The following is a 56,489-nucleotide window of genomic DNA, read 5'->3' as shown; positions in this document are numbered from 1 at the left end:
CAGGTCTCCTTGATACCCCGCCAACCATCCATGATCGCCATGATCCAGAACAGCACGATGATGGTCAGGAACGGCAGCTGGCGGCCGGCCATCTGGCCGATCTCGAATGCATCCAGGCCGGTGACCTGCCCGGCCACGATGATCGGAATGCCCATCGCGCCGAACGCTACCGGCGCAGTGTTGACGATCAGGCACAGGCCGGCGGCATACAGCGGCTTGAAGCCCAGCCCGACCAGCAGCGCCGCGGTGATCGCCACTGGCGCACCGAAACCGGCCGCGCCTTCCAGGAAGGCGCCAAAGGCGAAACCGACCATCAGCATCTGCAGGCGCTGGTCTTCGGTCACCGACAGGATCGAAGCGCGGATGATGTCGAACTGCCCGGTCTTGACCGAAACTTTGTAGAGGAACACCGCACCGATGATGATCCACGCGATGGGCCACAGGCCGTAGACGAAGCCGAAGCCAGCCGCGCCCAGCGCCTGGGGCAACGGCATGCGGTAGAACAACAGGGCCACGCCGAGTGCGATGGCCACGGTGATCGTGCCGGCCAGCCAGCCCTTCATGCGCAGCACGGCCAGGGCAACGAAGAAGAACGCGATCGGCAGCAGCGCGATCAGGCTCGACAACCACAGGTTGCCGGCGGGGTCGTACAGGTGTTGCCAGGGCTGCATGAAGACTCTCGACTGGGGGACGGGTTCAACACCGCAGGGGTGGGCGGTCATGGGCTACAGCATTATTGGTCGTACCAATAATGGATTTATGGAGCCACTGGACGCAGATTGAACCGCTGATTGCGCGAAGAGCCTATTAGACCATAGGGCTAGAATCAATTATTGGTACGACCATTAAGACGGTTGAGACAGTGGCGCGCATCCACCACACTGGATCCTGCCCCATCTCTGGTACACGAATGACACTCGCCCCCACCCGCGACCTGCAGTCCATGCAGCAACAGGCAGCTGACTGCCTGGCCGGTTACGCTGAAGCGAACCTTCTCAATCATGCAGGCTTGGATGCGCTCATCGCCCACCTGCGCGCATATCCGGATTCGGGCGAACCCATGGCCCTGCCAGACTGGGATCAGGCAGGCTCAGAGCTTCAGATCGCGGGTCGAGGCGATCCATTGCCGCCATCTCTGTTGGGGCAGATCGCCACAGACAAGCACGAGGAGTTGAATGACCTGATCTGTTCCTGCGTTGAAGTGGGAATCGCAGATCTGTACGGCGCTACGACGGATGTTCCTGACCAGATGCTGGCCAGAGCACTGGCCATCCTGCAGCGCAACACTTCGCAGCAGACCTGACTGCTTCAACTCCGCCTTGGAATCACGATCAGATCCCCCGAAGGGATTCTGATCCCACTCCCTCAACCCCTTAGATCTTCTTCTCCAACCGCCGCATCACCGCCAGCACCAGCACGCACAGCACGCTCACGCCGATGGCGATCACGTACTTGCTGATCCCCACCGCAATCCCGATCGCCGCCGCCATGATCAGCGAACTGGCGGTGGTCAAGCCGCTGACCTGGTCCTCGCGTGAGCCGCGCAGAATGGTGCCAGCGGCCACGAAGCCGACGCAGGCCACCACCGCTTCGATCAGGCGCACCGGATCAACCTGCAGCAGGTCGCGGTAACGCTCCTGCTGGAAATGCTCGGCCACCGAGTCGCCAAGGCCGACGATCAACGCGGCGGCCCCTGCGATCAGCATGTGCGTACGCAGGCCGGCGGCGTGCTTGCCCATTTCCCGCTCGACACCGAGCACACCGCCGAACAGCATCGCTGCGGCTACGCGCAGCAGGATGGAGACATCCTGGGTGAGTTCCATGGGCAAGCTCCGGAATTTTCCCGCAGCGTCGCGCGGCGATTGTGGGACGGCGGTGAAGGCCATGGCACGCCTTCTTCACCGCCCGCTTTCATCCACGCATGGCGTGGATCTGCGGGCCGCATTCGCTCACTGCGCGAGGTAGCCACCATCGATGGCGTAGTACGTGCCGGTCGCGAACGAGGCATCGTCGCTGGCCAGCCAGGCTACCAATGCGGCCACTTCCTCCGGCGTACCCAGCCGCTTCAACGCGTGCCGCCCTTCCAGCGTGGCGCGCACCTTCGGGTCCATCTTCTCCAGCAGCGGTGTGCTGATGAAGCCCGGGCCGACCGCGTTGACACGAATGCCGTCGGCCGCATGCTCCCAGGCGGCGGTCTGGGTCAGCCCGACCACGCCGTGCTTGGCCGCCACGTACGCAGTGGAACCGGCATAGCCCACCTGGCCCAGGATCGAGGCCATGTTGATGATGCTGCCGCCCGTGCCGGCCGCGCGCATGGCCTGGATCTGCGCACGCTGGCACAGGAACACGCTGGTGAGGTTGACATCGATCACGCGCTGCCAGCCATCGATAGGATAGTCACCGCTGGCGGCGGCCGGCCCGCTGATGCCGGCGTTGTTGACCGCCACGTGCAGGCCGTCGAGTTCCTTGATCGTGCGCTGCACCGCTGCCTCCACCGCCGCGTCGTCGGTGACGTCCAACGCGATGCCGATGGCCTGTGTGCCGGTGCTGCGCAACTGCGCCACGGTGGCATCCACTGCATCCTGCTTGAGGTCCCAGACCGAAATACGGGCACCGGATGCGGCCAGCGTCTGGGCCACGGCCAGGCCGATGCCCGACACGCCGCCGGTCACGATCGCGGTCTTGCCGGTGAGCTGGTAGTCAATCATCTGCGTTCTCCAAATGCGGGGGTATCGAAGTGGCCTGCAATAGCCAACCTACCTACCTTACGCGCGCGCCCGTGATGGCCGGGCTGACATCGCATCTCCAGATCGTTCCAGCCATGAAACCTCAACTGCAGTTTATGTATGGAATTGCGTACGGATATGCGTGCAAAACGCCGGCGTATGTTCTTCTGCTTTTTCACTTTGGCCGTAATCGCAAATCGTTTTGACCTTATCGAAGTCAAAAGCGCGCGAATCGCGGCGACAATGGGAAACGCTTCCAGATTCTTCGACACATTCAATTCAACCTGTGTTTGCGCAGAGCGATGTCCCGATATTTCACTTTTGCTGATTACCGCCAGTTCGGCGAACGCCATGGCTACGACTACCGGATCGAAGGGAGTGAACTGCGCGACGACCAATGGGCAGGGCGTGGCGACGTCCACGAACAGTCACTGCGCGGTGGCCTGGGCCTGATCGCCTCGGACGTGCACAACCGCTTTACCTATACGGCCACCGCTGTGCACGATGCCGGCCTGACCATCCGCCTGATGCTGCAGGGCGAAGTGGATGTCCAGTTTCCTCGTCGCAAGGGCTTCACCCTGCGCGCCGGCACAGGCATGACCACCAGTCACCATGAACCTGTTTCCATGGCCGGTCTGCATCCTGGTGGCAGCCACCTGCGCGGGGTCAGCTTGAGCGTACCGGCCGATCTGGACGTGGACATGCTGCGCCTGCCGGCACTGCAACGGATCCTTCAGTCCCCTCTGCAGTGCCGCCACTGGGCCATTCCGCACGCGATGCTGCCGACGCTCGCCCAACTGTTCGACAGCCCCTGGCAAGACGACATCGATGCGCTGTGGCGCGAAGGCGTGGCCCTGCAGGTGTTGGCCGTCGGCCTGCAGGCCCAGGATATGCAGACCGAGCATGTACGCACGCTGCGCGCCGGCCAGCGCGAGCGGCTAGAGCGCGTGCGCAGCTACCTGCATGACGACCCCAGCCATGCCCACAGCCTGATCGAACTGGCCCAGCTGGCCTGTATGAGTCCGAGTTCCTTGCGCCGCCATTTTGCCCAGCAATATGGAAGCTCGGTGTTCGACTACCTGCATGAGCAGCGCATGCGCCATGCCGAACAGGGCCTGCGCGAGAACGGATGGACCGTCGAGCAGGCTGCCGCCGCCAGCGGCTACCGCCACCCCAGCAACTTCGCCGCCGCGTTCCGCAAGCGCTTCGGCCTGGTCCCCAGCCGCTGGCGCACGGGCCCGTCGAAGGTGGGCTGAAGGCCCGGGCCCTGGCAGGTGTCGACCTTGGTCGACACGCTCCTGCGCCATTGCGGATGCCGGCCAGCGGCCGGCACTACCACGTGCTACCAGGCACGGCCCGGCGCCACCCTGCGGGCCTCAATACACCGGCAGATCGATGTAGCTGGCCTGCGCAGCGCTGTGCCACACGCGCTGCGTGGCCTTCTGGTAATCGCCTGGCTTGGCCAGGTAGATGTTCGGCACGTAGGTCTGCGGATTGCGGTCGTACAGCGGGAACAGGCTGGACTGCACCTGCACCATCACCCGGTGGCCCTTCTGGAACGTATGGTTGGCGTTGGGCAGATCGAAGCGATACGGCAGCACCTGGTTGGCGGCCAGCGGCTTCGGATCGCTGAAGCTCTCGCGGTAGCGGCCACGGAAGATCGCCAGCGACACCGGCAGCTCGTAGCCACCCATCTCCGGCGTGGACGCTTCCTGGTCCGGATACACGTCGATCAGCTTCACCACCCAGTCGCTGTCGGTGCCACTGGTCGAGGCCTGCAGGTGAACCACCGGCGTGCCGCCGATGCGCAGCGGCGCGGCCAGCGGTTCGGTGATGAAGGTCAGCACGTCCGGGCGACCATCGACGAAGCGCTGGTCCTTGACCAGCCAGGTGGTCCACATGTCGCGGTCACCGAAACGTACCGGGCGCGGCACGAACGGCACCGGCTTGGCCGGATCGGACACATACTCCTCGAAGTCGCCCTCGCCCGCCGCCGGTGCCTGGAACGCCAGCTTGCCCCCGGCGCGCAGGTACAGCGGCTTGCTGCTGGCAGCACAGCCCTTGTCGCAGCTGCGCGGCCAGCCCTTCAAGCGGTCCCAGTGGTTTTCGCCGGTGTTGTAGATCAGCACCGGTGGCGTATCGGCCTTCGGCGCGCCATCCACCAGGTACTGGTCAAAGAAGGGCTTGAGCACGTCGCGGCGGAACTGCAGCGCGGTATCGCCGTCGAACTTCAGCGCACCCAGTTCGCTGCCGCTGTAGTTCACCTGGCTGTGTCGCCACGGCCCCATCACCAGGTAATTGCGGTTGTTGCCGCTATCGCGTCCTTCCATCGCCTGATAGGCGTGGTTGGCACCCCACATGTCCTCCTGGTCCCACAGGCCCTGCAGCCACATGGTCGGCACCTTCAGCGGTGTCTTTGCCATCACCGCGTCCAGCGCCTGGCCCTGCCAGAAGCCGTCATAGGCCGGATGCTCGACCAGCTTCTTCCACCAGGTCAACTGGTCCACGCCGGTGAAACGCGCGTAGTCGCCTGCCGAGCCGATGCGCAGGAAGGTGCTGTAGTCGTCGTAGCCGAGGCTGGGCAGCGGCGTACCCTTGCCGCGCTTCTCGGTCTGCATGGCGAAGTAGTTGAAGTTGACCTGGCGGAACGCACCGTAGTTGAGCCAGTCGTCACCCATCCAGCCATCGACCATCGGGCTCTGTGGTGCGGCCACTTTCAGTGCCGGGTGCGGGTCGGTCAGCGCCATCACCACGGTGAAGCCCTCGTACGACGAGCCGAGCATGCCGACCTTGCCATTGCTCTCCGGCACGTTCTTCACCAACCAGTCGATGGTGTCCCAGGCGTCGGTGGAATGGTCGACCTGGGTGTTGTTCAATGGCCCGCGCAGCGGCCGGGTCATCACGTAATCGCCTTCGGAGCCGTACTTGCCGCGGATGTCCTGGAACACGCGGATGTAACCGCCGTCGACAAACACCTCGTCGCCCTGCGGCAGCAGGTCGCGCATGCGTGGCGAATCACTGCGGCTGGCGCGGCCAGCGGCATCGTAAGGTGTGCGGGTCAGCAGGATCGGCGCGTTGCGGGCACCCTTGGGCACCACGATCACGGTATACAGCTTGGTGCCATCACGCATCGGCACCATCACCACGCGCTTGTCGTAGTCACGACCGACATCGGGGGCAACGAAGGGCTTGCCGCTGATGTCCGGGGTCATCGGCGGGGTATCGGCGGCCAGCACGGTGCTGGACAGGCAAAGGGCAATGGCTACAGCGACGGCACGCACACGCATGGACAACCCCTCCCGGCAGGAAAGCCCCAAGCCTACTCCTGCCTGGCGCCGTGAAGTGTGTGCAGGCTTTGCATTCTTCGGTGGATGCAGGCAGGACTGATGGCACATGTGCGGCTCGACGGGCACGCATCGATCTGGCCGTTGTAGAGCCGAGCCCACGCTCGGCTGTGGCCACCGCAACCTCCGAAGAGCAGCCGAGCGTGGGCTCGGCTCTACAGCATCAGGCTGCCGTCACCTCATGCAGCGCCAGCCAGCACCAGCGCCCCTGCTCGTGCCTCAGTACCGCCAGCGACTCCCGCCATGCGGGTGCGCCGCCGTCGACCGAATGCCCTTCGCGATAGCGCAGCACCGCCAGCGGTGATGGCGCCTCCACCGCCTGCACGGCGTCGATGGAAATCTGCAGTCCTGGACGCGCGCCATGACCGCCCGCGAACAGTGCCTGCACGGCCTTCCGGTCCATTCGGCGTCCTGCGATACCGACCATGCTGAAGTCCGCACTGAAGTGCGCCATCAGATCCTCCAGCGCATCGGTGCCGACGTCGGCACGGAGCCAAGCCTGCAGCTTGTCGTGCAGGAGGTGGATTTCATGTTCTGCGGTGATATCCATCAGGCATTCTCGGGTTGCGAAAGGGAAACAGAGTGCGAGTGGCGCAACAGCGCCATCGGCAACAGCGTGATTGCGGCGGCAAGACCCAGCGCCACGCTGGTGGCGCGTGCTGGCAGCCACTGCAGGGCCAGCGCCAGCAGCAGCGCAATGGCGGCGGTACCGAGGCAGAAGCTGAGCTGACGGTTGAGGTTCCAGAGGGCACTGGCATCGCCCAGTGCCTCACCCTCCACGCCGTGGAAGGCCAGCGTCTGCGCCGTGCTGCTGCACAGGCTGCCGCCCGCCCCCATCAGTGCGAACAACAGCGCGGCCAAGGCGAAGGCCGGCTGCGGCAACAGCGCCATCAACAGCAGGCCGCTGGCCTGCAACAGCATGCCGGCACGCAGTACCGTGGCCGGGCCGAAGCGAGCCAGCAGGCGCTTGCTGGCGGTGATCGCAATGGCCGAGGCCAGCGCCCAGGGCAGCATCAACGCGCCGATGCGTGCCGCGCTGTAGCCGGCCTGGTGCAGCTGCAGGGTACTGACCAGCTGGCTGCCGATGAATACACCGGGTACGGCCAGATAGATCAGCATCGCCAGCCGCAGCCCGCGATGGGACAACAGCGACCAGCGCAGCAGTGGCTGCGCCTGCTGCCGTGCATGTCGCAGGTGGGCCGCCGCCAACAGCATTGCGATCAACAGCAGTACGGCACCGGCGGCCCGATGGCCGGGTTCACCCAGCCAGGTCAACGCCAGCAGCAGCGCGCCCAGCGCCATCATCGCCGTGGAGAGCGCATAGGCCTGCAGGCGCGGCGCACTGCGCGCGCCATCGGCCGGCATCCAGGCCAGCACCAGCCCGATCGCCACCACCGCCAAGGGCAGGCTGGCCCAGAGCACACCGCGCCAGGACAACCACTGCACCAGCAGCCCGCCCAACGCGGGCGCCAGTGCCGGCACCAGCAGCGCCACCAGCAGGATGCGCCGGGTCAACGCGCCACGCTGCTCGGGCGTGCACTGGCGGTACGCCGCGGCTTGCGCCACGGGAATCAGCAGGCCACCGGCCAGGCCCTGCAGCAGGCGCCAGCCGAGCAGCCAGCCGATTCCTGGCGCTGCGCCAGCCAGCACAGCGGCGACCGCGAACAAGAGCAACGCCACCAGCAGCAAGCGACGCTCGCCACAGCGCGCGGCCAGCCAGGGCGCCAGCGGAATCACAACGCTCAGCCCCAGCATGTAGGCCGTGCCGACCCAGGCCAGGGTGCTGACGTCGGCGTGCAGCTCCGCTGCCAATGCCGGATAGGCCACCGTGGCGATGAACATGTTGACCAGATCCAGGGCAAATACCAGCAGGAAAATCGCCTCATGGCGCAGGCGGGGGGACGGCATCGGCGGCGCTCCAGCGGAGAAGTCGCCAGCATGCCGTGCGGGCCTTGTTGGAAAAACACGACGACAGCTGCAACACTGTCAAATCTATTTTGACAATGGATCGCCATGGTCAGCCTCGACCGCTTCGATATCTTCCGCGCCGTGGTCGAGGCCGGCAGCCTGACCGCCGCCGCCGATCGCCTCGGCCTCAGCCGCGCGGTGGTCAGCTTCAACCTGAAGCGGCTGGAACAGGAGCTGGGCGTGACCCTGCTGCTGCGCAGTACCCGCCACCTGGCGCTGACCGAGGCCGGTGAACAGTTCCTGCAGCACTGCGTGCAGGCACTGGATGCCGCACAGGCAGCGATCGATGCCGCGCGCCGCGACCAGCACCAGCTGCAGGGCGTGCTGCGCCTGACCACTACTCCGGAATACGCGCAGCTGCGCCTGATCGCAGCGCTGGAGGCCTTCCGTGCGCGGCACCCGGCGCTGCAGCTGCACCTGTCGACCTCACCGGCACCGGCCGACCTGATTCCCGAACGTTTCGACCTGGCCATCCGCCTGGGCCGCCTGCCGGATTCAGGCCTGCATGCCAGCGAACTGGAACGGCATCCGCTGTGCGCGGTGGCCGCGCCCTCGTTGCTGGCCCGGCTGCCCTCCGCGGATGCAGCCGATGACCCGGTGCAGCTGGGCGCCCTTCCCCGCCTCGGCTACCCGCGCCTGGCCGATGTACCGGTGGTGGCGCCGGATGGCAGCGACGCATTGTTCGCCACCAACCCGGGCAATGCCGTGGTGCGCGTAGATGGTGCCAGCAGCCTGCGTGCCTTCGCCGTGGCCGGCGCCGGGGTCACCGTGCTGCCACGCTGGCTGATCGAGGACGACCTGGCCCAGGACCGGCTGCGCCCGGTGCTGCGCCAGCACCGTTTCCCGCAGCAGAGCGTGTACGCGGTCTATCCGCACAGTTCGCAGCCTTCACCGAAGGTGCGGCAGCTGATCGATTTCCTGCGCAGGTGGTTTGGCAGCGCGCCCGGGTGATGACGGCGTCCGCCAGGCGCGGCGTTCTGTAGAGCCGAGCCCACGCTCGGCTCCGTTCTACAACAGCCGAGCATGGGCTCGGCGCTACAGTAGATATCCGGTAGCGCCGGGCCGTGCCCGGCGAGCGCAGCGGCAATCTACAAACGGACACGGCCCCTTACGGGGCCGTGTCTTCAAGCATCAGCGCAGCACCTGCTCCACCAGCTGCACGTCCACGCTCTGCAGCGGTTCGGCAGCATTGCGCGACAGCTGCACCTGGTAGGTGCCGCCGTCGATCTTCCACCGGCGCGCCTGTGCATCGTAGTGGGCCAGGGTCTTCGGCTCGGCTTCGATGCGGATGCGGCGCTGTTCGCCCGGCTGCAGGCTCACCTTGTCGTAGCCGATCAGACGGATCGGCGTGGTGCTGCCGGCCGGCAGCTTCAGGTACAGCTGGGCCACGTCGGCACCGGCGCGCTTGCCGGTGTTGCGAATGTCCACGCTGGCGACCAGGCGCGAACCTTCCACGCTCACCTTGAGGTTTTCATAGGCGAACGAGGTGTAGGACAGGCCATGACCGAACGCGAAGGTGGGCTTCAGGCCCTTGACCGCCATCCACTTGTAGCCGACGTTGGCACCTTCGATATCGAAATCGAACACATCACCGAACGGCTTGGCCGGCTTGAAGCCGAGGCCGTCGATGTGCGGGCGCGGCAGCTGCGATTCGTCCACCACCCAGGTCACCGGCAGGCGGCCGGACGGATTGACCTGGCCGGTCAACAGCGCGGCAATGCCTTCGCCACCGCGGATGCCCGGGTACCAGGCCTGCAGCATCGCCGGCACCTGCGCCAGCCAAGGGGTGCGCACCGGGCCGTTGGTTTCCAGCACCAGCACGGTCTTCGGGTTTGCCGCGGCCACCGCCGAGATCAGTGCGTCCTGGTTGTCCGGCAGCTGCATGTCCGGCAGGTCCACCGATTCGGCGGCCCACTGCGTGGCAAACACAATGGCCACATCGGCCTGCGCGGCGGCCCTGGCCGCAGCGGCGGCATTGGTGCCGTCCACATACTCGATGGTTGCGTCCGGACGCGCCGCACGCAGCGATTCCAGCGGCGAGGACGGGTGGAAGATCACCGGGCCCGGCCAGGTGGTCGGCATCACGCCCGGCACCGCATTGGTGCCCTTGGCGGTGACGCCCACCATCGACGAACCACCGCCGCCGATCACGCCCTTGTCGGCGTGGCCGCCGATGATGACGATGCGCTTCACGCTGTCGGCCAGCGGCAGCAGGTTGCCCTCATTGCGCAGCAGCACGCTGCCCTCTTCCACCGTGCGCTGGGCCACGGCGAAGCCGGCCTCGGCATCCACCTTCTGGTGCTGCGGCGGGTTGTCGAAGTTGCCGTGCAGGAACATCGTGCGCAGGATGCGCGCGACCATGTCATTCAGGCGCGCCTGCGGCACCACGCCGCCATGCACGGCCAGACGCAGCGGTTCGTCGAAGAACACCGCCGCGTCGAACACTTCACCGGCCGACTGCTGGTCCAGGCCGGCCAGCGCCGCCTTCGAACCGCTGTGCACGCCGCCCCAGTCGGACATCACGAAACCGGGGAACTTCCATTCCTGCTTCAGCACCTGGTTCATCAGGTAGCCGTTCTCGCAGCCGTAGGTGCCGTTGATCTTGTTGTACGAGCACATCGCCACGCCCGGGCGGCCAGCCTCCAGCGCGATCTCGAAGGCCAGCAGGTCCGACTCGTGCATGGCCTGTTCGCCGATGCGCACGTCATGGAAGTTGCGCCGGGTCTCCATGTCGTTCAGCGCGAAGTGCTTCATCGAGGAGATCACGTGCTGGCTCTGCACGCCCTGGATCAGCGCGCCGACCATCGAACCGGCCAGCAGCGGGTCCTCACCGGCATATTCGAAGTTGCGGCCGTTGCGTGGATCGCGCTGCAGGTTGACGCTGCCCGACAGCAGGATGTTGAAGCGCTGCTGCCATGCCTCGCGGCCCATGGTCGCGCCACCGGCGAAGGCCACTTCGCGGTTCCAGCTGGACGCGGTGGATGGGCCTGAGGGCATTGCCGTGGCGAAATCGCCCGGACGGATGCCGCCCGGATTGGTCACGCCGACGCCGGCATCGGCCGACTGCTGCGACGGAATGCCCAGCCGCGCCACGCCCGGCACGAAACCGGCCGAACCGACCGCACCTTCCGGCAGTGGGCCACCGTCCTTGCCCAGCCCGAAGTAGCTGTGCAGCATCTGGAACTTCTCATCCTCGGTCATCGCCTTCAGCAGCAGCGCAGCGCGCGCATCGGCGTTGAGGGCGGTGTCCATCCATGGCTTTTCGCCGTGCTTGTCGGCGGCATAGGCCAGTGTCAGCAGGGTGGCGCGCAGGGTGCTGCCCTCCACCTTGAACGGTGCGCTGCTGGCGGCCTGGAAACCGTCGCTGAAATAGCTGGCATCCGCTTCCAGCGCCACACGCGCCGGATCGAAGCCGGCGGCCTTGGCCGATTCACCGGCCACTGCGCCGAGCAGCACCGCCGGTGCACCCAGCCGCGAACGGGTGACCAGCGCTGGCAGCTGCGCGGCACCTGCACCGGCATCGGTATAGACCGCCACCGTGTGGCGGCCATCGTCCAGGCGCAGGTAGTTCAGACCCGGCTGGTCCGGGCCGGATTCAGCGGCGATCGGCAGCCGGGTCAGCACGGCCTGGCCGCGTTGGGTCTGGCCATCGTCCTTGCCCGCAGCAATGAAGCGGTATTCGTAACCCAGTCCGTCGGCCAGCACCTGCAGCGGATCGACCTGGCCAATACCGCGCTGCACCTGGCGCACGCTCACCGCGTCCACCTGCAGGGTCTTCAGCTGGGCGGCCAAGGCCGGCATCGCCTCGGCGGTCGGGGCCTGTTCCAGGGTCAGCACGGTGAACGCGGCAGGGTCGGCCCACGCCGGAGCGGCCAGTGCAGCGGACAGGGCCAGGGACAGTACAAGCGGCTTTGTAAACGTTTTCATCGACGGGCGTAATTCCGTTGCCAAGGCAATCGGTCCAGGGAAAGTGCCGCCGAAGGGTGCAGCGTTCATGCCGCGCAGGGATTGCCAGGCAACCTCCCGCAGGCCAAAGGACAGACCGGTCTGCGCGCGGGACCCTCCTCCCGGCGTGACAACCTGCCTGCCCGGGCCGCGCAGAGCGACCCAATCCTGTGAAGATTGTGCGAGGGCGTTCACACCTGTCAACAGGACCTAAGTCACAGAGGCAACCCGGCCAGCGGTTATCAGGCCATCACCGGCGGTCATCAGCAGGCTGCGTGGGGCTGCCGATAATGAGGTGTCACCGGCCCTGGACCCCGCCCATGAACATACACCGCGACTTCGATCATCTCTGGCGTGACCGCTGTGATACCTCCACCCAGCGCAGCCCACGCGTGCTGATCCGGGTATTCGTTGCCCCTGGCGAACTGGAGCGCAGCGTGGCGTTCTACGAGCAGTTGCAGGGTGTGGTGGCCGATGCGGGCTTCCCGTTTCCCGATGCCGGCCTACGCCTGGCGATGGTCGGTGCATTCCTGCTGATCGAAGGTTGCGATGAGGCGCTGGCGCCATTCACTTCGACCACGGGGACACTGCTGGTCGATGACGTTCGGCCTTATCACGACAAACTGGTCGCCGCCGGCGCCGAGATCATCTTCCCGTTGCAGGTGGTCCCGACCGGGGCGGCGTTCAATGCGGTGCATCCCGATGGCACGGTGGTCGAGTACGTGCATCACCGGCCGGATCCGCAGGGGCGGTGAGGGCGCGGCCGGGCGGCGCCGGTACCCGCAGATTCGACAATTCCCTGCACGGCCTGCTGTAGAGCCGAGCCCATGCTCGGCTGCTCTTCGTTCAACTGTCGGAATATTCGATTTCGATGGAGATTCATCCACGCATGGCGTGGATCTACAATCCCGTCATGTCTTCCCCCGCCCTGCCCTGGAACGGCACGTTGCTGCTGGATGCGCACGCCGCCGTGCTGCACGGCCATGCTGGTGACAGCGCTTTGCATGCGCACTACGCCCATCAATTGCTGCTGAGCGACGGTACGCCCTGGCACGTCGAGATCGATGGCGTACAGCAGCAGGGCCAGCGGCTATGGCTGCCTTCGTTCCAGCCGCACGCGATCCTGTCGGCACCGGAAGCAGGCTGCACGGTGTTCCTTGAGCCGGCCCACGCCGATCCCACCCAGATCCAGCAGCATCTGCACGCCCTGCCGGGCAACGCGCTGGAGCTGCGCGATTGGCTGCCACGGCTGAGCCGCCCGCAACCGCTGGACCGCCGCGTGCAGGCGGCGTTGGCCCGTATCGCCCAGTACCTGCCCGGCCCGGTGCCAGCTGCCGACATCGCCGAAGCCGCACACCTGTCGACCAGCCAGCTGCACCGGCGTTTCCAGTCCGACCTGGCGGTGACCCTGCGCGGCTGGGTGCTGTGGCAACGGCTACGCACTGCGCTCACGCATCATCTGCGCGGGCACAACCTGACCGACAGTGCGCATGCCGCCGGCTTCGCCGACCTGGCCCATCTCTCGCGCAGCCTGCGCCGCATGTTCGGCATCGGTGCCGCACAGCTGCAGGGCCTGCAGTTGCACGCGACCTGACACGGCCGATCACCCACGCCTGCGCAGGCCTTCGGGCAGCTCCGGCACCTCGCCATGCGGCAGTTCACGAAACGGCGCCAGCAGCTGCCCCGCGTAATCGCGTGGATAGTCCGGTTGGCTGCCGATACCGAGATCGCATTGCTGCAGCCGATAACCGGGCGCATCGAAGGCGGTCCCCAGCAGATGATCCCATGCGGTCAGGAACAGGCCGAAGTTGACGTCACCGGCGGTACCGTAACGCATGTGATGGAAGCGATGCAGCGGCGCCCACGCCATCACCCGGCCCAGCACACCAGGGCGCATATCCACGTTGGAGTGCTGCAGCAGCAGCTGGATGGCGATGGCAAACGCCAGCACCGCCGCCACCGGCATCGGCAGGCCCAACAGCAGCAACGGCAGCACACCGCCCACCGCTTCGGCCGCCTGGTGCAGCGGGTGTTTCATCAGGCCGTTGAAGCCATACATGCGGGTCACGCTGTGATGCACCGCATGCAGGCGCCACAACCAGCCGATGCGATGGCTTGCGTAGTGCACCAGGGTGATGCCGAGATCGGCAGCGATGATCGCCACCAGTACCTGCAGTGCGAACGGCCACTGCAGCGGCCAGACCTGCCACGGAATGATCGCCGCCAGCAGCGGCACCGCCGCGATCGACAACAGGTTCAGGCCTTCGTTGACCAGCGCATGCAGGGTGTCACGCAGGCGGTCGCCATGATCGTGGTTGAACGCGGGATCGTACGGCCACGCGCGCTCGGCGGCGAACGAGAGCGCAATGGCGGCCGCCAGCAGGGCCAGCAACCACAGCGGGTCACCGTGGCAGTGGCCGACCCAGACGACGGCAGTGGCAACGAACCCCAGCAGGAACAACGGGGCATACAGGCGGAGGATCCAGTGTTTCATGGGCAACCCGGGAAATGAGGGCCTGCATGCTGGCGTGGCGTGCGGGTTGCTGGCTTGAACAAACGGCGCAACCCTGCCGCACCGCGTTTCCCACATCCACGCATGGCGTGGATCTACAATGGCGCCCTCATCGCGCCCGGGACCGGCATGGATTCCTTCAACCTGATGCGTGCCTTCCGCCGCATCGTCGAACGCGGCGGGCTGGCCCGCGCCGCCGAAGACCTGGGCATGTCGCCCGCCGGGCTCAGCAAACAGCTGCGCACGCTGGAAGCGCATCTGGGCGTGGTACTGCTGCAGCGGACCACGCGGCGCATGAGCCTGACCGAAACCGGCCACGCCTATTACCGTGAATGCTGCCGCCTGCTCGACGAGCTGGACGCATTGGAACGTGGCATCGCCGAGCAGCGTGGCGAGGTGACCGGGCGCCTGCGCGTCAATGTGCCGCAGTCGTTCGCGCTGAGCACGCTGTCGCCGCTGCTGCCCCGCTTCCTGCAGCAGCATCCGCAGCTGTCGCTGGACCTGGTGATGGAAGACCGCCTGCTCGATGCAGTCGGCGAGGGTTTCGATGTGTCGCTGCGGCTGCGTGCCGAGCTGGATGATTCACGCCTGGTGGCACGCCGGCTGGCCTCGCTGCAGCAGGTGCTGTGCGCGGCGCCGTCCTACCTGCAGCAGCATCCGGCGCCCCAGGCAGTAGGCGATCTGCAGGCCCATAGCGTGCTGGCCTACAGCCTGTCCGACTCACCGGGCAGTTGGCCGCTGCTCGGCCCGGATGGCCAGGTGACGATCACCCTGCCGGCGCGCGTGACCGTCAACAACAGCCTGCTGCTGCGTGACCTGCTGGTGGCCGGCATGGGCATCGGCGCCCTGCCCTCGTTCCTGGCGGCACCAGCGCTGGCCCGTGGCGAACTGCAGCAGGTGCTGCCCGACCACCGCTATCCGCCGCGCTTCGTGCATGCGGTCTACCCCACCTCGCGCCACCTGCAGCCCAAGGTGCGTGCCTTCATCGACTTCCTGCACGCCGAGCTGCCCGGCTGCGCCGGCCTGGATTCGTAACCGCCAGCGAAAACTGAGCTGCCCGCGGCGTGCTGTTTCGGCCAAGCCGCGCTGCCTACTCTGCCGCCTCCCCTATCACCGATGGCAGGCAGATGTCTTCCGTTCCTTCCCCCGCCACCGCAGCGCCGGTGGTCGATTTCTTCCACGACGTGGTCTGCGGCTGGTGCTTCGTGCTGGCCCCGCGCCTGCAGCAGGTCTCGGCCGAACTCGGCATCCAGGTGCGCCACCGCAGCTTCGTGCTGCAGGACTCGCGCGCGCAGATGGTCGAGGTGTTCGGCTCGATGGCGCGCGCCAAGGCGATCATCCTGCGCCACTGGACCGACTGCGCCGCGCATGAGGACACCGCGCGCATCGATATCGAAGGCATGCGCGCACAGGACTTCGAGTATCCCTCCGGCTGGCTCGGCGCACTGGCCTGCCAGGCCGCAGGGCTGATCGGTGGCAATGATGCCCATGGCGCGATGTTCGACGCGGTGCAATGGGCGCACCTGCACCAGCACCGCAACATCGGCGACGCGGAAGTACTGCTGGATATTGCCGAATCGCTGGGCCATCCACGTGGCGCCTTCGCTGACCACATGCGCAGCGACGCGGTGCGCCAGCGCGTGCAGGCCGATCGCGCCGACGCTGCCGCGCTCGGCATCCGGTCCATCCCCACCGTGATCGGCGGCAACGGCTTGCGCCTGCAGACCCTGCCGCTGCCGCAATTGCGCCAGGCCCTGGCGCCCCTGGTCGCGGCCTGAGCCGCACCCTCCCCCACCCTGCAAGGAGATTTCCCCATGACCCCACGTACCCTGTCCACCGCGCTGGCCCTGCTGCTGGCCGCCACCGCCGCTTCCACCACCGTATCCGCGCACGAACGCGTTCCCTCCGGCCAGCAGGTCGGCACCAGCCCCTGGGGGCCGGAGGACGAGATCGGCCGCCTCAACCTGATCACCGAAGCCTCGCGCGCCGCGATCCTGTCGCGGGTCAGCGGCGGCAAGGCCTATGACCTGGCCACCGAATACTACGTCGGCATGCCCAGCTGGCAGGATGCCGGCGACCCGCACTACCAGTTCTGGATGACCCACACCCCGCGCGGCACAGTGATGGACGATCCGATGGGCGTGGGCGAGGCCATGAACCTCACCCGCAGCTACACCGGCACCGCGTTCTCGATGTACAGCCACACCGGCACCCACATCGATGCGCTGAACCACTTCGGCATCCACGGGAAGATCTGGAACGGCTTCGAGGCCGACAAGCACCTCGGCGACCGTGGCTGGAATGTCACCGGCATCGAGAAGTTCCCGCCGCTGATCGCGCGTGGCGTGCTGATCGACGTGGCCGGCGCCAAGGGCGTGGACATGCTGCCGGACAGCTACCGCGTCACCCGCCAGGACCTGAAGGATGCGCTGGCACGCCAGAAGGTGAAACTGCAGCAGGGCGACGTGGTGCTGATCCGCACCGGCCGCATGCGCCTGTTCGAGCAGCCCAGGGCCTACATGGCCAACCCGCCGGGCATGGGCCTGGACGCGGCACGCTTCCTGGTCGAGGACGGCGGCGCGATGATCGTCGGTGCCGACAACCTCAGCTTCGAGACCTTCCCTTCGGAGGTGTCCGACGACTACGTGCCGCTGCACACCTACCTGCTGGCACAGCAGGGTGCGCCGATCATCGAGCTGGTGGCGCTGGACGAACTGGCCCGCGACAAGGTCTACGAATTCGCCTTCATCGGCGGCCCGCTGAAGATCCGCGGTGGCGATGCCGCACCGCTGCGCCCGGTGGCGCTGCCGGTGCGCCCGTAACCAGGGGCATCCCCGGGTAGCAACGGGCCATGCCGGGTGGGTGCCGACCTTGGTCGGCACCGCGCTTTACCGCTATCCACGCATGGCGTGGATCTACCAGGCTGCGGCATGGATTTGCCGGGGCTCTCTCCAGTAGATCCACGCCATGCGTGGATGCTTTCCCCCTTCAGCAACCTGAAACCGGACCCTCCAATTTCATTAGTAATTCTACTTACAACGCGAGTAGCATGTCTGGTCTCAGCCCCTGATACCGGTCCGTCGATACTCGCGCCATGCCCGCCGTTTCCGTCCGTTCCTGCCGTTTCCAGCCCGCCCGGCGCCTCCCCTGGAGGGCTGACTGATGGGTGCCGTCGTCGCCCTCGACCGGCTGCTGGACGGGCGCCAGCTGTGGCGTGGCCCGGCCCGCCAGGGCCCCGCCAGCGACCATCTGGCCAGCGGCCATCCGGCACTGGATGCACGCCTGCCCGGCGGTGGCTGGCCGGCCAGCGGACTGTGCGAGGTACTGCAGGCGGTGCCAGGCGTTGGCGAACTGGCGCTGGTATGGCCGGCACTGGCCAGGCTGAGCCAGCGCGACCGCCCGATCGTCCTGGTCGCCCCGCCCTATCGCCCGCACGCCCCGGCCTGGGCCGCCGCCGGGCTGGACCTGGGCCAGTTGCAGATCATCCACGCCGCGCCGAAGCAGGCACTGTGGGCCGCCGAACAGTGCCTGCGCTCTGCGGCCTGCGCGGCGGTACTGTGCTGGCCGCATCAAGCCGACGACCGCGCCCTGCGCCGCCTGCAGGTGGCCGCCGACAGCGGCCAGTGCCTGGGCTTCGTGTTCCGCGAGGCGCAGGCCGCGCGCAATCCCTCCCCGGCCAGCCTGCGCCTGCAGCTCGACCACGGCCAGGTGCGGGTGCTGAAGTGCCGTGGCGGCCTGCCGCCGGCACAACCGTTGCCGCTGGCCATCGCCCACTGAGGCCGCGCCATGCACTGGGCCTGCCTGTTGTTGCCGCAGTTGGCGCTGGACAGCGTGCTGCGCCTGCAGCCCGACCAACAGCGGCCCTTGGTGCTGCTGCAGGGGCCGGCACAGCGACGCGTAGTGCGTGCAGTCAGCCCGTCGGCACGCGCCGCGGGGTTGCGCCCGGGCATGCTGCTGTCGGCTGCACAGGTACTGGTGCAGGACATGCACCTGCACGACTACGACCCCAATGCCGAACAGCACACCCGGCAGCTGCTGGCCAGCTGGGCCTATGCCTACAGCTCGCAGGTCAGCCTCGATTTTCCGCATGCACTGGTGCTGGAAATCGGTGCCAGCCGCGCCCTGTTCGGTGACTGGCTGACGATCCAGCAGCGCCTGCGCAATGAACTGCACGAACTCGGTTTCCGCCACCGCCTGGTGGCCGCGCCTACCCCACATGCCGCGCGCGTGCTGGCCAACGTCCACGATGGCCTCGGCATCGATGCGCAGCAACTGCCGGCGGTGCTGGCGCAGCTGCCCCTGGCGCGCTGCGGCCTGCCCAGCGAGGCGGTGACGGTGCTCGGCCGCTCCGGCCTGCGCACGTTGGGCGCGGTGCTCAAGCTGCCGCGCGACAGCCTGGCCCGGCGCTTCGCCCCCGAGGTCCTGCAGCAGCTGGATGCATTGCGCGGGCTGCCCACCGCGCCATTGCGCTACTACCAGCCACCCGACCGTTTCGATGCGCGCATCGAATTCGAGTACGAGATCGAATCCAGCCAGGCCCTGCTGTTCCCGCTGCGCCGCCTGCTGCTCGACCTGGCCGCCTTCCTGTGCTCGCGCGATGGCGGCGTGCAGCGCTTCGACCTGCATTTCGAGCATGACCTGTTGCCGGCCAGCGTGCTGACCATCGGCCTGTTGGCGCCCGAACGCGATCCCGCGTTGCTGTTCGAGATCGCGCGCAACCGCATGGAAGCGTTCGCCCTGCCGGCCGGCAGCCGCGCACTGCGCCTGCAGGCCGAACAGCTGCCGCCGTTCGTACCCGCCGCGCGTGACCTGTTCGATACCCGTCCGGCGCAGGCGATGCCGTGGAACCAGCTGCGTGAGCGCCTGCGCGCGCGGCTCGGCGATGACGCCGTGCAGCCGCTGGCAGTGCAGGCCGACCATCGCCCCGAACGCGCCAGCGGCAGCCAGCCAGCGGCCAGGCCACCGGCATACTGGCCACTGCGCCCCGGTTGGCTGCTGGACGCTCCACAGCCGCTGCGTGACCCGCGCCTGCGCATCATCGCCGGGCCGGAGCGGATCGAATCGGGCTGGTGGGACCAGGCTGACGCGCGCCGCGACTACTACGTGGTGGAAACCGCGCATGGCCAGCGCGGCTGGGCCTTCCGCGTGCGCAACGATCCGCATGCGCCGTGGATGCTGCACGGCTGGTTCGGCTGAGCCGCCATGCACAGCGAACTGCCCGGCTACGCCGAACTGCACTGCCTGTCGGCCTTCAGTTTCCAGCGCGGTGCTTCGATCGCCGAAGAGTTGTTCGCGCGCGCCGCTGGCCAGGGCTACCGCGCGTTGGCGATCACCGACGAATGCTCGCTGGCCGGCATCGTGCGCGCCTGGCAGGCAGCCAAGACCCATGGCGTGGCGCTGATCGTCGGCGCCGAATTCCAGGTCGAGGACGGGCCGAAGCTGGCCCTGCTGTGCACCGACCAGGCCGCCTATGCCGGGCTGTGCCAGTTGATCACGACCTGTCGGCGGCGGGCTGCCAAGGGCGAATACCGCTGCCTGCGCGACGATCTGCTCGGCCTGCCCGACGGTTTGTTGTGCCTGTGGCTGGACCGGCAGCCATCCGCCACCGATCTCGAGTTGCTGCGCACCGGCTTCGATGATCGGCTGTGGCTGGCGGTGGAACTGCACCGCGAACACGATGACGCACGCCGCCTGCAGCAGCTGCAGGCCTTCGGCGAACGCCACCGCCTGCCCCTGGTCGCCAGTGGCGATGTGCACATGCACGTGCGCCGCCGCCGTGCCCTGCAGGACACACTGACCGCGATCCGCCACCGCTGCAGCGTGGCCGAGGCCGGCTGGCGCCTGTTTCCCAATGGCGAGCGCCACCTGCGCCCGCGTACCGCGCTGGCCCAGCTGTATCCGCCCGAACTGCTGGCTGAAACCCTGCGCATCGCCGAGCGCTGCCACTTCACCCTGGAACAGCTGCAGTACACCTATCCGCGCGAGCTGGTGCCCGAAGGACACGATCCGGACAGCTGGCTGCGCGTGCTGGTCGAGCGCGGCATCCGGTGGCGCTGGAAAGGCGGCATCGAAGCGAAGCAACGCACGCAGATCGAGCACGAACTGGCGCTGATCAAGCAGAAGAACTACGCCTCGTATTTCCTCACCGTGCAGGACATCGTGCGCTTTGCGCGCAGCCAGGACATCCTCTGCCAGGGCCGTGGCTCAGCGGCCAACTCGGCGGTGTGCTTCGTGCTGGGCGTGACCGAGATCGACCCGGCACGCAGCAACCTGCTGTTCGAGCGCTTCATCTCCGCCGAGCGCGACGAACCACCGGATATCGACATCGACTTCGAGCACGAGCGTCGCGAGGAGGTGCTGCAGTACGTGTTCAAGCGCTACGGCCGCGAGCGCGCCGCACTGACCGCGGTGGCGATCAGCTACCGTGGTCGCAGCGCGATCCGCGACGTGGCCCGCGCACTGGGCCTGCCGATGGACCAGGTCAACGAACTGGGCGCGGCGATGGACCACTGGGGCGGCAACATCCCGCTGCCGGAAACCCTGCGCGAGCGTGGCTTCGATCCGGACACGCCGTTGATGCGGCGGCTGCTGGCACTCACCGCAGAGCTGATCGATTTCCCGCGCCACCTGTCGCAGCACCCGGGCGGTTTCGTGATCTCCGAGCACCCGCTGTCGACGCTGGTACCGGTGGAGAACGCAGCGATGGCCGACCGCACCGTCATCCAGTGGGACAAGGACGACCTCGATGCCACCGGCCTGATGAAGGTCGACTGCCTGGCGTTGGGCATGCTCACCGCCATCCGCAAATGTCTGGCGATGCTGAAGCAGCATGGCCTGCACAGTGGACGCATGGATGCGATCGAGGATGACGACAAGCCCACCTACGACATGATCTGCGCCGCCGACACCATCGGCGTATTCCAGATCGAGTCGCGCGCGCAGATGGCGATGCTGCCGCGCCTGCAGCCACGCGAATTCTATGACCTGGTGATCGAGGTGGCGATCGTGCGCCCTGGCCCGATCCAGGGTGACATGGTGCACCCCTACCTGGAACGGCGAAGGATCCTGCGCGAGCAGGGTCCTGACGCGTTGAACGTTCCAGACAATCCACTCTATCCAGCGCGGCTGGAACGCGTGTTCGCGCGTACGCTGGGCGTGCCACTGTTCCAGGAACAGGTCATGCAGCTGGCGGTGGAAGCGGCCGGCTACACGCCGGGCCAGGCCGATGCCCTGCGCCGCTCGATGGCCGCATGGAAACGCCGTGGCGGCCTGGAGCCGCATCGCGAGAAGCTGCTGTCCGGCATGCTGAAGAACGGCTTCAGCCGCGAATACGGCGAGCACCTGTTCGAGCAGATCAAGGGGTTCGGCGATTACGGTTTCCCGGAAAGCCACGCCGCCAGTTTCGCCCTGCTGACCTATGCCAGCTGCTGGCTGAAGTGCCATCACCCGGCCGCGTTCACCGCCAGCCTGATCAACAGCCAGCCGCTGGGCTTCTACAGCCCCGACCAGCTGCTGCAGGACGCGCGGCGGCATGGCATAACCGTTCTTCCCGTGGACGTACGCCACAGCGACTGGGACTGCACGCTGGACTTCAGCAGGGGGCCGGCGGCGATCCGTCTGGGCCTGCGCCTGATCGACGGCTGCAACGAAGATGCCGTGCAGGCCATCATGCGCGAGCGCGCGCGGCGCCCGTTCGACGACGTCGGCGACCTGTGCCAGCGCACCGCGCTGGACCGCCGCCAGCAAGGCCTGCTGGCCGATGCCGGGGCACTGCGCGGGCTCAGCGGCCATCGCCATCGTGCACGCTGGGATATCTCGGGCGTAGAGAACCGGCTGCCGCTGTTCGACCAGGCCCGTGCCACTGCCGAAGCCCGCGTGCCTCTGCCACTGCCCAGCGCCTGGGAGGACATGCAGGCCGACTACCGCAGCACGGGCACCACCCTCGGCCGCCACCCGATCTCGTTCCTGCGCGCGCAGCTGCGCAGTCGTGGCTGCCTGGATGCCGCACAGCTGGCCGGGCACGGCCACGGCCGCCGTGTGCGCATCGCCGGACTGGTGCGCATGCGCCAGCGCCCGCAGACCGCCAGTGGCGTTACCTTCCTCACCCTTGAAGACGAGACCGGCATGGTCAACGCCGTGGTCTGGCGCCACCTGGCCGACCGCCAGCACCGGGTGCTGGTCGACACCCAGCTGATGCAGATCGATGGCCGCCTGGAGCGCGTTGATGGCGTGCAGCATGTCATCGTGCAGCGCATGCACTGCCTGGATGAGCTGCTGCAGGGACTGCGCAGCCACAGCCGCGATTTCCACTGACGATACAGATCGTCACACAACGAACTGGCCTTTGCCCGCCGGCATCCGCTATCGTCGGCCTATCCAAGGAAGGACGACCCGATGCCCCGTGTGCTGCTGCTGACCACCCTGGTGGTCTCGACCCTTGCCCTGCTCGTTTCCGGCTGGACCGCCTGGAGCCTGCATCGCAGCCAATCGCCTGAGCGGATCATCGAAGCGCGCGGCCTGGTCATCCACGATGGCACTGGGCAACCACGGCTGATCCTCGGCGCGCCGGTGCCGGACCCCCTCAGCAGGGGCCGCCCCCAAGGACCGCGTGCAACCGCGCTGTCCGGCCTGATCCTGCTTGGCCCCGACGGTTCCGAGCGCGGCGGTTATGGCACCAGCGACCGCGGCGGCGAAGCCCTGCTCACTCTGGACGATGCCACCGGCACCACCGAAGTCTTCAAGGTCGTCGCCAACCCGGACCGTGGCGCCAGCCTGATGGTCAAGCACCAGAACAATACCGGCGCCATGCTCACCTCCTGGCAGGGCAAGCCGGAGCTGATGTTCGTCGATGACAGTGGCCAGTCCTACTACGTGCGCCCCGGCGCCAACGCCGCGCCCTGATCTGCTTCTGTAGCGTCGAGCCATGCTCGACTTTGTTTCGCCCCTGTAGCGTCGAGCCATGCTCTGCTGCTTCTACCAACAGCAGCCGAGCATGGCTCGGCTCTACAAGGCGAAGCAGCGTCTAGCATGGCTGGGCGCTATACCCCACACACCGCCGCCAGGTCATCGGCCAGCTGCCGCAGCTGCGCCGCCCCCAGCGCCGCGCAGGTGATGCGCAGGCCATGCCCTGGTGCAGCCACCGCAAACACTTCGCCAGCACGCACATGCCATCCGCGCGCAGCCAGCGCCAGTACCTGTGGATGGCTGTCGGCCGGCAACGGCAGCCACAGGTTCAATCCCTCCATCGGCAACGGCGTCGGCACGCCACGCGCGCGCAGCAGTTCCTGTAGCGACTGCAGGCGCTGCTGGTACCGCTCGCCTGCCGAGGCGATCTTCGCCCGCTGCGGCGCCGAGGCCAGCACCGAAGTGGCGGCATCCTGCAACAGATGACTGACCCAGCCGATGCCGGACGCCAACCGCAACCGCAACCGCATCGCGGTCTCGTCATCACAGGCCAGCCAGGCAAGGCGCAGGTCGGGGCCGAGCGGCTTGGACAGCGAACGCAGCAGCGCCCAGCGCCGGCCATCCAGCGGCAGTACCGAGTGGTAGGCCTGCTGCGAGAGCAGTGCGTAGTGGTCATCGATCAGCACCGCCACCTGCGGGTAGGCCGTCAGCAGCTGGCGCAACGCCCGTGCCCGCTTCGCATCCAGGCTGGCCCCGGTCGGGTTGTGCGCACGCGGGGTCAGCAGCACCGCGCGTGCCCCGGCCTCCAGCGCCTGTCGCAGCGATTCAACCTGCATGCCATGCGCATCCACCGTCACCGGCAACGGCGCATGGCCCACGGCATTGAGCACATTGAGGCTGCCGAGGAAGCATGGATCCTCCACCGCGATGCGATCCCCCGGCAGCAGCCATGCCGCCAACAGGCGCTCGATGCCATCGACCGCGCCATGGGTCAGCTCCAGCGCGTACCCCTCGGGGCAATCCGCATCCAGCGAGGCGCGTGCCAACGCCTGCAACCTCGGGTCGACCGTGCCCACGCCATACAGCCGTGGCGCCGCCGGGGCCAGGCGCAGGCTGGGCAGCAGGCGAGGATCCGGGTTGCCACCGGCCAGGTCCTGCAGCGCCAACCCCGGCGTACTGCCCTCGCGCGCCAGCGTCGGCGGCAGGCCACGCACCACCGTGCCGCGTCGGCCCGCGGTACTGGCCAGGCCGGCCGCATCCAGTCGCTTGTAGGCAGCAGCCACGGTGTTGCGATTGACCCCCAGCTGATCGGCCAGTTCGCGCACCGGCGGCAGCACGCTGCCCGCCGGCAGGCGGCCCTTGCCGATGCCATCACGGATGCTGTCGAAGATCGACTCGGCGCTATGCCCGGTGATTTTCATTTTGTCCTATGCCAAAATAATTCTTGTCCTGTGCCAGTGTATCCCACCCTGGCCATCCTGCATTGGAGGTGCCCGCATGCCCCTTGCCGCCGCCGACTGGCCCATCGCCCAGTCCGTTGAACAGATCGCCGCCAACCTGGTCACGGTGCGCCAACGCATCGCCGCTGCCTGCGCCCGCGTCGGCCGGGACCCGGCCAGCGTGCGCCTGCTGCCGGTCAGCAAGACCGTCGATGACGCCCGCATCCGCATGGCGGTGGCCGCCGGTTGCCGCGAGCTGGGCGAGAACAAGGTGCAGGAGGCGCAGCGCAAGGCCGAGACGATGGCCGATCTGGGCGTGCACTGGTCGGTGATCGGGCATCTGCAGACCAACAAGGCGCGCTACGTGGCGCGCTTCGCCAGCGAGTTCCAGGCGCTTGACAGCCTGCGCGTGGCCGAAGCGCTGCAGCAGCGCCTGCAGCTGGAAGACCGCACGCTCGATGTGTTCGTACAGGTCAACACCTCCGCCGAACCCAGCAAGTACGGTCTGGAACCCGCTGCCGTCGAGGCCTTTGTGCAGCATCTTCCAGCGTTCGACCGCCTGCACGTACGCGGCCTGATGACGCTGGCCATCTTCACCCCCGAGGTCGAGCGCGTGCGTGCCTGCTTCGTGCGCCTGCGCGAACTGCGCGACCAGCTGCAGCGCACTGCACCTCCCGGCATCGACCTGTCGCAGCTGTCGATGGGCATGTCCGGTGACTTCGAAGTGGCCATCGAGGAAGGTGCCACCGTGGTCCGCGTCGGGCAGGCCATCTTCGGCGCACGCGCCACCCCGGACAGTTTCTACTGGCCCAGCAATGGAGCCCTGGCATGAAGCACGCGGTCGTCCTGCAACACGTCGCCTTTGAAGACCTCGGCACCCTGCAGCCTCTGCTGATGGCACAGGGCTGGCAGCTGCAGGTGCTGCAAGCCGGTGTCGACGCCCTCGTTCCGGCCGAAGCCGCCGATCTGCTGGTGGTGCTGGGCGGTCCGGTCAGCGTCAACGACGTTGATCTCTATCCCTTCCTCAATGACAGCATCGCGCTGCTGCAATGTCGGCTGCAGCAGCAGCGGCCCACGCTGGGCATCTGCCTGGGCGCGCAGCTGATGGCGCGTGCACTCGGTGCCGACGTCGCCGCCAGTGGTGGCAAGGAGATCGGCTTTGCGCCACTGCTGCTCACCGATGACGGCCAGCGCTCGCCACTGCAGGCCCTGCAGGGCATTCCGGTACTGCATTGGCATGGCGAGGCGTTCGAACTCCCGGCGGGTGCACGCCGCCTGGCCAGCACGCCGGCCTGCCGCCACCAGGCCTTTGCCATCGGTAACCATGCGTTGGCACTGCAATGCCATCCGGAGCTGGACGCGCGCCAGTTCGAGCGCTGGCTGATCGGTCACACCCTGGAACTGGCCCAGGCCGGCATCGATCCGAACGACCTGCGCACGCAGGCGCGTCGCTATGGCGCGCCACTGGCCGCGGCCGCCACCGCGATGTTCGACCATTGGCTGCAGGACCTGCCGGAGCTACCGCGATGAACTACCGATTGCAGATTCACCGCGATGGCGCCTACTGGGGCCACTTCGACTGCAGCGGGCCTGATGCCCTGCAGCGCATGGACAGCATCGCCGCGCAGCTGCCTGCAGCCCAGGGCTTCCAGCTGAAACGGCAGAAAGGCATCAGCGAAGAGCGCATCCTGTCCAGCAATGCCGATGGCCTGCGCGTACTGGCTTCGCAGATCCTGTACCGCGACCTCTGACGATCATCACGGTAGTGCCGGCCGCTGGCCGGCACCCGACGGGGAACAGATTTGCCGGCACTACCCCCGGCTGTTCGCCCGCATGCGAGGCTTGACCCATGCTGACCCTGCAACGCGGCCGCCACCACGGACTGCTCATCGCACCGCGCTGGCCCTCCACCCGCATCCAGCTGGAAGAAGAGGTACTGCAACGCCTGCTCGACGCGCAGGCATTGCTGCCTGCCGGGCTGCGCCTGCTCGTCACGCGCGGCTTCGAACCCAGCCACAGCCGGCTCGGCAGCTTCCGTCGTGGCGTGCGTTGGCTCGGCATCGCAGTGTTCCGCGCCTGCTATCCGCAGCGCCATGATGAAGTCGATGCCATCTTCGGCGCCAACGGCCACGACATCGATGGCCGTCATATCGATGTCTCAGTGGTACTGCACGGCAAGCGGCTACGGCTGCTGCCACTGGGCGTGTTCACCCCGCCGCGCTGGCAGCATCGTCGCACCGCCCGCCATGCCGAAGCGATCGCCCGGGTGAAGCGCAGCCTCCAGCACTGCGGTTTCGAGCTGCATCGCAACCCCACCGAAGCCCTGCAGATCCACTGCGATTATCGTCCGCGCTGACCTCGCAGTCGGCCATGCATGCCGCGCCTTGCGCTCATGGATGCAAATGATTCTCTTTTGCTGTAAGGTGCAGCCGCTGCCCTTGCCGCCGCGGGCTGTTTTCCCTTTCCCAGTTGTCGCCCGCCCCGTGTCCACGCCTGTCGAACCGACGGATGTCGCGCAGCTGTGCGCGGCCCACTACCGGCCGCTGCACGCCCATGTCCGCCGTAAACTCCCGCAACGCAGCGACGCCGATGACGTCGTCCAGGAAACCTGGCTGCGCGTCGTCAGAATCGCCGCCAGTGGCCTGCTGAGCAATGGCCGCGCCTACCTGTACCGCGTCGCCCACAACCTGATCGCCGATCATTACCGGCAACGCCAACGCCGGCGCGAAGACGCTCTGGATGACGCGCAGCTGCTCGCCATCGCTGATCCTTCGCCCCTTCCGGAGCAGCGCCTGCTCGATGCCGAACAGCTGCGCCACCTCGACGCGGTCATTGCCGCCTTGCCGCCCCGGTCGCGCCAGGTGTTCCTGCTGGCACGGGTGGAGCAGATGGCACTGGTAGAGATCGGCCGACAGCTGGGGATCAGCCGGCAGACCGCGCACGGCCATCTGCTGCGTGCGCTGGTCGCGCTGCAGCAGGTACCCGGCGCATGAGCCAGGAGGCGATCGCGCGCGAGGCCGCACGCTGGTGGCTGGACGGCCGCGACGGCGGCCGTGACGAGCGTGCGTTCAGCCAGTGGTACCACGCCGATGCGCGCCACGCCGCGCAGTACCAGCACCTGCAGGCGCTCTGGCTGGCCGGTGATGCAACACCCAGCCTGCAGCGGCACCAGCTCCGGCGGCAGCGCCGGCGCCTGCGCGACGCCGGTACGGCCGTGCTGCTGCTCTGTGCGTTCGGCCTGTATACCCACCAAGCCGCGCCACCGGCCGCGCAGACGATGCGGACGGCGGCAGGCGAGATCCGCGAAGAAGTACTGCCGGATGGCTCGCGCGTACTGCTCTCGCCCGGCAGCGAAGTCCATGTCCGCATCGATGCACAGCGCCGACAGCTGCAGCTGGAGCGCGGCCAGGCCTGGTTCCAGGTCAGCGCCGACGCTGCGCGACCGTTCCAGGTGCATACCCCGCACGGTACCGTCACCGCGTTGGGCACCGCGTTCGATCTGGCGGTACTGCGCGGCGACAGCGTGGTCACGGTCACCGAGCACCGCGTCAACGTGGTGTCCGGCAGCAGCACCCGCCAAGCATCCGAAGGGCAGCAGATGCGATTCGACGCGAAGGCATCCGCCACGCTGCTTCCAGCGGAGGGGGCTGCCCTGGCCTGGCGCGAGCGGCGCCTGCACTGGGTCTCCGCACCCTTGACCGAGGTCACCCAGGGCCTGGATCGCTGGCATGGCGGCCACACCTGGATCATCGGCGCACAGCTGCGCCAGCAGCCGGTCACCCTGCTCGGCAGCGCCGACGGCGCGGCGCGCAGCCGCGACCAGCTGGCCACACAGCTGCGTGTGCGCGTGCTCCGCCTGGGCGCGGGCGTGCAGGTGTGGCTGCCGCCACGCAGGGGACATCGCGATGCACCCTGACATCGGCCCTGCCGCTGCGTCTACCCAGGATGACGACGCGCTGCGTCAGCCCCTGGAGCTCCCGATGCCGTTTCACCGCCCCCTTGTCCTCGCCCTGTCACTGGCCTGCGCCATTCCGCTTCCACTGTTGTCGGCCAGCGCGCACGCGCAGACCGTCACGCGCCACTTCGATCTTCCTGCACAACCGCTGGCCAGCGCGCTGGATGCGTACAGCCGGCTGACCGGTGTCGATCTGGTGATCGGGGCGGCATTGCCGAGTGGCCAGACGGCACCGGCGCTGCGCGGACAGTTCGATGATGCGCAGGCGCTGTCGCGCCTGCTGGTCGGCAGCGGCCTGCGCCCCCGCTTCATCGACACACGCCGTGCAACGCTGGAACCGGCGCCGGCCGAACCCACCGACGGCAGCCGTCGAACCGGCCCGCTGCGCGTACAGGGCGATACCGCGCGCCGCCACGCCCCCAGCGCCGGTGCCAGCCAGTACGTGCCGGCCATCCGAGATGGCTTCGCGCCCTCCGTCGGCAGCGAACGCGTAGCCATGGCCGAGCGCCAGGACGGCAACAGCCTGCTGCGCTCGATGCCCGGCACCCACAGCTTCCATTCGCGCAGCCAGCCCGGCCTGCAGGTCAACATCCGCGGCATGACTGGCGCCGGGCGGGTCAACACCATGATCGATGGTGTCACCCAGACCTTCCGCAACAACGCGGGCCATGGCTCCGGTGGTCCGTTCGCCTACGTCGACCCGTTCCTGCTGGCCGGCGTGGACGTGCAACGCGGTGCGGTCGCCGGTGGTGATGGCGCAGGCACGCTGGCCGGCAGTGCCAATTTCCGCACACTGGATATCGATGACCTGCTCGGTGAAGACCGTGACTGGGGCCTGCGTGCAGGCTACCGCCACGGCAACAACGGCTACGGCAATGGACGCACCTTCGCCGGCGCCTGGCGCCACAGCGAGGACGGCGGTGATCGCCAGTTCGGCCTGCTGGCCGCTGCCAGCAGCAGCCGCAGCAGCGAATACGCCACCGCGCGGGGGCAGAAGAACGACGCCGACCCGGGCAGCCAGCAGCCCAGCAGCTGGCTGCTGAAAGCACGCCTGCAGCCGAGCGACCAGCATCGGCTGGACCTGAGCCACATGCATTACGAAAACGACTTCTACCACAACTACCCGTGGCAGATTTCCGCACGCAACCAGCGCGCCAGCTACCACTACACGCCCTATTCGCCGTGGATCGACCTGCGCGCGACCTTTGCCAGCAACAAGACCCGGCTGTTCTATCCGCCCGTGGAGGATTCCAGCTACATCGGTCGCCGCACCCACAGCAGCCTGAGCAGCTGGACCCTCGACAACACCAGCCGCTTCGATATCGGCGCGCTGCAGGCCCGCTGGAACACCGGCATCAAGCACCAGTCGGATATCCATGTGGCCGACACCCCCACCCTGCGCGGCGCCAACCCGCAGGGCCGCAGCCAGCTGGACAGCGTGTTCAGCACGCTGGAACTGCAGTACGACGTCTACGCGCTGACCGCAGGCCTGCGCCAGGACCGCTTCGGCATCCGTGGCCACATCCCGGTGTGCTCGGATGTCCCCGGCCAGTGCGCGGAGATCAATGGCGGCGGCATCGACGTGCGCCGCACCCAGCACGCGCTCAGCCCCAGCCTGGCGGATTCATGGCAGGCCACCGACTGGCTGCAACTGTTCGCTGAAGTCTCGCGCACCTCGCGGCCGCCACGCGTCCAGGAGATGTTCTTCGAGAAGATCCCACTGGAAGGCATCAGCGATGCCGATGGCGTCGGCGCCAACCCATTCCTGCGCCGCGAGCGCTCGCGCAACCTGCAGTTCGGCGCCAACCTCAGCACCGACTCGCTGCTGGTCGACGGTGACCTGGCCCAGCTGCGGGTCACCCGCTTCGACAACCGCATCCGCGACTACATCAAGCCGCAATACCTGCTGATCGTGCATCCACCGGAAGTGGAGCCAGTCGTGGTACCGATCGACAGCGATCCGCAGCTCACTGCCTGGACCGACGCACTGGACGTGGACGACTTCAGCACCACCACGCGCTGGATGAACCACCCGGGCGTGGTGCGCATGCGCGGTATCGAGCTGGAAGCGCACTACGCCAGCGCGCACTACCACGCGACGCTGAGCTGGACCCGCTCGCACACCAGCGCGCCCGCCATCGAATTCGTCAACCTGGAAGACATCACCGCCCTGCCCGACCGCTACTGGACGCTGGACGTGGGCGGCCGCTGGTGGCAGCAGCGCGTGCAGGCCGGACTGCGTGCCGAGTACTCCGGGCCCACCGAGGAAGGCTACGACTTCTTCCAGACCCGCAAGACCGGTGGCACCGGTGTACTCCTCGACTTCTACGCCAGCTTCAAGCCCCAGCCCAACACCACCCTGTGGCTGAACATCGAAAACCTGCAGAACAAAGCCTATGACAACAATGCCTCGATCGACAGCATCTTCAGCCCGATCCTGGACCGCGGCAACGGCCGTGGCCGCACCGTCTCGATGGGCGTCAATGTGGCGTTCTAGCCGTCGCTGGCTGCCGCTCTGCCTGCTTGCGCTGGCCGCAATGGTCAGCGCGCAGCCGATGCCCGGCACGGTGATCGACCTGGCCAGTGGCCAGCCCCTGGACGAAGCCGCATTCGTGAAGCGCGCAGCGAATGCCCCGCGAGTGCTGCTGGGCGAACGCCACGATCTGGCCGGTGACCACACCGCCCAGCGCTGGCTGCTGCACGCGCTGCAGCAGCAGCGTCCACAAGGCGCGCTGGTACTGGAGATGATTGCCAGCGAACGCCAGCCGCGCCTGCAGCGGGTGCAGCGCTGGCTGGCCAACGGCAACCATGCCGACGGTGCGCGCCTGCAGGAGCTGCTGGGCTGGGATACACGCTGGCCGTGGGTGGCCTATGGCGGGCTGGTACAGGACGCCACCGCTACCGGCATTCCCCTGCTCGGCGGCAACCTGGCGCGTGCCGAGGTCAATGCGTTGCTCGCTTCCGACAGGTCGGTACGGTTCCCGATGCCCACCGCACGGCACCGCCTGTCGGCCGTGGTGCTGGCCCAGCATGCGGACGCAGCACCGATGCTGGAAGGGATGCTGGCCGTGCAACAGGCCCGCGACACGCGCATGGCACAGGTAATGACCGAGGCACCGGCACCCACGCTGCTGTTGGCCGGTCGCTGGCATGTACTGCGCGGTACCGGCGTGCCGGGCTACCTGCCAGCGGACACACCGGCGCTGGTGATCGCACTGGCCTCGCCCGGTGAATCCGTCGAGGCGGCCGACGCCGACCTGCTATGGGTGCTGGACGATGAGTGAGCGCGGCCAACACTGGCAGGCGATCGCCATCAGCATCGGGCTTCACCTGTTGCCCCTGCTGCTGTTGGTGCACTGGGTGGCCGCGCCGCCATTGCCGCCGCCGCCGGAGAAGGACGTGCGTATCAGCCTGCGCCTGCTGGCACCGGCAACGCCGCCGCAGCCACTGGAAGAACGCCAGGCCGACACCCCCAGCCAGGCGCAGCAGGCCCGCGCATCCCAACCCACGAAGTCGCCCCCTCCACCGAAACCCACCGCCGCACGCGAGGGCGAGGTAGCCGCCAGCGAACGCGGTGGCGCTGGCCGGCAAGCCCTGCCGGTCGCCCCGCCTGCGGCCGCGACCGATGCAAGTCCCGCACCGGCATCGGTCACGGCCGCGCCGCCCGCTCCCGACGCCCCACCGGCGGACTTCCAGGCCGGCGCCGCCAGCGACCAGTGGGAAGCCCGCCTGATGGCGCGGCTGGAGCGCTATCGCTACTACCCTGCTGCGGCCCGCGCACGGCGCCAGCAGGGCACTGCCTGGGTCAGGGCCAGCATCAATCGCGAGGGACGCCTGCTGGCCCTGCGGTTGGAGCAGTCCAGCGGCCAACCGATGCTTGACGGCGCCGCACTGCAGACCTTCCGCCGCGCGCAGCCACTACCGCCCATTCCCGATGAACTGAAGGCACCACAGGAACTGGTGGTGCCGGTGGAGTACTACCTGCGCTAGGCGTTGTGGAACTGTGCTGCAGTCTGCAACCTCAACCCAGGTTCAGGTCAAACACATCCGGCGCAACAGAGCAGTCCGCCGTGTGCAACGATCGCGGCGTGCTGTATCGCCGGGCCCATGCCCGGCTGCTCCATGCGAACGGCAGCCGAGCATGGGCTCGGCCCTACAGGGGAACAGAACCTGGCCGGGCGAGGCCCCGGCGCGAAGGAGGCAGGGCTACGTCCACGCCGGATCCGCAGTGAAATCGATGGTCAACCAGAACGTGCTGCCCCGCGCATCCAGCCGCACGGCGATCTCATCGCGCATCGCATCGACCTCGCCCACCGAGCCCAATGGCGTACCGGGGTCTGCCAGCACATGGATCTCGATGAAGCGCATCCGCCCCATCTTCGCCACGTGGCTGGTGAAACCGGCATAGCCACGCTCGGACACGAACGCCTGCATCACCTGCTGCACGCGCCGGTCCAGGTCATCCGGCGCCACCTGCAGCACTTCGCGCATGGCCTTCCATGCACTGCGCGCCGGCACTGGCAGTACCGCCAGGCTGATCAACGCCAGCACGATCGAATCCAGGTACGGGACCCAGTGGTGCCACTTGCCGCCATGCAGGACCAGGGCCAGCACGAAGGCCAGCACCACCGCCAGGCTCATCAACCCACCCAGCAACCAGCCTCTTACATCCAGCCACAACAGCGCCGAGCGCAGGCGCCGCGCACGCTGCGCGACGAACGTCGCCATTGCCAGGTTGCTGGCACTCAGCAGCGCCGCCCACCACAGCGCGGGCCCGAATTTCACCTCGTGCCCGCCCGTGGTCAAGCCAATGACCGCGTTGGCCAGCGCATACACGCAGGCCAGCGACAGGATCACGCCGCCGAGTGCCTCGACCATCGGCTCCAGGTGCCAATAGCCGTACTGGAAGCGCGGGCTCTGCTCCCGCGCCACCAGCCGCAGTACCGACAACGACACCAGGGTCAAGGCAACGTCGACCAGGCTGTACACGCCGTCGAACAGGATCGCCTGCGATCCCACCAGCAGGCCACCGATGAAGCCGACCGCGCTCACCGCGATGGTCACCCCGATGGAGAACTTCAGGATGCGTTGCTCGCGCGCGGTATCCATCGCTCGCCGAAGGGCCGACCGTCGCCGGTCAGGCCTTCAGCACCTCCACCTTGTACGAGGTCGCATCGCCATCGTGCTCGATGATGAGCCCGTGCACATCCGACTCGAAGCCCGGGAAGCGCGCATTCTGTTCACGGGCAATACGCAGAGACTGGATGATCGGTTCGTCGCTGTCGCCGAATCGCTCGCCCGGCATGATGGTCGGAATGCCCGGCGGATACGGCACCAGCATGGTCGCCGCGACGCGACCACTGAGCTGCTCGATGTCGACCCGCTCGATCTCGCCCTTCACCAGGTGGTTGTAGGCATCGGCCGGGGTCATCACCGGCGTCGGCAGATCCACGTACATCTCGCGCATCACCTTGGCGACCTCGAATTCCTGGTTGAACGCGTGCAATGCATCGCACAGGTCACGCAGTCCCCAGCCGGCGTAGGCAATCGGATAGTCCGCCGCCAGCGTCGGCAATGCCTGGCTCAGCGGCGCGTTGCAGTCGTACAGCTCCTTGAAGGCCATCAGCTCGGTGACCAGCGTGCTCCACTTGCCCTTGGTAATGCCCATCGAGAACAGGAACAGTACCGAATACAGGTTGGTCTTCTCCACAGTGATGCCGCGGCCCCACAGGAACTTGCTCAGCACCGCCGCCGGAATGCCCAGCGTGCCCATGCTGCCGTCCATCGCCAGGCCCGGGGTCAGCAGGGTCACTTTGATCGGGTCGATCAGCACGTAGTCATCGACCAGATTCTCGAAGCCGTGCCAGTGCGCGTCCGGCTGCAGGTACCACTCCTCGCGCTTGGCCACCAGCGGCGCCGGCGTATCGCCCTTGTCCAGGCTGCGCTCGACCTTGGTCGGCTGCCACACACTGAACCACCAGTCGTCGCGCCCGAGGTCGTCACGCACGTGCAGCATCGCGCGGCGGAAGGCGATCGCCTCGTCATGCATTTCCTGCACCAGCGAACGGCCGGCCTCGCCCTCCATCATCTTCGAGGCCACGTCACAGGCCGCGATCACCCCATAATGCGGGCTGGTCGAGGTGTGCATCATGAACGACTCGTTGAAGCGCTCGGCATCCAGGTCGCGCTGCGCCGAGTTGCGTACGTGGATCATCGACGCCTGCGAGAACGCGGCCAGCAGCTTGTGGGTGGAATGCGTGGTGAAGATGATCGCATCCTGCTCGCGCGGCTTGCCCTTGGCCATGCCGTAGTGGTTCTCATAGAACGGATGGAACGCGGCGTAGGCGTACCAGGCTTCGTCGAAGTGCAGGAAGTCGACCGCGCTGCCGATTTCGTCGGCGATCTTCTCGGCGTTGTAGCACAGGCCGTCGTAGGTCGAGTTGGTGACCACCGCAATGCGCGGCTTGGAACCGGCCTTGTAGGCCTGGCTGGCCAGCGGGTTGGCGGCGATGCGCTGCTGCAGCGACTCCGGCGTGAACTGATCCAGGCTGATCGGGCCGATGATGCCGTGTGCGTTGCGGCTTGGGGTGAAGTACACCGGCACCGCGCCGGTCATGATCAGCGCGTGCAGCAGCGACTTGTGGCAGTTGCGGTCGACGAACACCACGTCGCCGCGGGCCACCGTGCCATGCCAGACGATCTTGTTGGCGGTGGAGGTGCCGTTGGTGACGAAGAAGGTATGGTCGGCACCGAAGTTGCGCGCCGCCTCCTCCTCGGCATCCTTGATCGGGCCGGTGTGATCCAGCAGTGAGCCCAGTTCCGGCACCGAGATCGACAGATCGCTGCGCAGGGTGTTCTCACCGTAGAACTGGTGGAACGCACGGCCGACCGGCGACTTGGTGAATGCCACGCCGCCTGCATGGCCCGGCGTATGCCAGGAGTAGTTCGACTCTGCCGCATGATGGATCAGCGCCTTGAAGAACGGCGGCAAGAGATTCTTCATGTAGTCTTCGGCCGCGCGCATCACCTGCCGCGAGATGAAGCTCTTGGTGTCTTCAAACAGGAAGATGAAGCCGTGGATGTACTTGAGCAGCTTGCTCGGCACCTTTTCGATGGTGCGGCGCTCGCCGTACAGGAACACCGGCAGGTTGGCGCGGCGCGCACTCTGCTCGCGCAGGAAGGCGGTGAGGCGCTGGAACTCGCCATCCACCTCTTCGCTGCCATCGATCGAGATCAGCACCGCCGAGGCCGCCACGTAGGTACGGGCGCCGGCGCGCGCATCATCCAGGTTGAGCCCGCACAGCACCCGCTGGTCGTTGCTGCGCAGCTCTTCCACCAGGGCGCGGATCAGGATGCCGCCGATGCGCGGCGACTCGTAGTCGTTGTCGATGACAATGACCGGGTAGTCCAGGGACTTGAAGTACACGTTGATTCTCCTTGTCGAACTCAGGAACGCTGGGCGCGGGCGCTGATGGCCGATGCCTCGCGGGCGCGCTGCCGCTGCTGGCGGCGCTCCTCGCTGAAGAAGGGATAGAACACGGTGATGAACAGCACGAACAGGAAGGCGTACTGCACGATGGTTCCCGACGAGCCGTAGATTGCCCACAGGCAGTACACGACGGTCAGGCTGGTGAGGGTCCAGAACGCACCGGTATGGACCAGGGTGTGCGAACGCTCGACCACGAAGTAGCAGGCCACGCACGAGTAGATGTAGGGCAGCAGGGTCAGCACCACGGCCGCCGACGTGATCACGTCGAACTGGGCCGACGCGGTTTCCGAGGTAGAGGTCACCAGCACTGCCAGGGTCATCAGCACCGCCACGATCAGCACGCCCTTGACCGGCACGTCGTCCTTGTTGGTCTTGCTGAAGATGCTTGGGAACAGGCCATCATCCGAGGCCGCCTTGGCACTCTGCGCGGTCAGCAGGATCCAGCCACCCAGCGAGCCGGCGGCGCCGATGAAGGCGCACAGGCTGACCAGCGCGCCGCCCCAGCCGCCGACCGCCTTGGCCGCCGCCAGCGCGAACGGTGCGTCGGACACCTGTAGTTCCGAGTTCGGCACCATGCCCATGATCACAGAGGAGCTGGCGATGTAGGCGATGGCCGCCAGGAACACGCCGGCCAGGGTGGCGCGGGCCACGTTCTTCTCCGGGTTCTCGACCACGCCAGCCGTGACCGAAGCCGATTCGACACCGATGAAGGCCCACAGGGTCAGTGCCGCGGCACTGGAGATCGCGCCGAAGTTGGACTCACCGGACACGTTGTAGGCGCCCTTGAAGATATCGGCATCGAAGAAGAACCAGCCGAAGATGGCGATGCCCAGGATCGGCACCAGCGCGAAACTGGTGGTGACCGTCTGCACACGGCTGACGAAGGCCGGGCCGATCACGTTGGCAAAGCTCAGCGCCCACACCAGGATCAGCACCGCGATGCAGCGCACCAGCGGCTCGGACAGGATCGGGAAGAAGTAGCTGAAATAGCCCACCGCGGCGATCGGGATGGCAACGTTGCCGATCCAGTTGGCGAACCAGTAGATTGTATTGGTCTGGAAGCCCATGTAGGGCCCGAACCAGTCACGCGCATAGGCATACGGACCGCCCGCCTTCGGCGCCAGCTTGCCCAGCTTGGCGAATACGAAGGCCAGCAACAGCGCACCGGCCGTGGTGATCAGCCAGCCCCAGATCGATGCGGTACCGATCTTGGCCAGGCTGGACGGCAACAGGAACACGCCTGAGCCCATCATGTTGCCGGCGACGAGGAAGGTGGCTCCGACCACCCCGATTTTCTTTGCTTCTGCCATGACAATCTCCTGTACTGGCATGAGCCCGGTGCGGCCGGGCGTGGGGACGGTTGCGCTGGCGTAACGCCGCTGGCGCTTACTTGATGAAGTTGTATTGCAGGCTGCCCTGCACCCGGACGGTGTCGCCGCGCGCGCCGCCCTGCTGTTCCAGGCGGCCGTACAGCAGCTCCATGCCCATCGTCCACGACGGCGCCGGGCTCCAGATCAGGTTGAACACGCCGTATCGGCTCTGCCGGAAGGCATCGGCGGCGAGTGCGGCATTCCGCTCCAGGGTCAACTGGCCGAAGATCAGGTTCGAACGCCAAAACCCGGACCAGTAATGGGTGTAGCCGACGAAGCCGCCGTGCAGGTCCAGCGCGTCGAGACGGCCATCGGCACCGACCACCGCGTCCAGCCCGGAGCCGGTCAGGTCCGCGGTGTAGCGGCTGAGGCCGCGCCCGCCGAGCGCGCCGAACAGCAACAGATCGCGCTCGCCTACCGATGCCGAGCCACTGAATTGCAGGCCGCCGGCCATGCGCCGGTCACGCTCGCCGTCACCGTCATAGGCCAGGCTGCGCGCCACCGCGCCCAGCTGGAGATGGCCCCAGTCGCGCTCCATGCGTGCGGTCACGGTCACATCCGGCAGCCGGTTCACTGCGGCCCGTTCATCACTGGCACCGGCCAGTTCGGTCCTGGGGTCTTCGGCGGCCAGCGTCAGGGTGTTGCCCTTGCCCATCGCGAAGCTGTGGTGGATGCCGGCCACCAGCAGATAGCCGGCGCCGCCGGGACCGGCGAAGTCGAGCGTGTCGGGCAGGCTGTCCGGGTCCATGAAACTGGAGTAACCGTAGCCGGCATAGGTATTGCCAAGCTGGCCATACGCGTGGCGCAGACGGAACGCGTAGCCTTCACTGCTGCCGAAGAAATCATTCTCCAGGTAGAAGCGCAGGTTGCCGTGCGTGGTCGGGCGCCGTGCCTCGAAGCTGAAGCGGGTCTGCTTGGCGTGGATGTTGAAATTGGAAACATCGCGATGGCTGCCGCCCACCGGCATCGATGAGGGGATGAACTGATCCTCGTCACCGGCCGCACGCGAATCGGCAATCGCATCGAGCTTGGCATAGCCGCCAATGCGGATCACCGTGTCAGTACCTGGAATGGCAAAGAAGCCCTTCAGATCCGGGTCGGTCGGCCCAGCAGCGCTGTCGGGACGCGAGGCCGCTGTTGAGGGATCGGCCACCGATTCGCGCTGCGGCAGCACCGGTTGCGCCACACCCGGCACCTGCGTGGGATGCAGCAGGTTGGCACTGCTGCCAGGTGGTGTCACCGGCGCCGTTACCTGCGCAGCGGCCACGACAGCGCCCTCGCGTTGTTCGAGCCGATCCAGGCGCTTCTGCATGCCCTCCAGTGCCTGTCGCATGGCAGCGATTTCCTGGCGCAATGCGTGCGCATCCTCCTGGCCATTCTGCTGCGCATAGGCTGGCGTGACCGCCAGCGCGGTCAGGCAGGCCAGACTCAGTACCGCAAAGCGCATTGCATCCTCCCTGGACGAACATTCGCAGCGCACTGACGGCGCGCGCGCAGGCGCAGCTCCGACATTGCGTTGCCGTTGCTGGAAATGCGGGTACTGCGTCGACGACACCGGCCAGCCTGCGCATGGCAGGCAACAGGACGATGACACTGCCCCGCCCGTACCGATATCGACGCCATCAGGGCCGCACTGCCGGAGAGGTGGCGACCGCAGCGGTCTGGGTAACAACCAGGGAGTGAGAACGTCGTGAATGGCTGTGCCGACTGCCCCGGTTCAGGGCGTGTCAGGCGCGGCATCCCTGGCGCGTTGACGCTGTATTCCATGCGTCACAGGCTAATCCGCATGTCGTTTTTGGCCTTGATTGGAATCAAGGCGCGATGCTTGATGTCAGTCACGATTCAGACGTGACGACGAACAGGAGGTGCGCAGCCTGCATCACCCGCACAGGTGACGAAAAGCAACAGGCCCGCATGCTGCCATGCGGGCCTGTGGTGTCGCATCACGGCGTGGGTGCCGGTCAGCGCGGGCCCAGCACCGTCTGCAGGTCAGCGCCCTGTGGCAGGCCGGCGCGACGCTGCACCTGGCCCTGTGCATCCTGGAACAGGATGCCCGGCGTGCCCTGGAAGCCCATTTCAATCATCAGCACCTGGTTGGCGTCGAGCTTGCCGGCGATCTCGCGGCTGATGCTCGGCAGGGCCTTGATGCCACCACGGTCGAACTGGTGTTCGTTTTCCAGCAAGGCCGCACTCGGGTCACGCGCAGACAGGATGGCCGCAGCCTTGGCCGGGCTGTCCTCGCGAATCACGCCGACCATGATGTGGCGCAACTGCACCTTGCCGGCGTCGACCCACGGACGCGCTGCTTCCCAGAACTTGTGGCAGTACGGGCAGTTGGCATCACTGAAGGTATAGACCACGCGCGGCGCATCGGCCTTGCCGTCACGCACCCAGGCACTGGCCTCCAGCTTGGTCCACATCCTGGCCGACATCGGTGCTGAAACCAGCTTCTCCACCGCCTCGGCGGCCACGTCGTTGCCCTCGGCATCGAACAGGCTGCCTACCAGCACATGCTTGCCGTCGGCGGTGACATAGGCTGCGGCCGGTTGCTGCCCACCCACCACGCCAGCGAATCCACGCAGGCCACCCGGTGCATCGAACTCGGCAACGACTTCAAAACCGTGCTTCTCGATGCCTTTCAGCACTGCGGGGCGCTCGCCCTTTGCCGCTGGGGCCTGAGCGCTCGCTGCCGGCGCTGCCGTTGCCTTGCCTGGCGGGGTCTGGGCCTGGCTGCAGGCGGCCAATGCCAGCATGACCGGCAGCAACAGCACCGCCGGAGCGATGCGCAGGGAAGTCGACAACATGGGAACTCCGTAGTGAGATGCCCGCGCAGGCTACCGCAGCCGGCGCAGTTTGTGTTCAAGACCCGCCGCCGTCAGTTCGCCAAGGTGCAGTTCACGCAGGCGGCCTTCGGCGTCGAAGAACAGCGTCGACGGATAGGCCTGTACACCCAGCACGGTTGACGCCGAGGCGGTATCGTCCAGCAATACATTGCCCAGCCGGAGCTGTTCGGATGCGATGAAACCCTTCACTTCGTCCAGGGTTTCTCCCTGGTTGAGGAACACGAACTGCACGTCAGTGTGAATCTGCTGTGCGGATGCCAGTACCGGCATCTCGCGACGGCAGGGACCACACCAGCTGGCCCAGAGATTCAGCACCACCGGTTTGCCACGGAACTGCTGCAGGTCGATCCTGCGCCCCTGCAGATCGGCCACCTGGACCGCCGGCAGCGGCATCCGCCGCTCCTGCCATGCTGCGAGCAGGTGGCTGCCCGCCGCCCACAGCACCACACCCACCAGCGCCCCCGCCAGCACCGGCGCACGCAACGCGCGCCACAGCCGCAGCCGCCAGGTGCCCCACGCCAGGCCCGCAACCAGCACGACGGCAAGGTGATACCCACCGTCGGCGATCTGCAGGATGCTGCAGGGGGCCTCACGGTAGAGCGCGAAGTTCAAGGCCGCGAAGCTGATGCGTCCACACAGCAGGCCGATCAGCAACATGTCCAGGACCAGGCTGGCCGCGGAAGGCACTGCCATCCCGTCCTTCGACCGCGGCCACAGGTGGGCCACCGCCATGGCCATAAGCACGCACATCAGGATCAGCACCACCGGCATCGGCACCGGTCCAACACTCGACATCAACCCACCTGTCACATCATCTCGTTGCCTGCATGGTCAAAGCGTCGCGCCCAGGTTGCAAGTGCGACGCCCACCGCAGGCTTAGGCCGCGCTGCGCGGCATCTGCATGCCAGGCGCCGGTTGCAGCCCGCGCAGGCTGCCCGCCACCGACGACAACAGCGGTCGTTCGCGCCGATTGTTGTTGACCTGCCGGCGATAGTTGGCCGGCGTCATTCCGACAATGCGCAGGAACAGGCGGCGGAATGCGCTCTGGTCTGCATAGCCCACGCCCCAGGCCACTTCATCGATACCCGCCCCCTGCTGCAGCAATGTCTGCGCCTTGGCGATACGCAACCGCTGGCAATACTCGATCGGACGCAGGCCGGTGGCCTTCAGGAAGCGCCGCTGCAGAGTCCGCGGTTCCAGTCCGGAAACCTCGCAGATCGCTCCGAGCGTGGCCCCACGCGCAGCGGTGGTATGCAGCCAACGTTGCGCCTTCAGTACGTCGCGATCGCCGTGGGCGAAGTTGGCACTGAAACGCTCCAGATCCTGCTGGATCGCCGCTGGCACCGTGATCCCCAGCTGCTGCGCCACGGAGCTCGCCACGCCCTGACCGTGCAGCCGGTACAGCAGGCGCAGGGCGAGGAAGCGCCAGGCCTGGGAACCGGCCACCGTCAGCAGGTCACCGTCGTCGACCAGCGCACGCTCACTGGGCACCCAGCTGGCCGACGGTCCCTGCAGGCCCGGATGACGCCCGAGGTCCGGCCCACTGACGGTGCGGCCGGCAAGCAGACCCGCGCGTGCCAGCATGCTGACACCATCGCTGGCAGCTGCCAGCAGACTGCCGCCATCGTAATGCGCGCGCAGCCAATCCAGCAGAACCTCATCGGCGCGCAGGCAGACGCCTTGACTGATCTGGCCAGGCACGGCGATCACGGCGGGAATGTCCGCCTCGAGCATCTCCGCGCCGGCAATGCGATGCACGCCGGTCTGGCTGGCTGGCACGACCCAGCGGGTCACCAGGACACGCTTGAACGGGCGACGCTGCTGCTGGGCAAGCCGGTTGGCGACGTGTGCCATTTCGGTCAGCACCGAGGCCGCCGACGGGTCCCCTCCGGGGTACTCGACCACCGCGACCTCTACGAATCCCTCGTTCCTGAATCCTTCCACAGAGCATCTCCTCGGTTCGTTGCAGGCCATCCAGCGGCCGGTTCAGGCGCAGGGTAGGAACTGCCACGACGGCGGGGCTATGAAGAAAGTTGCAAAGTGCGCTGAATGCGCCGTCCGCGACCGGAGCTTGACCCTGGACCTGACTCCAGGCTTCAGAATGACCGGCAGCATCCGCAGGAATCCGCCATGAACATTGGTCAACTGGCGCGCCAGGCCGGCGTACCGATCGATACCGTGCGCTACTACGAGCGCCAGCAGTTGCTGCCCACCGCGGCACGCTCGGCCGGGGGCTATCGCATCTTCGGTGAGCAGGACCTGCGCCGGCTGCGCTTCATCCGCCGCGCCAAGACGCTGGGCTTCAGCCTGGAACAAATCGCCGAACTGCTGGCACTCAGTGATCGCCATCCGCAGGACATGGGCAGCGTGCGCGACGCGGCGCAAGCCCGACTGCAGGACATCGCGCAGCGCATGGCTGAACTGCAACGCATGCACAGCGCGCTCTCGCAGCTGGTCGACGCCTGCCCCGGCCACGGCACCCTGGATCAGTGCCCAATCCTGGCGGCGCTGACCGACGGCGCCGACTGAGTACGTGCGATCGTCGTTCCCTTCGCAACGCGCGTGAAGAAAAGTGCAACAAATGCTTGCCAACCCTCTGGGGCAAGGCTATTATTTCGCTCCTCAGCGACGTGGGGCCATAGCTCAGCTGGGAGAGCGCCTGCATGGCATGCAGGAGGTCAGCGGTTCGATCCCGCTTGGCTCCACCAATCTTTCGGCATTAGGCCGCCGAAAGGTCGCTAAAGAACATTGATGAGAATTGCGTCCCCATCGTCTAGAGGCCTAGGACATCACCCTTTCACGGTGGCGACCGGGGTTCGAATCCCCGTGGGGACGCCACTCATCACGAACAACGAGGACCCGGCCGATAACCGGGTCTTTTTTGTTCACCGCCTACCGGCATTCAGGTTGTGGCGTTGCGGTTCCCCTGCCCTTGGTGGCAACGGTTGAACCGGGACGAAAAAGTTCAAAAAAAACTTCCACAAACGTGAACACGCAGGTATGATAGGCGGCTCGGTAACACGGGGCCATAGCTCAGCTGGGAGAGCGCCTGCATGGCATGCAGGAGGTCAGCGGTTCGATCCCGCTTGGCTCCACCACTTTCGACATTAGGCCGTCGAAAGTTCTACAACTTGAAGTTTTTCGTGCGTCCCCATCGTCTAGAGGCCTAGGACATCACCCTTTCACGGTGGCGACCGGGGTTCGAATCCCCGTGGGGACGCCAGTTTCAAAACGGACTCTGCTCCCGGCAGATATCCGGAGTTTCATGGGGCCATAGCTCAGCTGGGAGAGCGCCTGCATGGCATGCAGGAGGTCAGCGGTTCGATCCCGCTTGGCTCCACCACTTCGACATTAGGCCGTCGAAGGATCTACAACTTGAAGTTTTCGTGCGTCCCCATCGTCTAGAGGCCTAGGACATCACCCTTTCACGGTGGCGACCGGGGTTCGAATCCCCGTGGGGACGCCAATTCTTGAAAACCCCGGCTTCGGCCGGGGTTTTTCTTTGCCCGCGATCTGCGATCAAACCGCCCTGCCCGTGGAGGGCTTCACCCCGCCCACGGCTCAGAACCGCCGATACATCCCGATCGATGCCGGTGCAGTCGGTGCGAAACCAAACTGTGCATACAACCGATGCGCCTCGCCATCGGCCAGCAGGCTGACGTACGCCGACGGCGGCAGGTTGGCCTGCATCCAGCCGTCCAGCCGCCGCATCACCTCCTTGCCCAGGCCCTGCCCCTGCAATCGCGGCAGCACCGCGATATCACAGACCTGCAGGTGGCAGCCGCCATCGCCGACGATACGGCCCATCGCCACCAGCTCAGCGCCCTGGTAGGCACATACGCCGAACAGCGTATTGGGCAGCGCGCGGGCGGCTGCTTCGCGGGACTTGGCGCTGAGGCCTGCGAGCACGCGCAACTGGCAGTAGTCCTCGACCGTGGGTACGGCTTCGCGGAACTGGCAGGTGATGGGATCATTCATGCGGCATCTCCGGATGGGTCGGGCTATCCTGCCGCATCCACGTCGCAGCCGCTGCGACCCAGGCCCACAGAGTCCCATGTGCTATTCCGCCCTGATCCGCGCTGACTACGCCAAACTGGTACGCGAATTCGGCGCCATCCTGTCGCTGGAGGACTTCGCCGAACTGTACGCACACGATCCGGGCAAAGAACGGCCGAAGACCCCGAAGGCGATGGATGACGGATTCGCCGGTGCGCGTACCGAACAGGGGCGGGACATCGTGGCGAAGATCCAGCAATGGCATGCGCAGGAGCAACAGGCCCTGGAGGCCGAACTGGCCCGGCAACGCGAACGACGCGATATTGCCCATGCCACGCTGGCCACCCGGCCCACGCAGAAAGCGCGCAACGACCTGCGCGTGGCCGGCAACCGCATCGAGCGCGCACAGGCCCGACTGGAAGACCTGCATCGGGTGCAGCTGCTGCCGCGCGACAACCGCATTTTCCCCGGCACCTACGCACCGGTGATGGTCAGCGAGAACGGCCAGCGCGTGATCAAGCCGATGCGCTACCAGTGCCGGCTGCCGGACAAGCCAGCGCGCAACGACGTGCTTTACCCCGGCACCTACAATGCGCGGCGCGACAGCCTGGAAGGTTACTGGCGGGGTGCGTTCGGAGTGCGCCACGGCGTAGTGGTGGTGCAGGCGTTCTACGAGCACGTGCCCCGCCACGCCATCGCCGGCCGCACCCTCGGTGCCAACGAAAAGGAACAGGACGTGGTACTCGAATTCCGTCCCGACCCGCCCCGCGACCTGTTGCTGGCCTGCCTCTGGGCGGAATGGGAAGGACCGGAAGGCCGCCTGCTGTCGTTTGCCACGATCACCGACGCACCTCCCAGCGACGTCGCCGCTGCCGGGCATGACCGCGGGGTAGTGCCGATCCGCAAGGAACACCTCGACGCCTGGCTCAACCCCGAACCGGATGACCTGGCGCGCCAGTACCGCATCCTCGATGACCGCGAGGAGATCCGTTACGTGTACGAGGAAGCGGGCTGAGCGCCGGACGCAATTGAAGAACCCCGCCTGGGCGGGGTTCCTGGATCAGGGGTTGCCGCCGAACTCCGCAGACGCGAGCATTCAGCCGTCGGCAGTATCCCCCGCCGGTCCGTGGCGGACGGCTCAGGCCTTGACGCTGGAGCGCCCCACCGCTCGCGCCAGCGCGCGTGACAGATCAGCCGACAGGTACGGCTTGACCAGCAGCAGGCCGGCCAACATCGGCGCCGGCAGCTGCTCGGCCAGCATCCCGGTGGCCAGCACGAACGGAATGCCACGCGCCGAAAGCGCTGCAGCCACCGGCTCACTGGTCTCGTTGCGGGCCAGGCGGTAATCCAGCAGGGCCACGTCAGGAGTGCTCTGCTCCAGCAGCCGCAGGGCCTCGGACACACTCGCTGCGAGGCCAACCACGACCGCACCGGCATGCACCAGCTGCATCTGCAGCAGGGCCGCGCTCATTTCGTCGTTCTCGACCACCAGCACCCTCAGGTCCTGCAACACTGTCATCGGCTACCGCTCCTGGAGGCAATTGCACGCTGGGAGTATAGCTATCAAGGGGCCAATGCCGACAGGAACCGCCCTCATAGGCCCTCCTACTATGCATCGCCTGCCGACCTCGGTTACACTCGTACGCTGCCTGCCGGTGTGGCGGAATGGTATACGCAGCTGACTCAAAATCAGCCGGGGGTGACCCCATGAAGGTTCGAGTCCTTTCACCGGCACCACAGCATCAAAGGCCAGGTCCATGATCTGGCCTTTTGCTTTTCCCGGGCCAGAGCGCCGACACTGGCGAAGATGCCCCAGCATGCCCCGCCCGCGCGATTGCCCCTCCTGCGGGCGTCCGACGCCGTCGCCTGGTCCCACTACCTCTCGCTGCCGGGCGTGATCGAGCACACCAGCTGAGGCGACGTTTCCGAACGGGCGCTGGCGCTGCAGATCGCCCGCCATCTGCCTGACGCATCCGATCAGCGCCGGGCGCTGGGACGCCAACAACCTGCAGGCGGTCGCCGCGATCCTCGACGGCTGCCCGCAACGCGGTCATGACCTGCTGGCCCGCGACGGCGGCGAGGAATTCATCGCCGCCCTGCCCGCCGCTGAGCCCCATGTGACCATCAGCATCGGCGTAGCCTGGCAGGCTGCGCATGAGCAGGCCGACCCACGATGCCGGGGAACAACACTCCGACCGCCGGGCCTAGACCGCGCGCAGCACCGCCGCGCCATGCAGGTGCCCCGCCCCACCCTGCACGCGGAAGCTGGCCACGGTCTGCAGAAGCTGCGCCGACTGCTCCTCCATGCTGCGCGCCGCGGCCGAGGCTTCCTCGACCAGCGCAGCGTTCTGCTGGGTGCCCTGGTCGATCAGATCGACAGCGTGGTTCATCTGCTGGATGTCGTCGCTCTGCTGCTGTGCGGCCGTGCTGATCTCGGACATCAGGTCACTGACCCGGCGCACGTTGAGCACGATCTCGTCCATGGTGCGGCCGGCGCTCTCAACCTGCGCGGTGCCGGCGCCGACATTGGCCACCGACGCATCGATCAGCTGCTTGATCTCCTTGGCGGCACTGGCCGAGCGCTGCGACAGTTCGCGGATCTCGGTGGCGACCACGGCGAAGCCACGCCCGTGTTCGCCCGCACGCGCGGCTTCCACCGCGGCGTTCAAGGCAAGGATGTTGGTCTGGAAAGCGATACCGTCGATCACGCCGATGATGTCGACGATGCGCCGCGAGGATGCGTTGATCACCGCCATGGTCTCGACCACTTCGTGCACCACGTTGCCGCCGCGCGCAGCGACATCGGCGGCGCCACCGGCCAGCTGACTGGCCTGCCGTGCGTTGCTCGCGGTGCGCTGCACGGTCTCGGCCAGGCCCTTCATCGACACGGCGGTCTCCTCCAGCGACGCTGCCTGCTGCTCGGTGCGCTGCGACAGATCGCTGTTGCCCTGCGCGATCTCGGTGGCACCGACGGCGATGGTGTCGGCGGCGAACTTGATCTGGCCAATGATCGCGGCCATCGCCTCGACCAGCGAATTCACGCCTTCGCACAGCTCGGCGATCGGCCCGTGCTTGTCGGCGGTGGCCACGCGCCGGGTCAGGTCGCCCTCCTTGGCGGTCGCCACCACTTCACGGGTCTGCGCCACGGCGCGCTGCATGGCCTGGTTCTCATGCACCTGCGCGGTGATGTCGGTGGCGTACTTGACGACCTTGAACGGCTTTCCATTGAGATCCAGGATCGGGTTGTAGGACGCCTGGATCCAGACCTCGCGCCCGCCCTTGCCGAGGCGCCGGTACTGGCCGGCATCGTATTCGCCACGGCCCAGCTTCTCCCAGAACTGCCGATACTCGGCACTGCCACGATACTCGGGCTCGACGAACAGCGAGTGGTGCTGGCCACGCACGTCGTCCAGGCTGTAGCCGGTGGCGGCCAGGAAGTTGTCGTTGGCCGAAAGGATGCGGCCGTCCATGCCGAACTCGATCACTGCCTGCGACTTGTCGATCGCCGCCAGCTGCCCGGCCGAGTCGGCCGCCTGCAGCTTCTGCGCGGTGATGTCGGTGGCGAACTTGACCACCTTGTAAGGCCGCCCCTGCCGGTCCAGCACCGGGTTGTACGAGGCCTGGATCCAGATCTCGCGCTGGCCCTTACCGAAGCGCCGGTACTGGCCAGCGTCATATTCGCCACGCCCCAGCCGCGCCCAGAAGTCGCGGTACTCGGCGCTGCGCGCCTGCTCGGGATCGACGAACAGGGAATGATGCTTTCCCTGGATCTCCTCCAGCCGGTAGCCCATCGCCTGCAGGAAGTTGTCATTGGCCTGCAGGATGGTGCCATCGAGGGCGAACTCGATGACCGCCTGGACCCGGTGCAGCGCCGCAACCTGGGCTTCCAGCTCGGCACGGCCGTCGGACACGGCCTCGGCGCCGGTGCGGTGCTGGGGAGCCAGCGCGCCCAGTAGGGCACGCCACGGCGACCAACGGGTATACAGCTCGGCCGGCGCCTGCGCGCCCGCCGTGAAGCCTGGAATGAGCATTGTCTGATCCTCGGTGTCCGGTAAGCGGTTGCGACCCGACGGGCGGGATGCCCGGCGGCAACTTCAGGTGCCAGGGACTAGAGGTGCCAACCGGCACCTCTCGAGCGACTGCCACGAACGTCTGCTGCGGGTGCGATCGGCATCTGGGAGCGGCGGAACACACAGCGCGGGCCGCCCATCGGGGACGGCCTGGGGTCCTGCGGCGGGTGACTGGAGCGGGATCCAGAGGGAGTATCGGCGAGGCGATCAGTGGCTTTAGCCGGATTACGCGACGTCCGTCGCAACTTCAGATGCGGCTGCAGGGACGCGGTAGACAATCGCGATGTACTTCACATTCTGCTCACGCTCGGTGGGGACACCGGGTGTCGTCACGGAACATGTCGCGCGTTGTCGCCGTCATTGGGCATAGCCTTGCCGGGCACGATGCAGTTCAGGCCCAAAAGGTTTGCATGACCAACGGGCGATTCCGTGGCAGGTGAAAACGGCCAGCATGCAGCGAACCGCAGGACGCGCACTGACACGGAGATCGCATGTTCCCACGCTTGGCCAGCCTCCTGATCCTGGGCCTGTGCAGTACCGGCGCCCTCGCTGCAGATGCCACCTATCGGCCCGCCTTCCATCCGGACCAGCTGAAGGGGCCGCCTGTCGGGCGACCGAACGAGGTGCTGGTACTGGGCACCGCCCACCTGTCCGGCCTGCCCAAGTCGTTCCAGCCCGCCTTGCTTGAACCCTTGCTGCAGCGACTGGTCGCCTGGAAGCCCGAACTGATCGCCACCGAAGACCTGTCAGGCCTCCAGTGCGATTCCATGCGTCGCTACCCGGAACGCTATGCGGAGAGCGTGGCCACCTACTGCTTCGACACCACCGCTGCGCAGGCTGCCACCGGCCTGGACGTGCCCGCAGCGAACGCCCAGGCCGAGCGCCTGCTTGCGACCTGGCCGGACGAGCCGACGCCCACCCAGCGTCGTCGGCTCGCAGCATTGTTCCTGGCAGCGGGCGAACGCGGATCGGCGCAGGTGCAATGGCTACGCCTGCCTGCGTCCGAGCGCAAAGCCGGCGATGGGCTGACGCCGGCCCTGGTCGAGATCCTCGGCAAAGGCCTGGTCCGCCGCAATGAAACCAGCCTGATCGCCGCCGTAGTTGCCGCCCGCCTCGGGCATGAACGGCTGTGGGCCGTGGACGACCACACGGCCGATTCTCCCACACCGGCCGAGGATGAGGCGGCGGCCAGTGCAGCCATCACCGGTGCCTGGAACAATACGCATTCGCGGGCACGACGGGAGGCCGATGAACGCCTCGTGGCCAATCTGGACAAGCCCGGTGGCGTCATGGCGCTGTATCGCGATTACAACAGCCCGGCAGCAGCGTTGGCAGCGTACCAGAGCGACTTCGGCGCGACGCTCGTCGAGCCGTCCTCCAAGGCGTTCGGCCGGATGTATGTCGGTTACTGGGAAACCCGCAACCTGCGCATGGTCGCCAACGTCCGCGACGTGCTGGGCCTGCACCCTGGCAGCCGAATGCTGGCCATCGTCGGTGCCTCGCACAAGGGCTACTACGAGGCCTACCTCAATCAGATGCACGACGTGCAGCTGGTCAGTACGGACGCAGTATTGCGTTGACTAGGATAGGTGCCGGCCATGCGCTGGAACTATCCTGCAAGGCCCGTCTGCAGGTGCCGACATGCTGAAAGTGATCGCCGAGGATTTCATCCATCCCGATGCGGTGGACACCGTGCTTCCCCTGTACCGCGAGCTTGTCGCATGCACGCGGCGAGAGCCGCTCTGCCTCGGCTATGAACTGTTCGTCGACCAGAAGGATCCCGGGCATTTCGTCTTCATCGAGCAATGGCCGGACCGCGACGCTCTGGATATCCATTGCGCCAGCGAGCACTTCCAGCGTCTGGTGCCTCAGATCAACGCGTTCCAGCGCGCACCGTGCCGGGTCCTGCTGATGGACGCGGCACGGGTGTAGTGCCGGAAGCGAGACGCCCGCCGTCGCCGCGGCCATGCCGCCACAGCAACACGCAGGCCGCAACCGTGCAGGCGAGGCTCAGGACCAGCAGCGCGACCGCGCCTTGCTGCAGCACGGGCAACAACGCCTGCGCGTGCGGGTCGCCGCGCAGCTGTTCGGCGCGCAGGCAGGTGGCCAGCGCCAGGCACCAGCCGACCAGCGCCGGGATGAACATGCGTACCGCAACCGGGTTCCAGGCATTCATGGGTTCACCTGCTTGAGTGGAGATGCGCGCAGTATTCGCGCGCGTCCTCTCACAGGCTGAGATCAGTCCTGGGCGGCATCGGCATCGTCGCCTGGAAGCTCCGACAGCTCGCCCTGCACCTGCACGTTGTTGCGCCCCAGCGCCTTGGCCCGGTAGCACTGTGCATCGGCAGCGGCCACTGCCTGGTCCACGCTCATGCCCCCCGCCAGGGGCGCGATGCCGATACTGGCACCGACCCGCAGCCGATGCTGATCCCACGGAATGGACAGCGCTGACAGGGTCTGCAGGAGTTCACCGCCGATCCGTGCCGCACGACGCGGCGTACACCCGGACAGGATCACCGCGAACTCGTCGCCGCCCAGCCGCGCCACCACGTCCGAATCACGCACACCATGTCGCAGCACACTGGCCACCGCCCACAGCACGGCATCGCCGGCCAGGTGGCCCCAGGTGTCGTTGACCGGCTTGAAGCGGTCCAGATCGATGTACATCAGCGAGGCGGCCTGCCCGGTGCGCTCGACGCGGGTGATCGCCTGCTGCAGGTGCACCTCGAAACCGCGGCGGTTGCTCAGTTCGGTGAGTGGATCGATCTCGGCCAGGTGGCGGGCTTCGCGCTGCCGCGCCCGCTGCTGGGTGTCGTCGCGCAACACCCACACCGCGCCGCGCACATGGCCCTCGTCATCGCGCAGCCAGGCCCGCGTCAGGTCCACCGGCACCGTTGCCGTGCCCAGGCGCAGCAGCAGGTCGGCGTGCAGGTCCACCGCGTTGCTCTCCGGGTCCAGCAGTACCGACACATCCAGTACCGAGCCGGGCGCGTACTCGGTGGTCAGCGCCAGCACGTCCTGCACCCTGTGCCCGGCCAGCGACAGCGCGCCATCACCGGCCAGGGTGCGTACCGCGGCCGCGTTGGCATAGTCGATGCGGCCGTCAAGGTTGACGCTGAGCACCAGGTCGGCCACCGCATCCAGGGTGATGCGGCTGCGCTGTTCGCTCTCGAACAGGCGTTGCTCACTGCTGCGCTGGGCGGTGATGTCCTGGATCTGCGACACGAAATGCAGCGGCTGGCCATGCTCGCTGCGCACCAGCGACACCGACAGCCGCGCCCAGATGATGCGACCGTCGCGGTCGAGATAGCGCTTTTCAAGGTGGTAATGGCTGCGCCGTCCGGCCAGAAGATCCTGCACCAGGGCCAGGTCGGTCTGCAGGTCATCGGGATGGGTCAGGCGCTGGAAGTCGACCTGCAGCAACTCTTCGCGCGGGTAACCCAGGATCCGGCACAGCGCATCATTGACGTCCAGCCAACGCCCCTCCAGCGACACCAGCGCCATGCCCAGCGCCGCCGATGTGAATGCACCGGCGAACTTCTCCGCCGACAGCCGCGCCTCGGCCCGTGCCTGCAGGATTTCGGTGATGTCGATGGCCATGCCGACGTAGCCGATGCGTGCGCCATCGGCACCTTCCATGCGGCTGATCGACAGGCGCACCTGGCGTGGCAGGCCCTCCTTGCGCAGCAACGTCCACTGCCGCGAGTAGGTCTGCCCGTCAGCGCGAGCACTGAGCGCTTCGAACACGTCGGGAAGGTTGCCCTCGGCATCGGCCAGCGGCTCCAGCCAGGCTTTCAGTTCCTCTGGATCGTGGAAGGCATCGAGCCGGCGCTGGCCGACCACCTCCGCTGCGCTGTAGCCCAGCAGGCGCTCCGCACCCGTGTTGAACAGGGTGATGGTGCCATCGGTATCGGTGGCGATCACCGCTACCTCATCGGACGCATCGACCACGGCCTGCAGGCGTTGGCGGGTTTCGGCCGCATCCTGCCTCGCCTGCTGCAGCTCGGTGACGTCGGCATGGGCACCGGCCATCCACAGCGGCTTGCCCTGCCCGTCCCATTCAAAGACGCGCCCACGGTCCTGGATCCAGATCCACTGGCCGTTCCTGTGGCGCATGCGCAGCAGGCAGGCGTAGTTGTCGCTGCGCCCTTGGAAATGGTCGTCCAGCGCAGCATCGGACAACGCAACGTCATCGGGATGGACCAGCCTCAGGAACGTCTTCTGGCAGATGGGTTCCAGCTCTTCCAGGCGGTAACCGACGATCTCGGCCCAGCGCGCGTTGACCCGCATCTCGCCGGTCTGCACGTTCCATTCCCAGGTTCCCGCGGCGGTACCGTCGATGATCATCGCCAGGCGGCGACGCTCTTCCGCCAGCTCCTGCAGGCGGCGCTCCAGCAGTCCATTGCCGTGGGTGCCCTGGCCCGGCATCAATCCGGTCTCCTGCCGGCACGGGCAGGCGCCGACCGCAGCGCAGCGCTGCGACCGCCGGTACGAGCAACGGGTGGTGCTGGCGTCATGGCCCTCCCCAGCAACAGCGGGGTGGCCGGACGCCTCCCCTCAAGCGCAAGTGTGCGCAATCACGGGGAAAATCGACAAGTCCCCCGCCACGAATCAAGCGTGACGGGGAACACGGTCCTCAACTGCGCTTGGCGCGGGCGAAGGCCTCGGCCAGGGCGTTGTTGGCCGGGGGCGCGGACGCGGCGGGACGGCCGCCATTGCCTTGGCCCCGGTTCGGCCCGCGGTTCTGGCCGCCTGCATCGCGGCGCGGACCCTGCCCATGGCCGCGCTCATCACGCTGGCCCGGGCGGCTGGTGGCTTGCCCGGGGGTATCGTCCAGGCGCCGGGTCAGGGCGATGCGCTTGCGCGCCACGTCCACCTCCAGCACCTTCACCTTGACGATATCGCCGGCCTTGACCACGTCGCGCGGGTCCTTCACGAACGTATCGGAAAGCGCCGAGATGTGGATCAGGCCATCCTGGTGCACACCGATATCGACGAAGGCACCGAAGGCCGCCACGTTGCTGACCACACCCTCGAGCACCATGCCCTCGCGCAGGTCCTTGATGTCCTCGACGCCCTCGGCGAAGCGTGCCGCCTTGAACTCGGGGCGTGGGTCTCGGCCCGGCTTCTCCAGTTCCTTGAGGATGTCACGCACGGTCGGCACGCCGAAGGTGGCATCGGTGAACTGCTCGGCCTTCAGGCCGCGCAGGAAGCTGCCATCACCGATCAGCGCCTTGATCGGGCGCGCGGTGCTGGCCACAATGCGCTCGACCACCGGGTAGGCTTCCGGGTGTACCGCCGAAGCATCCAGCGGTTCATCACCGTCGGCAATGCGCAGGAAGCCCGCGCACTGTTCAAAGGTCTTCTCGCCCAGGCGCGCGACCTTCAGCAGGTCCTTGCGGCGCTTGAACGGGCCGTTCGCATCACGGTGGCGCACGATGTTCTCGGCCACCGTGGCCGACAGGCCGGACACCCGCGACAACAGTGCAGCCGAAGCGGTGTTCACGTACACGCCCACCGCGTTCACGCAGTCCTCCACGCGGGCATCCAGCGCGCGCGCCAGGCGGTACTGGTCCACATCGTGCTGGTACTGGCCGACACCGATCGCCTTGGGTTCGATCTTCACCAGTTCGGCCAGCGGGTCCTGCAGGCGGCGGGCGATCGACACCGCCCCACGTAGCGACACGTCCAGCTCCGGGAATTCCCTGGCCGCGAACTCGGACGCCGAGTACACCGACGCGCCGGCCTCGCTGACCACCACCTTCTGCAGCTTCGGGTTGCCAGCGGCCTTGATCGCTTCGCCGGCCAGCTTGTCGGTTTCACGGCTGGCGGTGCCGTTGCCGATCGCGATCAGTTCCACGTTGTGCTTGGCGCACAGCTGCTTGATCGTCTGCAGCGACTGCTCCCACTGGCGGCGCGGCTCGTGCGGGTAGATGGTGTCGGTGGCCACCAGCTTGCCGGTGGCATCGACCACGGCGATCTTGCAGCCGGTGCGGATGCCCGGGTCCAGTCCGAGCACGGTCTTCGGGCCGGCGGGTGCCGCCAGCAACAGGTCCTTCAGGTTGTCGCCGAACACCGCGATGGCCTCGGCTTCGGCCTTCTCGCGGGCCTGGTTGAACAGGTCCAGCAGCAGGTGCGTGTGCAGCTTGGCGCGCCAGGTGAGCCGGCAGGCGTCCAGCAGCCAGCGGTCGGCGGCGCGGCCCTGGTCGGCGATGCCGGCCCTGCGCGCCACGCGCCCTTCGGCGTACTGGTGGCCGGCCTCGGCATCACTGCCGGGGTCCAGCTCCAGGAACAGGATCTCCTCGCGGCGCGCACGGAACAGCGCCAGCAATCGGTGCGAGGGAATCTTCGCCAACGACTCGGCGTGATCGAAGTAATCGCGGTACTTGGCGCCTTCGGTTTCCTTGCCCTCGGCCACGCGCGCGCGGATCACCCCGGTTTCGCCCAGCCAGGTGCGCAGTTCGCCGACCAGCGCGGCGTCTTCGCCCCAGCGCTCCATCAGGATCGCGCGCGCGCCTTCCAACGCGGACTTGGTGTCGGCTACGCCCTTGTCGGCGTCGACGAAGACAGCCGCGAACGTCTGCGGGTCCTGCGTCGGGTCGGCCAGCAGGCCATCGGCCAACGGCTCCAGGCCGGCCTCGCGGGCGATCTGCGCACGGGTGCGGCGCTTGGGCTTGTACGGCAGGTACAGGTCTTCCAGCCGGCTCTTGGTATCGGCGGCCAGGATGTCATTGCGCAGCTCGTCACTGAGCTTGCCCTGCTCGCCGATGCTGGCCAGCACCGCCGCGCGACGGTCCTCCAGCTCGCGCAGGTAGGTCAGCCGGGTTTCCAGGTTGCGCAGCTGGGTGTCGTCCAGGCCACCGGTCACTTCCTTGCGGTAGCGCGCGATGAACGGAACGCTGGCGCCTTCGTCGAGCAGGCCGACGGCGGCGCGTACCTGGGCGGACTGGGCACCGATTTCGTCGGCGATGGTCTGGGCGATCTGCTGGGCGAGCGCGCTCTGGGCGTTCTTGGCGTCGTGCATTGCTTCAGGTCTGTGCCGCGTTTCGGGAAGCCCCCATTCTGGCAATCCGCGACGGAGCCGGACAAGGCATTGACAGGGGGCGAGGTTCAGCGGCGAAGCCGGATTGGACGCCGGCATCCTGGCAAAGAGCGGGCTCGGACTGGCCCGGGGCTGGGATGCCGGCGCGGGCGCGCGATGGTGGGCGCGCCCTGCCGCGTGTTGCGACGGTCAGCGGTAGTGGCGGGCGGCGCGCTGCATGACGATGTCGTCACGCATGCCTTCCAGGGCCATCAGGCGGACCTTGCCGACACCCTGCAGTTCCATGAACCGCTCCGTGTAGAACTCCGGCCCCAGCGCGGTGTCGGCGCGGGATTTGCTGAAGCCGTAGGGCACCACGCCCTTCTCGCCATCCTTGCTACCACCGACATAAAGAACGATTGCCATGTGATGTCTTCCTCCAAATTGCTACTGCGTACTGCGTTCGATGAGCGATGCTGCGAGCTCATCGAGGGAGAGCTTACCGCGTCGAACCTGACTGGAACGTCACGAAGACTAATGACGATCGGTTGCATGCAGATGACTGCGGGATCGCAGCAGAATGCTTACGGATCTTTAACTTCCGGCTAACGAATCGGCGGGGGATTTCCCCAACGGCGCAGCCCCTCGTGGCTTGGTCGCGAAATGCGCTTCATGTGATCGGGTCGGTCGGGGTGGGTTCGCGGGACACGCCGTAAACCCGTCCATGAAGTGATCCCCGGGAGTTGGACATCAGATCCAACCCCGTGGGATACATGAACAGATACGACGCGCGTTTCAAACTGCAGGTCGCCAAAGAGGCCTGCAAGACCTCCACATCGGTCAAAGCCGTTGCTCGTCGCTACGGCCTGGAGTTCTCCACGGTCAGGCGCTGGGTGGCGACCTATCG

Annotated in this window: 49 protein-coding genes, 7 tRNA genes and 1 pseudogene (1 of these 57 running past the window's edge); 34 read left to right on the top strand and 23 right to left on the bottom strand. The window is 67.0% G+C overall.

Annotated elements, in window-relative coordinates; genetic code table 11:
* Positions 1-671, bottom strand: partial view of an L-lactate permease gene (gene lldP / locus AC5P5V_RS13840; protein ID WP_134968669.1) — the 5' end (the start) only. Its footprint begins 988 nt before the window's first position; the window shows 671 of its 1,659 coding nt (coding positions 1-671); its start codon is at positions 669-671; its stop codon lies off the left edge, out of view.
* A 239-nt stretch (positions 672-910) separates the two neighbouring features.
* Between lldP and AC5P5V_RS13835 the strand changes: the two genes are divergently transcribed.
* Positions 911-1,303, top strand: a complete 393-nt coding sequence (locus AC5P5V_RS13835) for a hypothetical protein (protein WP_049422813.1) — start codon at positions 911-913, stop codon at positions 1,301-1,303.
* 70 nt (positions 1,304-1,373) lie between these two features.
* Here the strand turns inward: AC5P5V_RS13835 and AC5P5V_RS13830 are convergent, their stop codons facing one another.
* Both AC5P5V_RS13830 and AC5P5V_RS13825 read right to left on the bottom strand, forming a co-directional pair.
* A complete protein-coding gene (locus AC5P5V_RS13830) occupies positions 1,374-1,823 on the bottom strand; it encodes an MgtC/SapB family protein (RefSeq protein ID WP_049422814.1) in 450 nt (149 codons plus the stop codon).
* Positions 1,824-1,949: 126 nt separating this feature from the next.
* On the bottom strand, positions 1,950-2,708 hold the full coding sequence (locus AC5P5V_RS13825; RefSeq protein ID WP_072167469.1) for an SDR family NAD(P)-dependent oxidoreductase: 759 nt from the start codon (positions 2,706-2,708) through the stop codon (positions 1,950-1,952).
* 320 nt (positions 2,709-3,028) lie between these two features.
* Here AC5P5V_RS13825 and AC5P5V_RS13820 point away from each other — a divergent pair, with 320 nt between their 5' ends.
* Positions 3,029-3,982, top strand: coding sequence for a helix-turn-helix transcriptional regulator (locus tag AC5P5V_RS13820; protein ID WP_049414561.1), 954 nt, complete (start codon positions 3,029-3,031; stop codon positions 3,980-3,982).
* 120 nt (positions 3,983-4,102) lie between these two features.
* Here AC5P5V_RS13820 and AC5P5V_RS13815 read toward each other — a convergent pair whose 3' ends face one another.
* From AC5P5V_RS13815 to AC5P5V_RS13805, 3 genes are all read right to left on the bottom strand, one after another.
* Entirely contained in the window at positions 4,103-6,013 is a 1,911-nt protein-coding gene (locus tag AC5P5V_RS13815) for a CocE/NonD family hydrolase (protein ID WP_134968670.1), read from the bottom strand.
* 220 nt (positions 6,014-6,233) lie between these two features.
* Complete coding sequence (locus AC5P5V_RS13810; RefSeq protein WP_134968671.1) at positions 6,234-6,620, bottom strand: DUF4440 domain-containing protein; 387 nt, start codon at positions 6,618-6,620, stop codon at positions 6,234-6,236.
* Positions 6,620-7,978: an MFS transporter gene (locus AC5P5V_RS13805; protein ID WP_231352165.1), complete on the bottom strand. Its 1,359-nt coding sequence runs from the start codon at positions 7,976-7,978 to the stop codon at positions 6,620-6,622. Before AC5P5V_RS13805 ends, AC5P5V_RS13810 begins: the two co-directional genes overlap by 1 nt.
* Positions 7,979-8,083: 105 nt before the next feature.
* Between AC5P5V_RS13805 and AC5P5V_RS13800 the strand changes: the two genes are divergently transcribed.
* Positions 8,084-8,989 (top strand): LysR family transcriptional regulator, encoded by a 906-nt coding sequence (locus tag AC5P5V_RS13800; RefSeq protein WP_134969106.1) that lies wholly within the window; start codon positions 8,084-8,086, stop codon positions 8,987-8,989.
* A 180-nt stretch (positions 8,990-9,169) separates the two neighbouring features.
* Here AC5P5V_RS13800 and AC5P5V_RS13795 read toward each other — a convergent pair whose 3' ends face one another.
* A complete protein-coding gene (locus AC5P5V_RS13795) occupies positions 9,170-11,965 on the bottom strand; it encodes a beta-glucosidase family protein (RefSeq protein ID WP_134969105.1) in 2,796 nt (931 codons plus the stop codon).
* 338 nt (positions 11,966-12,303) lie between these two features.
* Here AC5P5V_RS13795 and AC5P5V_RS13790 point away from each other — a divergent pair, with 338 nt between their 5' ends.
* Both AC5P5V_RS13790 and AC5P5V_RS13785 read left to right on the top strand, forming a co-directional pair.
* Positions 12,304-12,738: a VOC family protein gene (locus tag AC5P5V_RS13790; RefSeq protein WP_134969104.1), complete on the top strand. Its 435-nt coding sequence runs from the start codon at positions 12,304-12,306 to the stop codon at positions 12,736-12,738.
* Between the two features lie 134 nt (positions 12,739-12,872).
* Positions 12,873-13,577, top strand: coding sequence for an AraC family transcriptional regulator (locus tag AC5P5V_RS13785; RefSeq protein WP_134969103.1), 705 nt, complete (start codon positions 12,873-12,875; stop codon positions 13,575-13,577).
* Positions 13,578-13,586: 9 nt separating this feature from the next.
* Here AC5P5V_RS13785 and AC5P5V_RS13780 read toward each other — a convergent pair whose 3' ends face one another.
* Positions 13,587-14,477, bottom strand: coding sequence for a sterol desaturase family protein (locus AC5P5V_RS13780; protein WP_134969102.1), 891 nt, complete (start codon positions 14,475-14,477; stop codon positions 13,587-13,589).
* Between the two features lie 102 nt (positions 14,478-14,579).
* On the opposite strand from AC5P5V_RS13780, the gene AC5P5V_RS13775 reads away from it, so the two are divergent.
* The 7 genes from AC5P5V_RS13775 to AC5P5V_RS13745 all read left to right on the top strand — a co-directional run bounded on the left by AC5P5V_RS13775 (position 14,580) and on the right by AC5P5V_RS13745 (position 23,396).
* Complete coding sequence (locus AC5P5V_RS13775) at positions 14,580-15,530, top strand: LysR family transcriptional regulator (RefSeq protein ID WP_181357914.1); 951 nt, start codon at positions 14,580-14,582, stop codon at positions 15,528-15,530.
* A 92-nt stretch (positions 15,531-15,622) separates the two neighbouring features.
* The gene (locus tag AC5P5V_RS13770; RefSeq protein ID WP_061479094.1) at positions 15,623-16,273 is read left to right on the top strand and encodes a DsbA family oxidoreductase; all 651 of its coding nucleotides are present in this window, start codon (positions 15,623-15,625) and stop codon (positions 16,271-16,273) included.
* 36 nt (positions 16,274-16,309) lie between these two features.
* Positions 16,310-17,317, top strand: a complete 1,008-nt coding sequence (locus AC5P5V_RS13765; RefSeq protein ID WP_061479093.1) for a cyclase family protein — start codon at positions 16,310-16,312, stop codon at positions 17,315-17,317.
* A 340-nt stretch (positions 17,318-17,657) separates the two neighbouring features.
* Positions 17,658-18,272, top strand: a complete 615-nt coding sequence (gene imuA / locus AC5P5V_RS13760; RefSeq protein ID WP_061479092.1) for a translesion DNA synthesis-associated protein ImuA — start codon at positions 17,658-17,660, stop codon at positions 18,270-18,272.
* Positions 18,273-18,281: 9 nt separating this feature from the next.
* Positions 18,282-19,691, top strand: a complete 1,410-nt coding sequence (locus AC5P5V_RS13755) for a Y-family DNA polymerase (protein ID WP_231352168.1) — start codon at positions 18,282-18,284, stop codon at positions 19,689-19,691.
* A gap of 6 nt (positions 19,692-19,697) precedes the next feature.
* Positions 19,698-22,808: an error-prone DNA polymerase gene (locus AC5P5V_RS13750; protein ID WP_231352169.1), complete on the top strand. Its 3,111-nt coding sequence runs from the start codon at positions 19,698-19,700 to the stop codon at positions 22,806-22,808.
* Positions 22,809-22,889: 81 nt separating this feature from the next.
* Positions 22,890-23,396 carry a hypothetical protein gene (locus AC5P5V_RS13745; RefSeq protein WP_134969157.1) on the top strand — a complete coding sequence of 169 codons (507 nt, stop codon included), beginning with the start codon at positions 22,890-22,892 and terminating at the stop codon, positions 23,394-23,396.
* Positions 23,397-23,533: 137 nt separating this feature from the next.
* Here the strand turns inward: AC5P5V_RS13745 and ptsJ are convergent, their stop codons facing one another.
* Positions 23,534-24,820, bottom strand: a complete 1,287-nt coding sequence (gene ptsJ / locus AC5P5V_RS13740; protein ID WP_134969158.1) for a MocR-like B6 salvage transcription factor PtsJ — start codon at positions 24,818-24,820, stop codon at positions 23,534-23,536.
* Between the two features lie 76 nt (positions 24,821-24,896).
* Between ptsJ and AC5P5V_RS13735 the strand changes: the two genes are divergently transcribed.
* The 9 genes from AC5P5V_RS13735 (at position 24,897) to AC5P5V_RS13695 (ending at position 32,783) form a co-directional block, all read left to right on the top strand.
* Positions 24,897-25,670 (top strand): YggS family pyridoxal phosphate-dependent enzyme, encoded by a 774-nt coding sequence (locus AC5P5V_RS13735; protein ID WP_134969159.1) that lies wholly within the window; start codon positions 24,897-24,899, stop codon positions 25,668-25,670.
* Positions 25,667-26,368 (top strand): glutamine amidotransferase, encoded by a 702-nt coding sequence (locus AC5P5V_RS13730; RefSeq protein ID WP_231352170.1) that lies wholly within the window; start codon positions 25,667-25,669, stop codon positions 26,366-26,368. The genes AC5P5V_RS13735 and AC5P5V_RS13730 overlap by 4 nt, the downstream gene beginning before the upstream one ends.
* The gene (locus AC5P5V_RS13725; protein WP_061479085.1) at positions 26,365-26,589 is read left to right on the top strand and encodes a hypothetical protein; all 225 of its coding nucleotides are present in this window, start codon (positions 26,365-26,367) and stop codon (positions 26,587-26,589) included. Before AC5P5V_RS13730 ends, AC5P5V_RS13725 begins: the two co-directional genes overlap by 4 nt.
* Positions 26,590-26,687: 98 nt before the next feature.
* Positions 26,688-27,194 carry a hypothetical protein gene (locus tag AC5P5V_RS13720; protein ID WP_061479084.1) on the top strand — a complete coding sequence of 169 codons (507 nt, stop codon included), beginning with the start codon at positions 26,688-26,690 and terminating at the stop codon, positions 27,192-27,194.
* Positions 27,195-27,321: 127 nt separating this feature from the next.
* Entirely contained in the window at positions 27,322-27,831 is a 510-nt protein-coding gene (locus tag AC5P5V_RS13715; protein WP_061479083.1) for an RNA polymerase sigma factor, read from the top strand.
* Positions 27,828-28,754: a FecR family protein gene (locus AC5P5V_RS13710; RefSeq protein WP_231352171.1), complete on the top strand. Its 927-nt coding sequence runs from the start codon at positions 27,828-27,830 to the stop codon at positions 28,752-28,754. The genes AC5P5V_RS13715 and AC5P5V_RS13710 overlap by 4 nt, the downstream gene beginning before the upstream one ends.
* A 64-nt stretch (positions 28,755-28,818) precedes the next feature.
* A complete protein-coding gene (locus AC5P5V_RS13705; RefSeq protein WP_231352172.1) occupies positions 28,819-31,290 on the top strand; it encodes a TonB-dependent receptor in 2,472 nt (823 codons plus the stop codon).
* Positions 31,277-32,077, top strand: a complete 801-nt coding sequence (locus tag AC5P5V_RS13700) for a ChaN family lipoprotein (protein WP_134969453.1) — start codon at positions 31,277-31,279, stop codon at positions 32,075-32,077. Before AC5P5V_RS13705 ends, AC5P5V_RS13700 begins: the two co-directional genes overlap by 14 nt.
* The gene (locus AC5P5V_RS13695) at positions 32,070-32,783 is read left to right on the top strand and encodes an energy transducer TonB family protein (protein WP_154351022.1); all 714 of its coding nucleotides are present in this window, start codon (positions 32,070-32,072) and stop codon (positions 32,781-32,783) included. Before AC5P5V_RS13700 ends, AC5P5V_RS13695 begins: the two co-directional genes overlap by 8 nt.
* Positions 32,784-32,999: 216 nt before the next feature.
* Here the strand turns inward: AC5P5V_RS13695 and AC5P5V_RS13690 are convergent, their stop codons facing one another.
* The 7 genes from AC5P5V_RS13690 to AC5P5V_RS13660 form a co-directional block, all read right to left on the bottom strand.
* Complete coding sequence (locus AC5P5V_RS13690) at positions 33,000-33,902, bottom strand: cation diffusion facilitator family transporter (RefSeq protein WP_065178510.1); 903 nt, start codon at positions 33,900-33,902, stop codon at positions 33,000-33,002.
* A 28-nt stretch (positions 33,903-33,930) separates the two neighbouring features.
* Complete coding sequence (locus AC5P5V_RS13685; RefSeq protein WP_134968442.1) at positions 33,931-36,219, bottom strand: Orn/Lys/Arg family decarboxylase; 2,289 nt, start codon at positions 36,217-36,219, stop codon at positions 33,931-33,933.
* A gap of 20 nt (positions 36,220-36,239) precedes the next feature.
* Positions 36,240-37,592, bottom strand: coding sequence for an arginine/agmatine antiporter (adiC, locus tag AC5P5V_RS13680; protein WP_061479076.1), 1,353 nt, complete (start codon positions 37,590-37,592; stop codon positions 36,240-36,242).
* A gap of 76 nt (positions 37,593-37,668) precedes the next feature.
* Positions 37,669-39,099, bottom strand: coding sequence for a DcaP family trimeric outer membrane transporter (locus AC5P5V_RS13675; RefSeq protein WP_134968443.1), 1,431 nt, complete (start codon positions 39,097-39,099; stop codon positions 37,669-37,671).
* Positions 39,100-39,613: 514 nt separating this feature from the next.
* Positions 39,614-40,456 (bottom strand): thiol:disulfide interchange protein DsbG, encoded by an 843-nt coding sequence (gene dsbG, locus AC5P5V_RS13670; RefSeq protein WP_134968444.1) that lies wholly within the window; start codon positions 40,454-40,456, stop codon positions 39,614-39,616.
* Positions 40,457-40,486: 30 nt separating this feature from the next.
* Positions 40,487-41,290, bottom strand: coding sequence for a TlpA disulfide reductase family protein (locus AC5P5V_RS13665; protein ID WP_134968445.1), 804 nt, complete (start codon positions 41,288-41,290; stop codon positions 40,487-40,489).
* Positions 41,291-41,371: 81 nt separating this feature from the next.
* Entirely contained in the window at positions 41,372-42,439 is a 1,068-nt protein-coding gene (locus AC5P5V_RS13660) for a GlxA family transcriptional regulator (RefSeq protein WP_061479072.1), read from the bottom strand.
* Between the two features lie 186 nt (positions 42,440-42,625).
* Between AC5P5V_RS13660 and AC5P5V_RS13655 the strand changes: the two genes are divergently transcribed.
* The 7 genes from AC5P5V_RS13655 to AC5P5V_RS13625 all read left to right on the top strand — a co-directional run bounded on the left by AC5P5V_RS13655 (position 42,626) and on the right by AC5P5V_RS13625 (position 43,961).
* Complete coding sequence (locus AC5P5V_RS13655) at positions 42,626-43,024, top strand: heavy metal-responsive transcriptional regulator (RefSeq protein WP_049415383.1); 399 nt, start codon at positions 42,626-42,628, stop codon at positions 43,022-43,024.
* 103 nt (positions 43,025-43,127) lie between these two features.
* Positions 43,128-43,203, top strand: a tRNA-Ala gene (locus AC5P5V_RS13650).
* A gap of 54 nt (positions 43,204-43,257) precedes the next feature.
* A tRNA-Glu gene (locus AC5P5V_RS13645) sits at positions 43,258-43,333 on the top strand.
* A gap of 184 nt (positions 43,334-43,517) precedes the next feature.
* A tRNA-Ala gene (locus AC5P5V_RS13640) sits at positions 43,518-43,593 on the top strand.
* A 49-nt stretch (positions 43,594-43,642) separates the two neighbouring features.
* Positions 43,643-43,718 (top strand) — tRNA-Glu (locus AC5P5V_RS13635).
* A gap of 44 nt (positions 43,719-43,762) precedes the next feature.
* Positions 43,763-43,838, top strand: a tRNA-Ala gene (locus tag AC5P5V_RS13630).
* Between the two features lie 47 nt (positions 43,839-43,885).
* Positions 43,886-43,961 (top strand) — tRNA-Glu (locus AC5P5V_RS13625).
* A gap of 95 nt (positions 43,962-44,056) precedes the next feature.
* On the opposite strand, the gene AC5P5V_RS13620 is transcribed toward AC5P5V_RS13625, so the two are convergent.
* On the bottom strand, positions 44,057-44,473 hold the full coding sequence (locus tag AC5P5V_RS13620; RefSeq protein ID WP_061479071.1) for a GNAT family N-acetyltransferase: 417 nt from the start codon (positions 44,471-44,473) through the stop codon (positions 44,057-44,059).
* A 76-nt stretch (positions 44,474-44,549) separates the two neighbouring features.
* On the opposite strand from AC5P5V_RS13620, the gene AC5P5V_RS13615 reads away from it, so the two are divergent.
* Positions 44,550-45,506 (top strand): SOS response-associated peptidase family protein, encoded by a 957-nt coding sequence (locus AC5P5V_RS13615; protein WP_134968446.1) that lies wholly within the window; start codon positions 44,550-44,552, stop codon positions 45,504-45,506.
* Positions 45,507-45,629: 123 nt separating this feature from the next.
* Here the strand turns inward: AC5P5V_RS13615 and AC5P5V_RS13610 are convergent, their stop codons facing one another.
* Positions 45,630-46,010: a response regulator gene (locus tag AC5P5V_RS13610; protein ID WP_061479069.1), complete on the bottom strand. Its 381-nt coding sequence runs from the start codon at positions 46,008-46,010 to the stop codon at positions 45,630-45,632.
* Between the two features lie 132 nt (positions 46,011-46,142).
* Between AC5P5V_RS13610 and AC5P5V_RS13605 the strand changes: the two genes are divergently transcribed.
* Together AC5P5V_RS13605 and AC5P5V_RS13600 are read left to right on the top strand one after the other, a co-directional pair.
* Positions 46,143-46,228: transfer RNA gene (locus tag AC5P5V_RS13605), tRNA-Leu, on the top strand.
* Between the two features lie 269 nt (positions 46,229-46,497).
* Positions 46,498-46,665: pseudogene (locus tag AC5P5V_RS13600) on the top strand (GGDEF domain-containing protein); the annotation flags it as partial.
* Between the two features lie 30 nt (positions 46,666-46,695).
* Here the strand turns inward: AC5P5V_RS13600 and AC5P5V_RS13595 are convergent.
* Positions 46,696-48,522, bottom strand: a complete 1,827-nt coding sequence (locus tag AC5P5V_RS13595) for a methyl-accepting chemotaxis protein (RefSeq protein ID WP_134968447.1) — start codon at positions 48,520-48,522, stop codon at positions 46,696-46,698.
* 530 nt (positions 48,523-49,052) lie between these two features.
* Between AC5P5V_RS13595 and AC5P5V_RS13590 the strand changes: the two genes are divergently transcribed.
* Together AC5P5V_RS13590 and AC5P5V_RS13585 are read left to right on the top strand one after the other, a co-directional pair.
* Entirely contained in the window at positions 49,053-50,141 is a 1,089-nt protein-coding gene (locus AC5P5V_RS13590) for a DUF5694 domain-containing protein (RefSeq protein WP_134968448.1), read from the top strand.
* Positions 50,142-50,202: 61 nt separating this feature from the next.
* Positions 50,203-50,493: a putative quinol monooxygenase gene (locus AC5P5V_RS13585; RefSeq protein ID WP_061479066.1), complete on the top strand. Its 291-nt coding sequence runs from the start codon at positions 50,203-50,205 to the stop codon at positions 50,491-50,493.
* On the opposite strand, the gene AC5P5V_RS13580 is transcribed toward AC5P5V_RS13585, so the two are convergent.
* The 4 genes from AC5P5V_RS13580 to AC5P5V_RS13565 all read right to left on the bottom strand — a co-directional run bounded on the left by AC5P5V_RS13580 (position 50,435) and on the right by AC5P5V_RS13565 (position 56,008).
* Entirely contained in the window at positions 50,435-50,737 is a 303-nt protein-coding gene (locus AC5P5V_RS13580; RefSeq protein WP_134968449.1) for a hypothetical protein, read from the bottom strand. The genes AC5P5V_RS13585 and AC5P5V_RS13580 overlap by 59 nt on opposite strands.
* Positions 50,738-50,799: 62 nt before the next feature.
* Positions 50,800-52,989, bottom strand: a complete 2,190-nt coding sequence (locus AC5P5V_RS13575; protein WP_134968450.1) for a PAS domain S-box protein — start codon at positions 52,987-52,989, stop codon at positions 50,800-50,802.
* 208 nt (positions 52,990-53,197) lie between these two features.
* A complete protein-coding gene (locus AC5P5V_RS13570; protein WP_231352173.1) occupies positions 53,198-55,585 on the bottom strand; it encodes a Tex family protein in 2,388 nt (795 codons plus the stop codon).
* Between the two features lie 207 nt (positions 55,586-55,792).
* Entirely contained in the window at positions 55,793-56,008 is a 216-nt protein-coding gene (locus tag AC5P5V_RS13565; RefSeq protein ID WP_005417149.1) for a hypothetical protein, read from the bottom strand.
* Between the two features lie 347 nt (positions 56,009-56,355).
* On the opposite strand from AC5P5V_RS13565, the gene AC5P5V_RS13560 reads away from it, so the two are divergent.
* Positions 56,356-56,489: transposase (locus tag AC5P5V_RS13560; RefSeq protein ID WP_495215913.1), on the top strand; the 134-nt coding region annotated here is incomplete at its 3' end.

It is taken from the genome of Stenotrophomonas sp. YJH_SMC_130, assembly GCF_059369035.1.
This window is presented reverse-complemented; position numbering and strand designations above follow the sequence as displayed.

Excerpts from the sequence above, each read along its gene's own strand:
- AC5P5V_RS13795 (WP_134969105.1), bottom strand. The coding sequence starts at position 11,965 with ATGAAAACGTTTACAAAGCCGCTTGTACTGTCCCTGGCCCTGTCCGCT.
- AC5P5V_RS13655 (WP_049415383.1), top strand. The coding sequence starts at position 42,626 with ATGAACATTGGTCAACTGGCGCGCCAGGCCGGCGTACCGATCGATACC.
- AC5P5V_RS13730 (WP_231352170.1), top strand. The coding sequence starts at position 25,667 with ATGAAGCACGCGGTCGTCCTGCAACACGTCGCCTTTGAAGACCTCGGC.
- AC5P5V_RS13700 (WP_134969453.1), top strand. The coding sequence starts at position 31,277 with ATGTGGCGTTCTAGCCGTCGCTGGCTGCCGCTCTGCCTGCTTGCGCTG.
- AC5P5V_RS13735 (WP_134969159.1), top strand. The coding sequence starts at position 24,897 with ATGCCCCTTGCCGCCGCCGACTGGCCCATCGCCCAGTCCGTTGAACAG.
- AC5P5V_RS13765 (WP_061479093.1), top strand. The coding sequence starts at position 16,310 with ATGACCCCACGTACCCTGTCCACCGCGCTGGCCCTGCTGCTGGCCGCC.
- AC5P5V_RS13565 (WP_005417149.1), bottom strand. The coding sequence starts at position 56,008 with ATGGCAATCGTTCTTTATGTCGGTGGTAGCAAGGATGGCGAGAAGGGC.
- AC5P5V_RS13775 (WP_181357914.1), top strand. The coding sequence starts at position 14,580 with ATGGCGTGGATCTACAATGGCGCCCTCATCGCGCCCGGGACCGGCATG.
- AC5P5V_RS13810 (WP_134968671.1), bottom strand. The coding sequence starts at position 6,620 with ATGGATATCACCGCAGAACATGAAATCCACCTCCTGCACGACAAGCTG.
- AC5P5V_RS13610 (WP_061479069.1), bottom strand. The coding sequence starts at position 46,010 with ATGACAGTGTTGCAGGACCTGAGGGTGCTGGTGGTCGAGAACGACGAA.
- AC5P5V_RS13725 (WP_061479085.1), top strand. The coding sequence starts at position 26,365 with ATGAACTACCGATTGCAGATTCACCGCGATGGCGCCTACTGGGGCCAC.
- AC5P5V_RS13820 (WP_049414561.1), top strand. The coding sequence starts at position 3,029 with ATGTCCCGATATTTCACTTTTGCTGATTACCGCCAGTTCGGCGAACGC.
- AC5P5V_RS13620 (WP_061479071.1), bottom strand. The coding sequence starts at position 44,473 with ATGAATGATCCCATCACCTGCCAGTTCCGCGAAGCCGTACCCACGGTC.
- AC5P5V_RS13745 (WP_134969157.1), top strand. The coding sequence starts at position 22,890 with ATGCCCCGTGTGCTGCTGCTGACCACCCTGGTGGTCTCGACCCTTGCC.
- AC5P5V_RS13580 (WP_134968449.1), bottom strand. The coding sequence starts at position 50,737 with ATGAATGCCTGGAACCCGGTTGCGGTACGCATGTTCATCCCGGCGCTG.
- dsbG (WP_134968444.1), bottom strand. The coding sequence starts at position 40,456 with ATGTTGTCGACTTCCCTGCGCATCGCTCCGGCGGTGCTGTTGCTGCCG.
- imuA (WP_061479092.1), top strand. The coding sequence starts at position 17,658 with ATGGGTGCCGTCGTCGCCCTCGACCGGCTGCTGGACGGGCGCCAGCTG.
- AC5P5V_RS13825 (WP_072167469.1), bottom strand. The coding sequence starts at position 2,708 with ATGATTGACTACCAGCTCACCGGCAAGACCGCGATCGTGACCGGCGGC.
- AC5P5V_RS13720 (WP_061479084.1), top strand. The coding sequence starts at position 26,688 with ATGCTGACCCTGCAACGCGGCCGCCACCACGGACTGCTCATCGCACCG.
- AC5P5V_RS13590 (WP_134968448.1), top strand. The coding sequence starts at position 49,053 with ATGTTCCCACGCTTGGCCAGCCTCCTGATCCTGGGCCTGTGCAGTACC.
- AC5P5V_RS13800 (WP_134969106.1), top strand. The coding sequence starts at position 8,084 with ATGGTCAGCCTCGACCGCTTCGATATCTTCCGCGCCGTGGTCGAGGCC.
- AC5P5V_RS13780 (WP_134969102.1), bottom strand. The coding sequence starts at position 14,477 with ATGAAACACTGGATCCTCCGCCTGTATGCCCCGTTGTTCCTGCTGGGG.
- AC5P5V_RS13675 (WP_134968443.1), bottom strand. The coding sequence starts at position 39,099 with ATGCGCTTTGCGGTACTGAGTCTGGCCTGCCTGACCGCGCTGGCGGTC.
- AC5P5V_RS13575 (WP_134968450.1), bottom strand. The coding sequence starts at position 52,989 with ATGCCGGGCCAGGGCACCCACGGCAATGGACTGCTGGAGCGCCGCCTG.
- AC5P5V_RS13790 (WP_134969104.1), top strand. The coding sequence starts at position 12,304 with ATGAACATACACCGCGACTTCGATCATCTCTGGCGTGACCGCTGTGAT.
- AC5P5V_RS13705 (WP_231352172.1), top strand. The coding sequence starts at position 28,819 with ATGCCGTTTCACCGCCCCCTTGTCCTCGCCCTGTCACTGGCCTGCGCC.
- AC5P5V_RS13665 (WP_134968445.1), bottom strand. The coding sequence starts at position 41,290 with ATGTCGAGTGTTGGACCGGTGCCGATGCCGGTGGTGCTGATCCTGATG.
- AC5P5V_RS13770 (WP_061479094.1), top strand. The coding sequence starts at position 15,623 with ATGTCTTCCGTTCCTTCCCCCGCCACCGCAGCGCCGGTGGTCGATTTC.
- AC5P5V_RS13710 (WP_231352171.1), top strand. The coding sequence starts at position 27,828 with ATGAGCCAGGAGGCGATCGCGCGCGAGGCCGCACGCTGGTGGCTGGAC.
- AC5P5V_RS13585 (WP_061479066.1), top strand. The coding sequence starts at position 50,203 with ATGCTGAAAGTGATCGCCGAGGATTTCATCCATCCCGATGCGGTGGAC.
- AC5P5V_RS13835 (WP_049422813.1), top strand. The coding sequence starts at position 911 with ATGACACTCGCCCCCACCCGCGACCTGCAGTCCATGCAGCAACAGGCA.
- AC5P5V_RS13750 (WP_231352169.1), top strand. The coding sequence starts at position 19,698 with ATGCACAGCGAACTGCCCGGCTACGCCGAACTGCACTGCCTGTCGGCC.
- ptsJ (WP_134969158.1), bottom strand. The coding sequence starts at position 24,820 with ATGAAAATCACCGGGCATAGCGCCGAGTCGATCTTCGACAGCATCCGT.
- AC5P5V_RS13830 (WP_049422814.1), bottom strand. The coding sequence starts at position 1,823 with ATGGAACTCACCCAGGATGTCTCCATCCTGCTGCGCGTAGCCGCAGCG.
- AC5P5V_RS13695 (WP_154351022.1), top strand. The coding sequence starts at position 32,070 with ATGAGTGAGCGCGGCCAACACTGGCAGGCGATCGCCATCAGCATCGGG.
- AC5P5V_RS13595 (WP_134968447.1), bottom strand. The coding sequence starts at position 48,522 with ATGCTCATTCCAGGCTTCACGGCGGGCGCGCAGGCGCCGGCCGAGCTG.
- adiC (WP_061479076.1), bottom strand. The coding sequence starts at position 37,592 with ATGGCAGAAGCAAAGAAAATCGGGGTGGTCGGAGCCACCTTCCTCGTC.
- AC5P5V_RS13690 (WP_065178510.1), bottom strand. The coding sequence starts at position 33,902 with ATGGATACCGCGCGCGAGCAACGCATCCTGAAGTTCTCCATCGGGGTG.
- AC5P5V_RS13805 (WP_231352165.1), bottom strand. The coding sequence starts at position 7,978 with ATGCCGTCCCCCCGCCTGCGCCATGAGGCGATTTTCCTGCTGGTATTT.
- AC5P5V_RS13785 (WP_134969103.1), top strand. The coding sequence starts at position 12,873 with ATGGCGTGGATCTACAATCCCGTCATGTCTTCCCCCGCCCTGCCCTGG.
- AC5P5V_RS13615 (WP_134968446.1), top strand. The coding sequence starts at position 44,550 with ATGTGCTATTCCGCCCTGATCCGCGCTGACTACGCCAAACTGGTACGC.
- AC5P5V_RS13815 (WP_134968670.1), bottom strand. The coding sequence starts at position 6,013 with ATGCGTGTGCGTGCCGTCGCTGTAGCCATTGCCCTTTGCCTGTCCAGC.
- AC5P5V_RS13570 (WP_231352173.1), bottom strand. The coding sequence starts at position 55,585 with ATGCACGACGCCAAGAACGCCCAGAGCGCGCTCGCCCAGCAGATCGCC.
- AC5P5V_RS13755 (WP_231352168.1), top strand. The coding sequence starts at position 18,282 with ATGCACTGGGCCTGCCTGTTGTTGCCGCAGTTGGCGCTGGACAGCGTG.